Consider the following 57,671-nt stretch of genomic DNA (forward strand, 5'->3'; position numbering starts at 1 on the left):
AAGCTCCTACCCCAAATGCTGCGTATAACGCCATTAAACCTACTGTAAACCGGAATGGAATATCTAAAATATGGCGAAATGGTGCAATCCATTCCATATATGCATCAATTGGTAAATTTAAAAAGATAACGAAAAATGATCCGACAATCGTTAACGGCAATGTAGAAATAACTCCGTTTCGAATTGCTAATAAATGTCGTTGTCCTGCAATCTTTTGCGTTGTTGGCATAATCTTTTGTTCCATAAAACTCATAAAACCATTCATCAATACCCCTCCTCTTTCTCTTTACTACGTAAGAATAAAAAGTTATAACATTATAATGTTTATATTTAAAAAAATATAATTATGCTAAAACTAATTGTTCTGCTTGTTTCAGTACTTTTAAACCGTCACACATGCCATAATCTCTTTGTTCTATTATTGCAACCGGTATATCGTATGACTTCGCAAGAAACTGTACCGCTGGAAACAAATACTTCACTTGTGGTCCGATTAAAACAACATCAGCATTTTTTATTTCCAGTTTCACAAGTTCTGAATCAACTGCTTTAATTTTATAATCCTTCCCTTGTTTCTTTGCCTCTTCTTGCATTTTTCTTACGACCATACTCGTTGACATGCCTGCTGCACAACATAATAAAATGTACATCTTATACTGTCACTTTCTCTTCTACTCGTTTATGAAGAGTAATAAATTCTTCAGCAAGTTCTTTCACTGTAATTGCATTCATTAAATGATCTTGTGCATGCACTAACAGTAAACTGATTTCTGCATGATTTCCTCTTGCTTCTTCTTGAATTAAGTCTGTTTGAATGCGATGAGCTGCTGAAATCTCTTCACTAGCAAGTGTCATCTTTTCACTCGCATTCTCAAAATCTCCTTGTCTTGCAAAAGCAATTGCTTCAAGCGCCGCGCTTCTCGCATTGCCACCATGTAAAATTAACGCAAATGGAGTTTGCATATCAGCCATTTTAAATTCCCCCAAGCTATATGTTTTCTATATTTTTATCTTATTATGAAAACGCATACAATTAAACATAAAAAACTTCCGTTATGTAACGGAAGTTTTTATATACTTTTTCAAAATGATAATAAAATTTCTTGAAAATCTTCAATTACCTCAGTCTGAGTAAGTTTCTCTATCGTAGTTTGACTAGACATAATATCATATAAAAAATCATAAAGCCTTTGCAAATCTTCATTATTATTGCGCTTTACACTAAATAAAATAATTACTTGTACTTTTTTATCTCCCCAATCAACAGCCTTTTCAAGTGTGCAAAACATCAAAAAAGTTTCCTCACTTAATAACTGCATCGGATGCGGAATCGCAACTGAATTCCCAACCGCTGTCGGAGACGTATTTTCTCTCTCCATAACAGAAGCATAAAAGTTTTTTGGTACATAGCGTTTCTCAGCAGCTTTTTCACATAAAAACTGAATAACATCCTCTTTCGTAGAAGCATTATGATTTAAAAAGATTAAATCTTCCTTAATATAAGGCTGCACACTAGTATTCACATGCGTAAACAACCGCTGACCAATCGATTTAATCTCTTTATCATCAAATATTGAATTCACTTTTATAACTGGAACAGGCAAGCCACTCGGTATATGAATCGTACTAATAATACAATCTATTTTTTCTTTATAAAGATCTTCTACTTTCAATTGATAATAGCCTGTAATACCTACAATCTCTAATTTATCTCGGAACTGTGATAAAATTTTATATTTTAATAGTTGTGCACTTCCTTGACCAGTCGCACAAACTAATAAGCATCTTTTCTTTTGATTTTGCTCCTGCAAACGGCTCATCGCTCCGCCGAAGTGAATTGCAATATAACCAATTTCACTTTCAGGTATCGATTCACCCGTATATTCACCAATGATATCTCCAACGAGAACCGCAATTTCAAAAGCATACGGATAATTCTTTTTCACTTCTGCCAAAAGAGGATTTCTCGTATTTAACTTATACTTCAAACGATTTAATAACGTTTTTAAATGAATACCAAATCCAAATAATAATTCTTCATCATAATAAAAAATAAGATTCCGTTCTTCCGCTACTTTAAAAAGAATATGTTGCATAAATGCATATATATCTTTTCCTAATAGCTCTTCTACATTTTCATAGCGATTTCTCGTTGTAAAAGCAGTACTTAATAAATGCATCGTCACATATAATACTTCTTCTTCTGGAAATGAAAATTTTAACTCTTTCTCTAAATCTCCTAAAATTTGCTTCGCAATTGTATATTCTTTCTTTATTATAAGTTCTGATTGCTCCGCATGCAGTCCTTTCATATAATGTTGACTTTGACAACGCTTTAATGCGATTGCAATATGAATGACTAAATTATCAATTTCTATATCAGATAAATATATTGTTCCGCCTTCAATATACTTTAATATAATTGAACGAATGAGTGATATATGAGGTAGCGATAAATATGTCTCCGTCTGCTCAAATTGCTCATGAAACGGAGTATGATCATAACGCGGTAAACCATATTGTGATAAACAAGAACGAATATTAAATTCCTCTCCAACAATACGTATACCATAATATGGTCTCTTCTCAATTTGTAATTCATAGCAACCACATATATCTGTAACATCTTTCATAATTAAATTGACCGTTGATTTACTCACATACATCTCTTCCGCTAATTCTGAAAGCTTCACATATCCCTCTATCATTAAAACACGCTGCAGAATGTACGCTATTCTTTCTTCATAAGAAGTTGGGATCTTTTCCATCTGTTTTTGAAATAGACTCACACAAAAGTCTTCAAATCTCTTCTTTTGTATAATTTCTAATTCGTACCCAGTCCCTCTTTGCGATTCGATTTTCGCTCCGTTTTCTTCCAATATATCATTTAATAATTTTATATCCTTTTGAATCGTCTTCGTTGATACATGTAAACGGCCCGCTAAAAAAGCTCGATTTAACATCGATTTCTCTTCTAAAAATTCCTCTAAAATAGAAATTAATCGCTGATGCACCTTTGTCATAGCTCTTCCTCTCGCTCTTTATATATAAAGGGGGAAAAGCTGCTGAAATCAGTAGTTTTTCCCCTTTATATTCTCTCTATTTCTTTAATGTGAATCCGAATTTATCCCATGCTTGTAAATAGTCTAGTAAGAAAATCTCTTCTTCTACAATTCGACCAACTACATTTGTTTTTCCTGTATTCACCATATCTTTTAATGCAATTTGTAATTCGCCTTTATACTGGCCATATTGTTCATTATCAATTAATAAATCTCCACGCTTAATTTCGCGCGTATTATGAGGTTTAAATTCTTCTTTTTTATATTTCACACGACTTTGTGTAGAACGAATCATATATTCAGATACATCTCCGCGATAAAAATGTGGTTCGTCTAATACGATAATTCTTTCTAGTTTTGTCGTTGTATCATATAGTTCTATATCAAATGTTTGTTTCTCTTTATTTAATGCACCTAGTGCTTGTAATTCTTCTTCTGACGCATATGCGTTTGCAATAATAACATCATCAATTAATTCAGTCGCAAATAAATGCTTCGCCTGTGTTGTCATTGGTAATTCACGATGCTGCTCTATTGTACATAACCCTTCTGTTACTGGCCAAGGTCCGTATGTTGCATCAAATGATGAAATAAAAGCTGCCGTTCTCATACCGTAATCTTTAAATTGTTTCGAGCATTTAATGAAATGATCGTATGATAACCCTGAATAACGATGCGGATAAAAATTATGACAACCAATTAAATTTTCACGATCTGGTCTATGACTCATAATGTTATCTACATACTTCGTACCATTGCTCATATTAATCTCAATTTTCAAACCATACGGATTATAAGTCATAATTGATTCTTCTAATCCTGAGAAACCAACATCTAAACGAATACCGTACGCACCTAATTCATGGAAGAATGATAAATCATTATACGAAATACCTAATTGTTCAAAAACAGATGGACTAATATCAACTAATACTTGGAACCCTAATGCATTCGCATGAGAGATCGTTTCTTTAAATTCTTCTATAATTTTCTCTTTTTCTCCATCCACAGATAATAAACATGTGAACACACGTGTAAATCCATATTTACTTGCTAATGTTAAATACTCCTTATCTTTCTCTACTGTTGAATGTTCTGGATAAATAGAAATACCTAATCGTCTCATATGTACACGCCTCTTTCTTCATCATATTGTAAACCTTTTCAAATATATGTAGTGAAAAAGTATATATCCCCTTCTTGTTCACTACTCTTTTGAATCCGCTTTCTTTAAAGAAAAAACAATTTCTATCATTCTTAACACCTACAAGTCTATACATCTATACTTTACATCTTTTTTTCATAGTTGTGTAGCTTTTACACAAATTTGTCAGTTTTTCATCTTAAAAATTGTTATCCGTTTTCAAGACACCTTCCTTGACTGTTGCATTGGCCAATACATATACTCGAAAGAAAAGAGAAAACTTTATATAGGGGATGAATATATGGGAGAAGCAATACTCGTAAAACGAGAACCGTTATGGACAAAAGAGTTTGTTGCTTTAATTTTTGCAAACTTATGTATGTTTTTAGGGTTTCAAATGTTAATTCCAACCTTACCTGTTTATGTGAAAGAAATTGGTGGCACAAGTTCCAATATCGGATTTGTTGTCGGCATGTTTACCGTTGCGGCACTTTTTGTTAGACCGCTAACTGGGAATGCCTTGCAAAAATTCAATAAAAAAATCATTTTAATGATCGGTACTGCTATCTGTTTACTCGCTATGGGCAGTTACCTTTTCGCCTCAACTATCTTTCTCTTGCTTGCTGTTCGTATTTTACACGGAGCTGGTTTCGGTATTACAACGACTACATATGGAACTGTCGTTTCTGATTTAATTCCCTCAGCTCGCCGCGGAGAAGGCATGGGATATTTTGGCCTTTCTGGAACAATTGCAATGGCCCTCGGTCCACTTATCGGACTATGGCTTATGCAAACATATAACTTCACAATTCTTTTTTTATGTGCATTATCGTGCACAATTGTTTCATTAATATTAACGAAACTACTTCAAATCCAAAAATCGAAACAGCCTCCACAACAATCATCTAGTACTTTTCTCGATGGATTTATTGAGCGTAAAGCTTTACTTCCTTCATTATTAATATTATGTATTACATTAATGTACGGAGGAATCGGAAGTTTTATCACTCTATTTGCTACAGAAGTCGGCATAGCTGATATTAGTCTCTTCTTTTTATGTAACGCACTAGCAATCGCTGTAACTCGTCCATTCTCTGGAAAGCTATATGATGCGAAAGGCCATACATTCGTCATCATTCCGGGAGTTATTATAACGTTTACAGGCATTATTTTATTGTCGTATACGACGACAATCCCGAGCTTAATCATTGCTGCAGCATGTTACGGAAGTGGTTTTGGAGCGATCCAACCTGCACTACAAGCATGGATGATTGACCGCGTAGCACCGCATCGACGCGGTGTAGCAACGGCTACATTCTTCTCCGCATTTGACCTTGGAATCGGCGCTGGAGCGATTATTTTTGGATTTATTGCTCACTTTACAAACTATGCAACTGTATATCGTTACTCCTCTCTATTACTTATTGCTTTTCTCTTCATTTACATTACAAGCATAAGAAAACAAAAGCATGGCGGTAAAAACAAGGAAAAAGCTGCTGGATAATTCAGTGGCTTTTTTATCGTGTTAAAAGAATTGTTTCCCCTCATGTTACTGTTATAAAACTACATGCATTTTCCTACATATTTTTTTAACTTTCATCAAAAAATATACGATGAACTCGCAGACGCTTTCCTTGATATTCAAATGAAAAACACTATTCTAAAGAGCGTGATTTTTTACAAAATTAAGATTTACACATGATGAAAACCAATAAAATACAGCTGTTTCTTTAAGGTATTGTAAACTTTTCTACCCTTTGTAAATTTAGTGTAAATTTTACTAGCAAATCGTTTACAGTGACTCAAGGTTCAGTTAATAATTACATCGTACATGAAATTTAAGGAGTGGAATGCGTGGAATATAATGTTCAAGATATGATCTTCCAGTTCATTGGTGGATTAGGTATTTTCTTATTCGGGATTAAATACATGGGCGATGGACTGCAACAAGCAGCTGGAGATCGTCTTCGTGATATTCTAGATCGTTTTACAACAAACCCACTCATGGGTGTACTAGCAGGTATGTTAGTTACGGTATTAATCCAATCCAGTTCAGGAACAACCGCTTTAACAGTCGGACTTGTAAGTGCAGGATTTATGACATTAAGACAAGCAATCGGTGTTATTATGGGTGCAAACATCGGTACGACAGTTACTGCATTTATTATCGGAATTAAAATCGGAGAATACGCTCTCCCAATTATGGCGGTTGGAGCTATCTTATTATTCTTCTTTAAAAATAAAAAAGTACATTCTTTAGGTCAAGTTATATTCGGCTTTGGTATGTTATTCTTCGGTTTGGAATTAATGAGCACAGGTATGAAACCTCTTCGCTCTTTAGAATCATTCCAAGAATTAACGGTTAGTATGAGTGATAACCCAATTTTAGGAGTTGTTGTCGGTACAGTCTTTACTTTAATTGTACAAAGTTCAAGTGCAACTATCGGTATTTTACAAGAACTATTCGGTCAAGGTGCAATCGATTTACAAGCTGCCCTTCCTGTATTATTTGGTGATAACATCGGTACAACAATTACAGCTGTATTAGCAGCAATCGGTACTTCTATTGCCGCAAGACGTGCAGCATTAGTTCACGTTATCTTTAATATCGTCGGTACAATTATATTTACGATTTTATTAGTACCATTTACAAGCTTAATTCAATATTTCCAAACATCATTAAACTTAAATCCAGAAATGACAATTGCATTTGCACACGGAACATTTAACATAACAAATGCAGTTATTCAATTCCCATTCATCGCTGTATTAGCATGGATTGTAACAAAACTTATTCGCGGCGAAGATTCTGCTATTGATTTCAAACCGCAGCATTTAAACCCAATTTTTATTGAGCAATCTCCAGCTATCGCTTTAACAGAAGCTCAAAAAGAAATTATCCGTATGGCTGAGTTTTCATTACATGGATTAAAAGAAGCAAACCAATTTTTAAATACACAAGACAAAAAACACGCTGACATGGCTACTCAATTAGAAGGAGCTATTAACAATTTAGATAAAAAAATTACCGAGTATTTAGTTTTACTATCAGAAAAGCCGCTTTCGCCTACAGATTCTGAAAAACATTCCGTTTTAGCAGGTGTTGTTGGAGATATTGAACGTGTCGGTGATCATGTAGAAAACCTTGTAGAACTTGTAGATTTCCAAATTTCAAACCGTGTTTCACTATCAGACGAAGCATTAGCTGAATTAAATGAAATGCTGGAATTAACAATTTCAACACTACAAGACTCAGTTGAAGCTTTAACAAACTTCGATACTGAACTAGCTCAAACTGTTATTGCTAAAGAACGCAAAATCGACCAAATGGAACGTGTTCTTCGTAAACGTCACGTATTACGTCTAAACGAACGCAGCTGTTCAGGTGATGCAAGTATCATCTTCGTCGATATGGTAAGTAACTTAGAGCGCATTGGCGATCACGCTGTAAATATCGCTGACGGTGTTTTAGGCGAACAAGGAAAAATCAATTTAAAACAATCATTATAATAAGAAAGAGACGCTAACGTAAGCGTCTCTTTCTTATTATATTTTAACAACTGTTCTTCCCTTTAACTTTCCTTGCAATATAAGTGTAAACTTCTCCTCTAATTCTTCTAATGTACATTCTCCTGTATAAGATCTTAACTCTTTATTACTCCATTCATTTGCTAAGAGCGTCCACACATCACTTCTCACATCTGCTGGACATTGCACAGAATCTATCCCTAAAAGGCTTATGCCTCGTAAAATAAACGGATATACCGTTGTTTGTAATTCCTGGCCTGCCACATTACCGCATGTCGTTACACAACCACCATACTTTACTGTTTTTAAAGCTGTTTCTAACATACGTCCACCTACAGTATCAATAACTCCGGCGTATATCCCTTTTAACATCGGTCTTCCTGATTCATCATTCAATTCCGCGCGATGAATCACTTTTTTCGCTCCTAGACGTAGTAGCATATCTTCCTCTTCCATTTTTCCTGTCGCTCCTACTACGTTAAACCCCAACTTACTTAATATACTAACAGCTACACTCCCTACGCCGCCTGTAGCACCCGTTACTAAAACATCTCCCATATTAGGCTTGATTCCTGCTCCAATAAGCTTATATACCGACAAAGCCGCAGTAAAACCTGCTGTCCCATACATCATACTTTCCTTTAATGACATTCCTTCTGGTAAAGGCACGACCCAAGATGATGGCACGCGAATATATTCTCCGAAACCACCAGAGGTATTCATACCTAAGTCATATCCCGTTACAATAACTTGATCTCCTGCCTTAAAAGAGTTATCTTCACTACTCACAACTTCTCCTGCAGCATCAATTCCCGGCGTATGAGGATATGTTCTCGTAACACCTTTATTACCAGTAGCTGAAAGAGCATCTTTATAATTTAATGAAGAATAATGAACCTGTATTAACACGTCTCCTTCAGGTAAACTACTTACTTCTCTCGCTACAACGTTTCTTACAAACTGCTTACTTTTTGTTTCGTTCACAACAATTGCTCGGAATGATGTATGATTCATTATGCTCTCTCCTTTATCCGTAAAGTTCTTCTTTATTATATAAAAAAACTTAGTAAACCTACTCGTTTCTTCTTGGCTATATTTCAACAAATCTTACTTCCCTATCACTTTCTCATAATATATATTTTCATTTCTACTAAAAGCCCTTATACTTATTCTACATCTGAAAAATAATATATAGAAAATCTGACTTTTTATAAATATATTGAATTTTTACGAAATGTAAATGTTTTGTAATGTTTTTTTTCGCTAAATTTCATTATAATAAGTGGATATGAGTGTCGTATTTCAATCCAAATGAAGGAGTACAGGAAATGGAGCAAAACCCATCTTTGCAAGAAAATACACGCAATAAACCGAAAAAAAATAAGAAAAAAATAAAAATTATTATAAGCGCTATACTATTCGTTTTATTAATAGGCGGCGGTTATACTTGGTTTTTAGTAAATAAAGCATCTTCTGCTGTTCGCAATGCCGCACACGATTTAGCACGCGGTGATAAATCTGATTTACGAGATAAAGCTGTAAAACCTATTACAAATAACGTCTCTGTTTTAATAATGGGTGTTGATGAAAGCGATGTCCGAGGAAAAGAATATGGTGAAGCTATAAGAACAGACGCCCTTTTGCTTGCAACATTTAATAAAGATAGCAAAACTGTTAAACTATTAAGTATCCCACGTGACACATATACTTATATTCCAATAGAAAAGAAAAAAGATAAAATTACACACGCTCATGCATTCGGTTCTGCTAAAAACGGAAAAAATGGTGGACCACAAGCAAGCATTGATGCAGTTGAAAAATTAATGAATGTTCCTGTCGATTATTTTGTAAAATTCAACTTTAAATCATTTATAAAAATCGTCGATGACTTGGGCGGTGTTGAAGTTGATGTACCAGTTGAATTTACTGAGCAAGATAGCAATGATAATGCTGAGGCTATTCACCTAGAAAAAGGTGTTCAAAAGCTAAATGGCGAAGAAGCTCTTGCTCTTGCTAGAACAAGACACATCGATAGTGATGCCATGCGTGGACAACGTCAACAACTCGTTATCGAGGCTATTTTAAAGAAACTAACAAGTGTTGGTTCTGTAACAAAAGTTGGTAACATCATTGATGATATTAACGGACAATTCGTTACAAACTTAACATTTGATGATATGCTTTCATTCTATAAATATGGATCGGATTCGGAAATTGAGAAATTACAAATCCAAGGTGATGATTGCTATATGGCAAAAGGTGACGATACTTGTAGCAAATCTGCTGGTGGTGGTCGAACTTACTACTACAATCCAGATAAAAAAGAATTAGCTAATGTTACAAATGAACTTCGTACTCATCTTGGGCTACCTGCATATACAAAGTCTGGCTCAGACTCTGATTCGAAAAAGACAAAAGAATCTAAGTCTGAAAATTCAAGTGAGCGCGAATCAAGTAACAATGAAGTGAAAAATAAGAACAAAAATAGCAGTGAAGATACAGAAACATCGTCTAACGACAATGAATAGTAAAGAAGCAGTACTCTATGGAGGTAGAGTACTGCTTCTTTTTATTTCGTCAGAATCAAAAATCAGAACTTTCTAACTATCTTTTTCAATATTTTTAAATTATAATAAATAGTAGCAATCTATTCCAATTATCAGGGGGCTCATACATATGAAAGCTGCAGTAAAACATAACATCTCAGATTTTAAAGACTACTTAAAATCCAACGATATATACATGGAAGAAAATATAGATGAAAATGATGGCTCTGTTCATTTTTCAGTAGGATTAGAGACAGAAGCTGGCGCAAAAATTCAACTTATCGCTGCTTTCCAAAACGAACATCCTACGGTGGATATATACTGCTTCAATGTTGCTCACGTGCCTGATGCAACATCAACAAATGATATTTTACATCTCATTAATGAATTAAATACATCTTATCGCTTTGCAAAATTCACATTAAATAAGCAAAATGCAATTGATATTTCAACATCTCTTGCATTCTCAGAACCAAACTTTAATCCAGCACTTGTCTTTGAACATACGAGAATGCTATATAAATTAGCGAATGACGAATATAAAAACTTAATGAAAGTGATTTGGGCGTAAATAAAAGGATGGGCTGCAAGCAGCGCCATCCTTTTACTTCGATATCATATCAATCCACATCTTAATAGCTGTACCTACAATCAAAATCGATAACATATATTGCAGCGCTTTTTGATTGATTTTCTTCCCAACTCGCGCTCCAAGCGGCGCAGCAAAGATACTTGCAATCGCAATAATAAGAGCTGGAATTACAACTACTTGCCCAGTTATCACTTTTCCAGTCGTAATCCCTATTGAGGAAATAAACGTAATAGCGATAGATGTTGCTATTGTTGTACGTAACGGCAATTTTAAAATAACTAGCATAATAGGAACTAAAAGAAATGCACCGCCAGCCCCAATAATACCGGAAACACCTCCTACAATAAATGCTAACAAACTTGCTAACCATTTATTATAATGAACTGCTCCGCTATTATTTTTCTTCGGTACAAACATCATAATAGCAGCAATTGTGGCTAAAGCTGCATAAACAACATTGACCGTATGTTCCGCTAATACGTTAGCACCAAAACTCCCTATGAAACTTCCTATTAATATACTAGCTCCCATATATACAACTAGCGTTTTATCCATATCATTACTTTTCCGATAGGCCCATGCCCCTGCAAAAGTTGCAAAGAATACTTGCACCGCTGTAATACCGCTCACTTCATGTGATGTATAGCCAGAAAATCCTAGCAATACCGGAATGTATAAGATCATCGGATAATTAATAATCGCACCGCCAATTCCAACCATTCCTGATATAAACGATCCTATAAATCCAATTATAAAAAGTAATACGACTAAGCTCATCTTACATCCCCTCCCTTCTAGAAAGAAGATGAATTAAATGAATAAGTTTACATTTCCATCCGAAGCATCTGCTAAATAAGCTCCTACTCCTGCAAACTCTACCCCTTCCATAATCTCTTCCTCTTTTAACCCTAATAAATCTACTGTCATTTGACAAGCGACAAGTTTAATCCCCTGTTCTTTCGCCAAATCGATTAAATCTGGTAAAGGCATCGCATTATGTTTTTTCATAATACCTTTAATCATCTTTGGTCCCATACCTGCAAAATTCATTTTTGATAATCCCATCTTATCCGCACCGCGTGGCATCATCTTTCCAAATACCTTTTCGATGAAAGTTTTCTTTACCTTCACATGCTCATCTTTCCTTAAAGCATTTAATCCCCAAAAAGTATGAAAAATAGTTACCTCTTGATCATACGCCGCTGCACCATTTGCAATAATATAAGCAGCCATTGCTTTATCATAATCTCCGCTAAATAAAACGATTGTTGTTTTCTTCTGTTGTTCCATGTTGTTCTCCCTCCGATTACCTATAGGGGTATTTCATCATTTATAAAAAGGTTCAAATCATGTATCTCTGTACTATACGACTTTACCTTCCCATGCTAACATACCACCTACCATATTAATTGCTTGAAAACCGTAGCTCTCTAAAAACTGAACTGCTCGTGCACTTCTTCCGCCAGAACGACAAACGATAATATACTCTTTCTTTTTATCCAACTCATGCATACGAAACTCTAATAGTCCTAGTGGAATATTACACGCTTCTGGAATTTTCCCTTCGGCTACTTCTTCTACTTCACGTACGTCCACGATATTTACTGCTTCTTTACGTAAAAATTTTTCTTCCAATTCTTTTACTGTCATTTCTTTCATTTTAAATTCCCTCCTCACAAACCATTCATACCGCCTGAAACATTGATAACGTGCTGAAATCCTAATTTCTTTAATACCTTTGCTGCTTGCTTACTTCTCATCCCGCTCTGACAAATAACAATTACTTCCTTATTTTTATCTAACTGATTTGCCTTACTCGCTAACTCATTTAGTGGGATATTTTGAAACCCTTTCATATGATTCCCTCTATACTCACCTACTGTACGTACATCGATAAATTGTTTATTCTTTTGCCCCATCATACGTTTTAAATCTTTTCCTGAAATATTTTTTACTCCTCTAACTGGTAAGAAGCGAGAAATAATAAACCACGATACAAGTACAATTAAGATTACATTCAATATTGTCTTTACATCCATAAAACTATTTAAACTCCTTCTATGCCTTTTTCCCGTCCAAATATATACTATAGCTTTGAATATGGAACCCTTTCTTTCTTAAAAAACGAACACTTAAATTCCGATCCACTTTATTATGAACAATAAGATGCAAAGGCTTATTTGGTATTTCATGATAATACCGTTTTAAATACGCATACGGTATACACATAATTCTAGAAGTGTTATCACTGTGACTCTCTGTATAATTGCGTACATCTACAACAACACTTTCCATTTTCCTTACTTGTTCTAACGAAATATATGCAACATTTAAAACCGGAATGTAACGTTTTACTAAACTTCCTAGCATCGATACTATTAGAGATATAACTATATAAGACATATATGATTATCCTCTTTACTTTCAATAATAAGCAGAGGATGTAATCTTCCACTTATTATTGAACCGCTATGCTTTCTTGATCCAGAACTTTAATTCACCAGATTCTTCCGTGTGTTTTAACACTTCATGACCGCCTTTTTGTGACCATGCTGGAATATCTTTAATCGCACCTTTATCTGTTAAGTGTACTTCTAACACTTCCCCCGATTGTAATGCTTCCATTGCTTTCTTTGTTTTTACAATTGGCATTGGACATGCTAATCCTTTTACATCTAATACTTCTTTCACTTTCATCTTGTTTGCCTCCTATTTTTATAATTAAGCTTTCTTAATCCAGAACTTTAATTCGCCTTCTTCGTTCTTACAATTGGCATTGGACATGCTAATCCTTTTACATCTAATACTTCTTTCACTTTCATCTTATATACCTCCTATTTTTATTACATTTGAAATCGAATTAATTATGAACAGCACAACGGTTTGGACCAATCTCCATTTCACGCTCTTCGTCTTGACTTGGATTTAATCGCCCCATATTTGTTTGACGAATTTCTTGATATGCATTCGGTTGAGGTGGTAAATTCTCCGTTACAACTTTACGAAACTCTCCCTCATCCTCAATATTTAATCCTGCATTATACGCAAATAAATCTTTTAATTTAGCACTAACAATACCACTCTCGTCCATTTCACTTATTTTTGAATAATGAGCCGGTAACACAACTAAGTTTTGAGATAGTTCTTTATATCTGCTATACAAAGTAGTACGTAAATCACTTACCCAATCTTCAGCTTTCCCAGCAAGGTCTGGACGTCCAATTGAATCTACAAATAAAATATCACCTGATAATAAATAGGAATCATCTACAATAAATGACGTACTTCCAATCGTATGCCCCGGTGAGTATAATGCATCAATTTCAATTTTAGTACCCCCCACCGTAATAACAGATCCTTCAACAAGTGGTTTATATGAGAACACAACTTCCTCTGCATCTTTTGGCGGTAACCAATACGTACCACCTACTTTTTCCGCTAACTTACGTCCGCCAGAAATATGGTCTGCATGTAAATGTGTATCCATTACATTCGTAATCGTAACGCCATGCTCTTTCGCAAACTCTTCGTACGCTTCAACTGTTCTTACTGCATCAATAACTGCTGCTTCACCGTTTGAAATAACCATATATGATAAGCAACCTTTTCCAAGACGGTTAAACTGATACATACTTCCGCCATCTTTTAAATCTCCCACTTTTATAGGCTTTACATATTCACTCCAAGCCTTCATACCACCAGATAAATAGTAAATATTTTCTAATCCAGCCTCTGTTAATTGCTCTGCTACAAATATAGAAGACCCTTCTTTTGCACATACTACTAAAACATCTTTATCTTTAGGTAGTTCACTGACAATACGATCTACACCCTCTAATAAATCAAAGTACGGCACATTCATTGAAGTAACTTCTTTTCCTTCAATTTTCCAACCTTCATAATCCGCCTCATTACGAACATCTAAAATAAACAACTCTCCGAATAAAACTTTCTCTGCAACATCTTTTGCTTGTAATGCTTTAACATTCATCTCATTACCCCCGTAGGTATATTTTTATTTAAAAAATTTTATTTTTCCACATTCCCTTTCCACTCTAACATGCCTGGGATGACATTTTTCACATTTGCATAACCTTTCTCTTTCAACATGTGACAAGCTACATCACTACGGTTACCAGTTCGACAAACGACATAAATTTGCTTCGTCTGATCTAATTCCGCACTACCAAGTTCGCCTAATGGAACTGAAATAGCCGATGGAATATGACCAAAAGCGAATTCCGCCGCTTCACGAACATCTACTATAATACACTCTTCACCACTTAATACTATCTCTTCCAATTCAGCATTCGTAATTGTATGAGGATATTTCACAATTTCATTCACTTCATGCTCGTTTGCTTTCCTAACATAATGCACCAATACATTATCCTCGTGTTTCGTCCCGATATATTGATGTCCTACTTTACCCGCCCAACTTTTTATATCTACCGTAGACCCTTTATCTGTTGCCTGAACTTCAATCACTTGCCCTGGTGCTAATCCTTCTATCGCCTTCTTCGTTTTCACAATCGGCATCGGACAAGCCAACCCTTTACAATCTAAACTCATATCCACTTTTATATTCATAGTCGATTCCTCCATAATTTATATACATATACCTGTAGGGGTATATTAAAATGTTTTTGAAAATCTGTCAACAATTATGTCTGACAGATTATCGGCTTTTTACAAGTAATTGAACAGCTTCTTTAATTAACTCTTCATTTGAAGCATTACCGCTTTCAAACTGCTCACGCAAACATTGCTCTAAATTTGTCCCAACAACAAGTCCAATTGTACGATCAAGTGCAGAACGAGATGCCGTTAACTGTGTAATAACCTCTCGGCAATCTTTTCCTTCTTCCATCATACGAAGTACACCACGAACTTGACCTTCAATACGTTTCAATCTATTTTTCATATCTTGATTATATTCCATCCTATAATCACCTCATTACCATTATGTCACTATTTATAACCTATGACAATATATTATACCCTATAGGGTATTTTGTAAACCCCTATTTTTAATATTTATCTTATATGTTCACAAAACAAGAAGTGAAACCTTACTATATAGGCTTTCATCTTCCACCAAATTTTGAAGTGGAAGATGAAAAAATATTAATATACAACACGTTCTGGTACTACTGTTCCGTATAATTTAAAGCCACCATCTAAGTTCTTTACCTTATATCCTTTTTCCATTAACATGCGCGCTGCAACATACCCTCTCATACCAAGTTGGCAAGTGATATATATTTCTTTGTCCATTGGCACTTCATCCAATCGATCACGTAATTCATCTAACGAAATATTAATAGAACCTTTCATCATTCCTTGTTTGAGTTCATTCGGCTCTCGAACATCAATAAGATATCCACCATTTTCAACAATATGATCTATTTCATGCCATTGTACTGTGTCCACGAAACCATCTACTATATTACTTGCTGCATACCCTACCATGTTTACTGGGTCTTTTGCAGAAGAATAAGGCGGGGCGTATGATAATTCTAAATCAGGCAAATCGATTACAGTTAAGTTTGCCTTCATTGCCGTTGCGATAACATCAATACGCTTATCTACACCGTCACGCCCTAACGCCTGCGCCCCATAAATTTTTCCGCTTTCTTTATTAAAAATTAATTTTATTAGCACTGGCGTAGCATTCGGATAATATCCCGCATGAGAATTCGCTTGTACATGTACTACCTCGTAGGGTATATTTAATCGTTTTAATATTTTCTCATTTACGCCCGTCGCAGCAACTGTTAAATCAAAAACTTTAGCTACAGAAGTTCCCATCGTACCTTTATATAAAGAATCTGTATGGCCATGAATAATATCTGCTAACATGCGGCCTTGACGATTAGCTGGCCATGCTAACGGAATCATCGTTTCTGTTTCTGTAACAAAATCCTTCACTTCAATCGCATCACCAATTGCATATATGTGCGGGTCCGACGTTTGAAAACGCTCATCTACCTTTATCGTTCCTTTAACTCCTAGTGCTAACCCTGCATCCTTCGCTAAACTACTCTCTGGTTGCACACCAATTGCTAAAATAATCATATCTGTCTTTATGATTGAACCACTTTTTAAACGTACAACAGTCCCGTGCTCTTCTAACGCATCTACACCGTCTTCTAAAACAAGCTCAACATTGTGATTTCTCATATGTTCATGTACGTATGCTGCCATTTCATAATCGATTGGTGGCATTACTTGATTCGCCATCTCTACAAGAGTAACATCAATTCCTCGTTCTCTTAAGTTTTCAACCATTTCCACTCCAATAAATCCGCCACCAATAACCGTCGCATGACGTGGTTTCTTCTCATCAATATACGCTTTTATACGATCTGTATCAGGTACATTTCGTAACGTAAACATCGCCTTCGCTTCTTCAATACCCGGAATAGGTGGAACAATTGGTTTTGCCCCTGGTGAAAGAATTAAAATATCATATTCCTCGTTGTATGTTTCATTTGTAGTTACATTCTTTATCGTAATTGTTTTCTCTTCTTTATTAATCTTTACTACTTCACTCAATACACGTATATCTAGATTAAAGCGCTTTGACATTCTTTCAACAGTTTGTACTAATAACTTTTGTCTTTCTGTAATAACACCGCCAATATAGTATGGTAAGCCACAATTTGCAAATGAAATATATTCACCGCGCTCCACCATAATAATTTCATCTTCTTCACTTAAACGACGAAGCCTTGCAGCTACTGATGCCCCGCCAGCAACTCCGCCTACTACAACAATTTTTCTAGACATATTTCAAACCTCCATGTTATTTATTATTTGATTTCCTCATGCATTAAACAAAAACCTATACCTGTATGGGTATATGATAGAGTATAAAAAATTTAATTTCAATCAATATGTCTTTCTTTCACAAATTTGAAACAAATAAAGTGAAACTTTAATCATCCCTCACCAATCGGGCTTTTACGGACAGTTAATCCCCCACCTAACTTCTTTGCTTCCGCTGAATTTTGAGGTGGGGGTCTTACTGCCCGGCAAATAGCGAGATAAAAAAGAACTTAGATATCTCCAAGTTCTTTTACGTATAGTTCTATAACTTTCTGTACGATTAAACCAATGTATAAATACGTGTTTTGAAAATTTAAATACACCTGTATTTAAATTTTCAAAATCAATAGCTTCTTCACATAAGGTTAGATCCATTCCACGTAAAATTCTTTAATGCCACAACCTGAGAAAACGAATCCCAATGGACTCTTTTTCTACAATGATATATTTATTTTTTTCGTTGCACCTCTATCATTAATCATAACCATCTGTATCTCGTTATTTGGCAAAAATACGATATATTTTCCCGTTCTCACATTCCTCCAAATAACTTTTCCTTCTTCGTCTGTTTTCCCTATTGAGATCCCAATTTCTTTACTGGGTTCAGGTGATTCGTCTTTCATAAGTATAATTTCAAAATCTTTTATTGGCTGTTTTTCTTTATTTTTTACGTGAAAAGTTACAGAATTAACAACCTTACTAAACTTCTTTTCATTATTTGCTATAGAACTAGACATTATGATTATGACCAGTACACAACATAAAATCCATAAAAGCTTATTATATTTATTCAGACCATTTTTTAAGATTATTAAAAACATCGTCTGTCACCCGGTTTCCAGAATTCCAAGAATTACTTCCTACTGTATGGGTAGCTATTATTGTTACACCCGTGCGAGAATAGTCATGATATACGGGTGCTCCACTTTGACATCCATAAGTGTCCATCCTATATGTTAAAATTCTAGGACTAGTGCCTTCAATTGGTCCATAATCTGTCCACATAGTATATTTTTCATTTCCTACTTTATCACACGGATACCCTGGAACTACTGCGAGTAACCCCTTTGGAGACTCTACATTAGTAGTTCTATATCCTAACCACCCTGTATAATCTCCAGGAGATCCATTTAATTTAATGGCTCCATAATCAAATTCCGAATCTCCATCATCAGTCCATCCACTTACTGAATAAAGCTTTGTCCAACTATAAGGCAAATACGGTGCTTGGTTTCCATTTCTACCAGGAGTCACAATAACATTTTTTGCCCATCCACCAAGCTTTTTATTGTAAACACAGTGCCCAGCTGTAAATACTGTATCTTTACTAATTAGCGCTCCTGTACACCCATAAACCTCTTGTCCATTAAATTGAATTACTATGTGTACTATAGCCCTATAAGGATACAAAGTTGTATCAGTAACTCTAATTCGATCATCTCTTCCTATTATAGAATGTGTAAGGATATTAGATGGATAATTAAAATTACTGTCTCTTAATAAGTATCCCCAATCTTCCCCACCATGTTTACGCCCTTCAAATGAAGGTGAAACAAGATCTTCTCCCCTTCGATCATTACTATACAAAGATTGTTCTTGAAAAAGTACACGTTCTCCCTCATTTGAAACTGATGTCCACGGTACATCTTCTGCATACACCTTCTGATTCACCAAAAATACTATACAAAAAAAGATAAAAAGAACACCAAAACTATAAAGAGCCAACCTACATCTTATAGAAATAAAGCTATACAACATAACTTACCTCCTATACAAATGATAGCGAACAATTGAAGATCCCTTTATAAATTCTAGTTTTTCTTTTTTTAAAAGTCAACGTAATTAATAATGATAATCATTATTAATTACGTTGACTTAACAAAATCACACAATTAGTCATATTCTTTACTCTGCGTTCAAAAATCTGTCTCATTAAAGTTTCACCATATTACATAAATCCATAACCTTTTTCACAATCAACTCCGCAGTATTCTCTCCCGGTGGCATTAACAAATTTGTAACTGTTCCATACACAATAGGACTTAATTCTACTTCATATCCGCCATATGCATATTCGTCTTTTGTCGGTAAATAACCAAGATATCCGTTCATATATCCACCAAAGAAAGCCAATTCATTTTGAAGGCTCTCTTTCATTTCTAAGGCAGTTTCTGAAAAAGGTTCCATCGGTATACCTGAAAACATACCATCATTAACTTGAAACAGTTGCACTTCTAAATCAATACTTAACCGCCGAATACCTTGCCTATATTTCTCTAAAACGATAGTAAGCCATTCTTCCGTATTTACGCCCCACTGCTTCTCAGCTAATCGAGCCATGCTTCGTATCTCATCAATTTCAGGAATATCATTCAACTTCATTTGCACCGTACTTGAAACTGTCCTTAAATTTAAAATTGGGCTATATGTAACTGCTGGCAACATCGTTAATATATGTCCACTAAGTATGTAAGCCATTTGTTTTAACGCTTCACTTGAACCGCGATACTTTGCATTTACATTACCAGCAGCTCCTTGCACAATAATAACAGGACAGTTTACGATTTTCTCAAGAATCTCTCTCGTCATTCCAGGATAATCTGCTGATAATACATCGCTATCACCTTTTAAAACATTCGGATGCGCAGTACAAAATACTAAAACCCCAGATAACTCCTTCGTTTCAGCATCTCTTATTGCTAACATACCAATTCGTTTATCTACAACACCATCTATATTTGTTCCCATCTTCGCTTTTCCATCAGATGTTCTCTCTCTTCGATTGACCCCAATATCACCTGTCGTAACACTCCAGCCAACTTCACATCGCTTCAAGTTTTTATTAGCAGTAACAGCACCTTGCACCACATTATTTACTAAAATCGTTTTATACGACTGTACGAGCGAATTATCACCGACCGTTTCTGGACCAGAGTGGGTATGTGTATAAACAACTGTTATTCGCTCAAATGGAACATGAAGCCTACTTGCTACTCGCTCACGAATCATATTCGTATCTTCTACTAACATTCCAATATTATCAATACTTATAAACACAGTTTTCATTTCATCTTTTTCAAATACAAAAACTGTCCCATAAATACGCTCTTCAATATTATTTATTCCTGTCTCTCTATGATATCCGACAAAATCAATACCTACAGGCGGCGTAATATCAACCTTGCATACCCCTACTTTGCTCATTTTAATCGCTCCATTTCTCTATATAACTCCCTTTTTTCAAGAATAGCATATTTTTCCTATTTTAAATAAAAAAGAACGGACACAGTATCCTATGTCCGTTCTTCCCCTCACACATACTTCCGATGCACCATCTTCCCATCATAAGAAAACACAACGCCCTTACTCTCCACAATGGACTCCATATGCACCGTTCTTCCCCATAATTGATGAAGATATGGCAGTACTTTTTCTAAGTATTTTAAATCGAGTTCGATTCCTTCGTAACTATGTTTAATGTATAATTCTCCGTTCTTTAAGTAGTCTCCATCTTCTACTACTAAGTACGGGAACCCACCATTTGTCCGCATATTTACGAGTTGATCACGCACATTCTCCCATTCTTTATCTATTACTTTATATTCTTTTCCTTGGCGCTGGAATAAGTACATATCTTCTCGCATAACAAGATCTTTATTTAAGTAGTTTCTTAAGAACGATACGTCCCACTCAATTTCACGTACTTCAAAAATTTTGTCTCGACCAGATCCTGGTTTTACACCGCGTCGTTTCATTTCTTCTGTCGGGTTGTTGTAGCGCTCCTCTATATCTTCAAACATTTTAATACCGAGGTAGTATGGGTTAATGCTTGTTTTTGATGGTTGAACTACACCTGCATTAAGCTTTGCAAATTCAATCGCTTCAGAAGATGTTAAGTCCATTTCACGGAGTATGCGTTGATGCCAGAAGGAAGCCCAGCCTTCATTCATAATCTTCGTTTCAAGCTGTGGCCAGAAATATAACATTTCCTCGCGCATCATCGTTAATATGTCGCGCTGCCACTCTTCTAGCTCACGGCTATATTCTTCAATAAAGAGGAGTAAATCTTTTTCTGGCTGCGGTGGGATTTTCTTCTTTTTATGCATATTAGGTCGTTCCCTCTTTTTGTTTCGATCATCTAAATTCCATAAATCATCGTACTGTGATATCTTCTTCTTTTCTACATCCTCTTCTAAATCTCCAATACTCCAAGCAAGTTTCGGACGCATAAGCGATGGATCAATATGTTCTTGAATGGCAAGTACTGCATCCAAGAACGTTTCTACCTCTTCTCTTCCATACTTATGTTCATACGCCTTCACACGATCTGCTGTCGCTGCCATACTCTCCACCATATCGCGTTTCGTATTAGAGAAACGAATATTATTTTTGAAGAAATCACAGTGCGCTAAAACGTGCGCTACAATTAATTTATTTTGAATTAAAGAATTCGTATCTAATAAAAAGGCGTAACATGGATCAGAGTTAATAACGAGTTCGTATATTTTACTAAGACCTAAATCGTATTGTAATTTCATTCTGAAAAACTGTTTTCCAAAACTCCAATGTGAAAACCTCGTCGGCATCCCATATGCACCGAATGTATAAATAATTTCCGCTGGACATACTTCATAACGCATCGGATAAAAATCAAGCCCAAATCCAGTCGCAATTTCCGTAATTTCCGCAATCGCATATTGCAGTGCTTTATCGTCACTTGCTCTCATTATTTTCCCTCCTTACACTTTCCCTTAAGAAAGTGTATGATGAAGAACAAGCTTTCATGAGGATTGATTGCATAATAAAAAGACACCCCCGCAAAAACGAGAATGTCTCATCTATTAACCTTCAATAATCTCCATCTTCTCCGTAATCGGAGTACGAGCTTTTCCTTCTGGCGCTTTATCGAAATAGCCCAGGTGAAGAATTCCAACGATACGTTGACCTCTTGTTAAACCGATTCCTTCTATAAATAATGGATTGTAGTTTAATCCGCCTGATTTCCAAACGCAACCTAATCCGCGTTCCCAAGCAAGAAGTTGGAAGTTTTGCATAAATGCACATGTTGCAGCGTAATCTTCATCACGTTGAATTTGACGCGGATCTTCATTTATATATACAACGATTTGTGCAGGCGTGTTTAAGAAACGATCTGATAAAATTTTACCGCGTTTCGCTCTTTCTTCTTCTGTGAAAGAGTTTAATACTGCATCTACTAATTTCTTGCGGCCTTCTCCGATGTATAGTTTACAATTCCATGGTTCACGGTGCTTATGATTTGGTGCCCATGTTGCATCGTTTAATAGTTCAATTAATAGATCTTTTTCTACTGCTTTGTCTGTAAATGTACGAACAGAGCGCCTTTCTTTAATCACATTAGCGATGGAAGTATATGTAGTCATATTTATCTCTCCCTTATTTTTATCTATATGTATAAGTTTATCTTCATTATTGATATTGATTTTCAATTTCGATTATACCTTAGTTTTTTACTATTAATCAATGTTTTATGTTGGAAAACTTCTAAAAACGTCATTCCATGCTGTGAATAAAAAAACTTAACTTGTTCACAAGTATTTCACATTTTATGGAAATGATATGTGTACAGTTTTCCACACTATCCATCTAGGAGGAGTTTACATGTACAAAAAAATCGCGGTAAGTATGACTATGACAGCATTATTATGCGGAGCAATTATCTTCCCGGCTTCCGCTGCCACACCGAAAGAAGTAACAATGCATCACCATAAACCAATTTCAGAAGAAGAAATGCAGTCGCTAGAAAAGCTCGGCTATAACAAACATGAAATTTGGAAAGCTGCTCACATTGCAAGAATCAGTAAACAAGAAATAAAAGATGTTTTATCTTACTATAAGCAAAATAAATCTTGGGAGAAAACAGCCGAGCATTTCGGTGTAGATCCAAGTAAGCTGAAAAAGCATCATATGAGTAAAGAAACAAAGCAAGCACTGCTACAACAGTTAGCAACTATGCAAAAATCCACACCGGATCAGCTAAAGCAAAAAATGAAAGAATATAACATCAAATTGCGTCATCTTACTGTGTTAACAATCATCTCTCAAAAAAGCAATACCCCTCTTGATGATGTATTAAAAATGAAAAAAGATGGAATGGATATTAAACAAATTGCCGAAAAATTAAATGTAAAAAGAGAAGATATACGAGCGGAAATGATGAAATTAGTGAAGTCTATTAAAGAACAAAAAACAAATTAAAATGCTAAAAAGGAAGAGCCATTCACCACTCTTCCTTTTCTTTATGAACTTTCAATTTTTAAGTATAAATTCCCGTCTTTCCCAAAAACTAACACAAGTAAATGATGTAAGTTAGGGGTGAGAAAATGTTCGGTTTATCATCTAAGAAATCAAAAAAGACTAATACAAAAACACTTTGTTCTATCCCAGAATTTATACAAACCATGAAAGAATCAAGCGATTTTGTCTCTTATAACATACTTAAAGATGAAACGTTGTGCTTATTTTATTATAAATCTGTCGTGGAAGCACTTATTATTAAACAATTCATTTTAACTCCTATAAAAAAGGAATCGGAACAAATCCAAAACATCTCTGATTTATGTAATATCATCTCTATTGAAGACATTATTACCTCCCCTTCTATTGATGATATTCGTGAAAAATTATTAGGTGGATATATTTTAATACGCTTAAAAAACAATTCGAATCCTGATCAATATGCTTTAATTCGTGCCGAAAGTACTGTTTTAGGAAAACGATTATATAACGATACAGAAAATGAGTATAGCGTAATCGGGCCTAAAATCGGTTTCGTTGAAAACCTTGATACAAATATCCACTTATTACGCCGAAATATCGTAACGGAGCAACTCATTTTTAAAGAAGTTACCGTCGGATCTATATCAAAAACGAAAGTAGCAGTTGCTTATATAGAAGGAATTACAAATGAACAATTTGTCAACACCGCACTTCAACGGCTAGAAGACATTGACTTTGATGTCCCATTTGATTCAACTATGATTGAGCAATTTATTAGTGATAATAGCAATTCACCTTTTCCTGTTCTATTACCTACAGAACGATTAGATCGAGCTGTATTTGCATTAATTAACGGGGAAGTTTTAATTTTAACAGATGGCTCTCCATATGCTTTATCAGGACCAACAACGTTACTGGATTTTTTCATTTCACCAGAAGATTATTATTTACCGTGGATGATTGGATCGTTCTTTCGTATTATTCGTTTTTTCGGAGCTATATTTTCTCTTTTTTCCTCCGCTATTTATACAGCGGCTTTAACATATCATTATCAAATGATTCCTGCCGATTTACTAGGTCCTATTATTTTCTCGAGAGCTAACGTACCTTTCCCTCCTATTCTAGAAGCACTCTTTTTAGAAATTACAATTGAATTGCTTCGTGAAGCTGGAGCGCGTTTACCGACAAAAGTCGGACAAACGATTGGGATTGTTGGGGGGATTGTAATTGGACAAGCATCTGTTGAAGCAGCTTTAACAAGTACAATTTTATTAATTGCAGTTGCTTTATCCGCCCTTGCATCTTTCACAACACCGACTGTAAAGATGTCTTCTACTATCCGGTTGTTACGCTTTCCGCTTATTCTTTTAGCTGGTGCATTCGGAGGATTAGGCCTCGCTGTCGGATTTGTATTTATTTTAGCTCATTTAATTAAATTAAAATCACTTGGATCACCTTATTTATTACCTTTATATCCATTTCGTGGTTTAGGTACAGCAGAAGGTTTTCTTCGATTACCATTTAGCCAAACGGCTCAAAGACCTTCTTTTCTTAGACCAAAATCAAAATGGCGCTACAATCCAAACAAATCGAAGCAAAAACGTGATGGTGAGAATGAATGAAGAAAATTTTATTGCACCTTATCATTATCTTCTTCGTTTTACAAACTGGCTGTACACAAACGTATATAGTGGATGCACAGCGTATTATTCATATTGCTGGATTTGACATCACAAAAAACAAAGGATTCCAAGGAACTATTCTGTTCCCAGAGTACACACATGGTGTAAAGTCTAAGCCAGAGACTCAAACAACATCTGCCCGTTCACTTGAAACAATTGCTTCACGATTGAATGCGAAATCTCCTCACAATGTTGTTGTAGGTCAAATGCGTGTCGTCCTATTTGGAAAGGCTTTAGGAGAACGCGGAATGGGAGAGATTATTACTAACTTACAACGTGACCCAAATATCGGGCGTGATGTACAACTAGCAATTGTAGATGGATCGGCTGAAGAGCTTTTAAATTACGGAAAAAAAAATGGGTCTTTATATATTGCTGATTTACTCGAGCAAAATATAAGAAATGAGAACATTCCACAAACTGAATTAAACATTTTTTTATATAATTATTACTCTTCTGTATGTGATGCCTATGTTCCTTATATTAAAATGGACGATAATCATTCCGTCGCTGTCAAAGGACTTGCCTTTTTAAAAGGCGATAAAGTCGTCATGTATACGGATAAAAGACATTCTGTTTTAGCAAAATTACTTATTAATCCTACGAAAAATGGACGTTACGAAGCAGCAATAAAAAAGGATAAGCATAAAGGTATGGTTGTTATACAAAACTTAGCCGGAGAAAATAAGTATGATATAGATCAAACTGGCGACATACCAAAAGTAAAAATCAATTTAAAATTAAATGGATTAATTAAAAACTCTCCTAATTGGATTGATCTAAGAAAAAAAACAAATATCAATTATATAAAAAAACAAATTGAACGAAATGTCGAAAAAGACTGTGAAGATTTAATAAAACAATTTCAAGAAAAGGAAATTGATCCGTTAGGAATACGAGATGAAATTAGAAGCCATACGAGAAAATGGAATATAAAACAAATTCGAAATATGTATAAAAATGTAGCGGTAGATATAAATTTAGATCTTAATATTGTACAATCTGGAATCGGAGAATAGTGAGGTGAAATGAGCAATGAATACAATGAATAAGACAAAAACTGTCTCTCCATATTTTGCATTTATTTTATTGCATTCTCTCCAAATCGGCATAGGAATTCTCGGATATCAACGTGTAATTTTGAAAAATGCAGGTTATGATGCTTGGATTTCTCTTATTATTGCGGGGATTGCAACTCATATTGTACTATTTTGTATGTTAAAAATGCTTGAAAAAGACGGAGATTTAATTAGCATTCATACAACAACTTTTGGAAAATGGGTTGGCTCTATATTTTCTGTAATTTTCACTCTTTATTGCTTATTATTTTGCCTTACTGTTCTTCGGACATATATGGAAGTAATACAAGTTTGGATTTTCCCTACCATTAAGTTATGGAAACTTACGCTTATGTTTTTATTAGTCACTTACTACATTATAAAAGGCGGCTTTCGCTCTGTGACAGGGATATGCTTTTGGGGTATTGTGCTGCCTATTTTCGTTGTGTTCTTTTTAATCTATCCGATGAAGTATGCACATTTTCGTAATATTTTACCTATTTTTACGCATTCACCTTTTGACATGCTTATATCTGCAAAACACTCCGCATTGGAATTTCTGGGATTTGAAACAATTCTTATCTTTTATCCCTTTATTGAAAAAGGAAAATCTTTAAAGCGATGGGCCCATGCTGGAATTGCTTTTAGCACTTTAATTTATGTGATTTTAGCTATCGTATCTTTTATGTATTATAGCGAGGGACAATTAAACCGTACTATTTGGCCTACTTTAACGATGTTAAAAATAATTAAAGTTCCTTTTATTCAGCGCTTTGAATATATTATTATTTTCGTTTGGTTTTTAATTATTTTACCAAACCTTTGCTTAACCATTTGGTCATCATGTCAAACGATGAAGCGTTCCTTTCATATTTCATTTAAATTTACATTACCGTTTTTTATTTTCATCATATTTTCAGCTTCTCTGTTTTTCACAAACCGTGAAAGTATCAATACATTAAATACCGTACTATCTCAAGCGGGTTTATATATTGTATACGCTTATATCCCGATTTTATTTTTGTTTCATTCACTAAGATGGCACTTCAAAAATCGTTCAAAAAAAACTTCTCCCTAGGTGTCCCTTAGTCTGATACAATTTGATTAATACATTTGTAAAGGGGACAAGCGAATGAAAAAGTATGTATTTTCTTTACTTGCAGTACTAAGCTTAATTCTTGCTGGATGCGGAAGTACAGGTACAAATGACCAAAAATCTTCTGAATCAAAACAAGAAGAACATGACCACGCATCGCACACTCAGCAAGCTGACATTCAAGAGAAAACAAAAGGAATCGACACACTTCCAACCTTCCTAGATAAGCTTGATCCACAAATGAAAGATATCTACACCGTCGCTGGACAAAATGCAGAGCTATTAGATTGGATTCCATGCTATTGTGGTTGCGGTGAAAGTGTAGGACATAAAAATAATAAAAACTGCTTTATCCGTGAAATTAAAAAGAATGGTGAAGTTGTTTGGGATTCCCACGCAACGACTTGCGTCAATTGCCTAGAAATCGCAGTTGAATCTGCTTCCATGAAACAAAAAGGAAAATCAACGCTTGAAATTCGCAACTATATCGATAATAAATACAAGGAAGGCTATGGCAAACCAACACCTACGCCAATGCCAAAAGCTTAAAAAACGAGGAAACTCCTCGTTTTTTCTTTTCATTCACTTTTTTTCTTAACAAATTCTTTCAAGTGTATTTCCCCTTACTTATCACACACTATATATAACTCTCGGTAAGGAGGGTATACAGTGCAAACATATAACGACTATGATAAAGCTCTCTATTACACGTATTGCTGTAATTGGGATAAATTACTCGTTCTCATGGTTCAAACGAACGATCAATTATTTTCTAAGCGTATTGAGCATTTTTTACACGCTTATCAATACAGTAAAGAACTACCAGAAGTTGATAAACAATTGCAGCTCCTATTTCAATATATTGACCACGCATCCCAAAAGTCGCATGTAGAAGAAGTAGAACAAATTCAAATGTAAAATATAGCGCTATTCTCTTTAGGAGGGTAGCGCTTTTATTAATATTAATACTAATAAAAGTTCCCTCTTATAAAACTTTTATTGATAAACATATTTTTTCTTTCTTTTCCATACCACTTCATACTATAATTTAGTATGTAACTATTATAAGAGAGGTATAAAATATGGGACGAGAAAAAAAGCAAGAATATGCTTTACTTACCGCATGGGGAGCTTCTTTTATCGCTACACTAGGAAGTCTGTACTTTTCCGAAATCATGAAATTTGAGCCTTGTGTTCTTTGTTGGTATCAACGTATTTTTATGTATCCATTCGTTTTATGGCTCGGTATCGCTGTAGCAAAAAAAGATTATCGCATCGCAAGTTATTCTTTACCAATTGCAAGTATTGGTGCTTGTATTTCTTTATATCACTATGCAATTCAAAAAGTCCCAGCGTTTTCAGCTGCTGGAGCAGCTTGCGGTCGTGTACCCTGCACCGGAGAATTTATAAACTGGTTTGGTTTTATTACAATCCCGTTTTTAGCACTTATCGGCTTTATTACAATCGCTGTTTGTAGCTTTATTGTCATCAAAAACAAATAAGGAGATGAAAGAATGAAAAAAATGCTTATATTTGGTGGTATTATTATCGCCTTGTTCGTAGCAATTTTCGCGGTCACACAAATGGAAGAAAAAAATGCTACTAGCCAAAAGATTGATAATCCTACTGAAAGTAAGACAAACGGTCCTGACTACTACACAAATAAAATTTCTCTTTCAGATCTTCAAAAGAACTTAAAAGAGAAAAAAGAAGAAACAGTATACTTTTATCAAACATCCTGCGTTCATTGCCAAAAATTATCTCCTGTCCTAGTGCCAATGGCTAAAGACTTAAACGTTGATATGAAAGTTATGGATATTGAAAAATTAGATGCTCCTTGGGATGAATATAAAATTCAAGGAACACCAACAATCATTCATTTTAAAGATGGCAAAGAAGTGAGCCGTATTAGCGGTGAACAGCCGAAAGATAAATTAAAAGAATGGCTTGAGCAAACGAAAAAGTAACGAGAAAAGGAAACTCCTTCTACACATGAAATGGGTGTAAAATCCCACACTAATGTATAAGGAGGGGGTTTTATGCCAGAAGTAAGATGTTCTGTTTCCAACTGTTCTTTTTGGGGACAAGGTAACTTTTGTCAAGCAAGTGCGATCATCGTTCAGCCTGATGCAGATGAAACTGGTCAAACTGAAAATGATTCATATACAGCTGCTGTTTTAACAAACGAGACACTAGAAAGTTCTGTAGCAACGAGTGTAGAGACTTGTTGTCATACATTTAAGCCTAAATATTAACAATTATTCCACCTCATATACGTGAGGTGGTTTTTTCTTTCCCTCTTCTTGTTTACGTCATCTCTAATTCTCCCTATAATAAAGTTAACATTTTTATGAATACGAAGGTGAAATACTATGGCTAAAACAATTGCAGATATCGCCAAATTGGCTGGAGTTGCAAAAAGCACAGTCTCTCGTTACTTAAACGGCGGATATGTAAGTGATAAAACAAAACTTAAAATCGAAGGTATTATTCAGGAAACAAATTTCTCTCCCAATACATTTGCTCAAAGTTTAAAAGCAAAAACAACAAATTTAATTGGTGTCATCATCCCCCGATTAGACTCCTTCGCTACAATGAAAACACTTATCGGGATCGATAAAACATTACAGGAAAATAACTATCAAATGCTTGTAGCAAATGCAAATCAAACAACCGAAACTGAAATACAAGCAATTGAAAACTTTATAAAACAAAAGGTAGCTGGCATTATTTTATTAACAAAAACATTAACGAATGAACATCAAAAAATTATGGCTAATTCAAACATCCCTATTTTATTCGTCGGGCAAGAATATAAAAATCAATATTGCCTCGTTCACGATGATTATGATGCAGCGTATGAGTTAGGGGCATACGTTTTATCACAAGGCCATCGACATATTGCCTATTTAGGGATAGGAAAAGATGATATTTCTGTTGGAATAAATCGAAAAAATGGTTTTCAAAAAGCAATTGAAAATTTAGAACCAACTTGCAACGTTTCATATTACGAAACAACTTTCCGCATAGAAGATGCCATGAAACAAGTACAACATATTTTAGATAATAATCGCCCAACTCTTATCGTATGTGCTACAGATAACATCGCTCTTGGCGCAATGAAAGTCATTCACTCCCACTCCCTTTCTGTACCAGGTGATATTTCTGTAACAGGATTCGGTGGATATGATATTTCAGAAATGGTACACCCTAGTTTAACGACAATTGCGTTTGACTATGAGTATGCTGGAAAGCTTGCTGCCACTTCTCTTTCACAGCTTGTTGAAAACAAAACTATACCAAAAATATTACACTCTCGTTATACATTAAAAATCCAAGAAAGCGTTGACAAAATATAAAGGCGCTCTATAATAAAATTAAAACCGGTTCCACATTTTAAAAACAGGATTTTCAACATCATTTCCCTGTTTTTTATTTTAGTTCCTTAAGGAACCGGTTCCATATAAGAAAATTTATAGTAAGGGGGAATTTTTATGGATATGAAACAAATTGCAACTCAAGTAATACAGAACATTGGTGGAAAGGAAAACATTGTCCGTGCCACACATTGCGCGACTCGCCTTCGTCTTATATTAAAGGATGATACGAAAATAAACGCTGCAGAAATCGAAAACATCGATGGAGTAAAAGGTGCTTTCGCAACGACCGAGCAATATCAAATTATTTTTGGAACTGGCATAGTAAACAAAGTATATGATGAATTCTCAAAACTAATTGGAATAGCCGAACTAGATTCTACAACATCAAACGATATACCTAAGAAAAAAATGAATCCTATCGCCCGCCTAGCAAAGACACTATCTAATATTTTTGTTCCAATTATTCCAGCTATCGTCGCAAGCGGTTTACTTATGGGTCTACTCGGAATGTTGAAAGCGTTTAAATTAGTTCCTGGAGATCACTCACTTATCCAATTACTTGATATGTTCTCAAGTGCAGCTTTCATTATTTTACCTATTTTAATTGGAGTTAGTGCCGCTAAAGAATTTGGTGGAAACATTTTCTTAGGTGCAGTTGTTGGTGGTATATTAACTCACCCAAGCTTAACAAATCCTTGGACTCTTTCAAATGCAAAACCAACTGTTTTACATTTCTTTGGTATGGATATTGATATGATTGGCTATCAAGGTACTGTTTTACCTATTTTATTATGCGTATATGTTATGAGTACAATTGAAAAAGAACTTCGAAAACGTGTTCCGAACTCTTTAGATTTATTAGTTACACCATTCTTAACAATTATTATAACTGGCTTTTTATCACTTATTATTATCGGACCAATTGGATATAAAATCGGTGACGGCATTACGTACCTTTTAAATACAATCTATCAATTTGCAGGACCAGTAGCTGGACTTATATTCGGCGGATTGTATTCAACAATCGTTCTTACTGGCTTACACCATAGCTTCCACGCTATTGAAGCAGGCTTACTCGCAAATAAAGATATCGGTGTCAATTTCTTACTCCCTATTTGGTCAATGGCGAACGTTGCACAGGGCGGTGCTACTTTAGCTGTCTATTTCAAAACAAAAAACAAAAAAACGAAAGAAATTGCAATTCCGGCCGCAGCTTCAGCATTTTTAGGAATTACAGAACCAGCTATTTTTGGTGTCAATTTAAAACTTGGTAAACCATTTATTGCAGCAGCTATTGGCGGCGCAATTGGCGGCGCTTACGTTGTTTGGATGCAAGTGGCGGCTAATGCATACGGTTTAACAGGTATTCCGATGCTTACAATTGTTGCACCTCTTGGCATGATGAACATGATTCACTATATAATTGGTTTCGCTATTGCAGTTATCACTGCTTTTGTTGCCACATTCATTTTATATAAAGAAAGTAAATAATAACGGGGTGAAAACCTATGTCAAAATATAAAACAATACTGCAATCTAATAAAGACGAATTACATTCTTTATATGAAATTGCAAACCAAGATTCATGGAAACCAATTTATCATATCCACCCACCATTTGGATTAATGAATGATCCTAACGGTGTATCCTACTACAATGATGAATATCACGTTTTTTATCAGTGGTATCCATTTGGTCCCATTCATGGAATGAAGCATTGGGGGCATGTGAAGTCAAAAGACCTTATTAACTGGGAGCGTATGCCTGTAGCCATCATCCCTACTGAAAGCTATGAATCACACGGTGCATATTCTGGTAGTGCTATCGTAAAAGATGGCCTTCTTCATTTACTTTATACAGGGAATATAAAAAAGCCTGATGATTCCCGTGATGCAAAACAATGTATGGCAACAATGGATTCACAATATACGATGACGAAATATAGTAATAATCCTGTTATTGATATAATTCCTGACGGATATACAAAACATGTACGTGATCCAAAAGTCTGGAAACATAATGATATGTACTATATGTTACTCGGTGCCCAACGTGAAAATAAAACAGGAACTCTATTACTATACAAATCACAAGACCTATACAATTGGCATTTCCAAGGCGAAATTACAACAAATTTAAAAGAATTCGGATTTATGTGGGAATGCCCCGATTACTTCCAATTATCAGGGAAAGATGTACTTCTCTTTTCACCGCAAGGAATTGAAAAAGACGGCGAAAACTTTCACAATATATACAATGTCGTTTATGCCATAGGCCATTTCGATATTAAAAATTTATATTTCCATGTTGATTCCTATTACGAAGCTGATAAAGGATTCGATTTTTATGCCCCTCAAACTTTAGAAGACTCTACTAGTCGTCGCCTATTGTTTGCTTGGGCAGGATCAAGTGAAATCACATATCCTTCTGATGATTATATGTGGGCTCATTGCCTAACACTTCCACGTGAATTAACATTAGAAGATAACATCTTAAAACAAAAACCAGTTTCAGAATTAACAAAACTACGAACAACAAAAAAAGAAATTTCAGGAGATATAACAGCTGGATTAAATGTATTATCAACGCTTGATGATAAAGGCTCCTATGAATTAATTGTTACACTTAAAACAGAAGATGCAAAGCGTTTTGGGCTTTCTCTCTTCCACAATGAGGAGGAATGTTTCCCCATTACATTTAATCGGGAACAAGGTACTATTTCTATAGACAGGGGCAACTTCTACCATCAATTTGGCGGAGAATATGGATTTGAACGCTGTAAAAAAATCGATATTCAAGATACGATAGAACTACAAATATTTGTAGATAAAAGCATCGTGGAAATTTTCTTATACGATGGTTCAACAGTCTTTACGTCCCGAGTTTTTCCTCGAAAAGACATGAAACATCATATCGCAATCTTTTCAGATGCAAAACTAAACTTTATCATCACACAATATAAGCTGAAAAGAGGGATTGTATGAGAAATGTCTTTTGTATAGGTGAACTATTAATTGATTTTGTGTGCCGAAATACTAACGTTTCTTTAGTAAACGGTTCAGATTTCGAAAAAAAAGCTGGTGGAGCACCCGCTAACGTTGCTGCTGCGATTACAAAATTAGGTGGACACGCTACATTTATGGGGCAAGTAGGAAATGACCCATTTGGTGAGTTTCTTGAACAAACTTTACAGCGTGCGCAAGTCGATACATCCATGCTCATAAAAGATAAACAAACAACACTTGCATTCGTATCCATCGATCAAGATGGCGAACGTGATTTTACTTTTATGCGTGGTGCAGATGGTGAATATCAATTCAATAGCATTGATTTATCAAAAATACAAACGAATGATTTAATACATTTCGGTTCAGCGACAGCTTTACTATCAAGCCCATTAAAAGAAACGTATTTTCAGTTGTTACAATATGCGAAAGATAACGGCCATTTTATTTCTTTTGATCCAAATTATCGAAGTGCACTCATTACAAATACAGAACAATTCTCTCAAGATTGTCTAACCTTTATAAAACATGCACACTTCGTAAAAGTAAGTCAAGAGGAAGCTACTATGCTCTCTAAAGAGAGTGATTTACAACAAGCTGCACTCAAATTATTAAATTATGGCGCAAAAGTAGTAGCTATTACACTTGGAAAAGACGGTACACTTCTTGCGACAAATGAAGGTCAAACCATTGTCTCTTCTATTTCCATTCAACAAGTCGATACAACTGGTGCTGGTGATGCTTTCGTTGGAGCAATGTTATATCAGATTGCCCAAAGTGAACATACACTTTCGTATCATTTCAAAGACTTAACAGCGTTTATCTCCTTTGCAAATAAAGTAGGCGCTATCACATGTACAAATTACGGTGCAATTGCCTCTCTTCCATCATTAACAGATATAAAAGCATACGATTAATCGTATGCTTTTTTACATTCCCCTCCAAAAATCATGCATAATAAAAAAGTACAAAATAACGAGAACGGCCGTCCCGCATAAGGTAATGCGCCGATATATACTCTTCTCTCCTTCCCTCGCTTTCACAAACGCCCAAATAAATCCGAAGAACAATATTAAATCAACATATGGAACATAAAAAGAAAAGACGAGAAACGCATATAAATACACGATAAATAAACAGGTCGTTACTAAAAAAACTTTAAACGCAAATTCACTTTTCATAATATAACCGCCCCCTATCTGTACTGTATTATATTCAGCAAAATACAATAGTTGCAGTTAAACTCCAAGTATAAATAAGCTACCGTCTATAATACGGTAGCCATTACGGAACATTGTATTTCCGTTTATATATATTACTTAAAATCGAAGAAGGAATTTGCTCGTAACGAATTTTCTCTCCTGTTTCATCTATAATATACGAATTGTTTCCTATATAATATATTCCATCTTTTCGTTTTGAGTACACTGGATATCTTTCATTTGGCAATACCGTTTTCACTTTCGTTAACTGTCCATTTGGTTCTTGCCAATATATATCCGCGCGGTCTACTAGCGTTAGTACTCCAATTTGTTCTTCTTCTATTTTTCGACCATTCCAGCTCACAACGCGATAACCAAGCTTATTCGCTTCATATTCGGGGCTCGTATGAAAACGAGAAATGATTACTTTTGTTTGTAATTGTACTCTGTCATATAACCATTGTATATCCCTGTCATGCATGCGAATACAACCATTTGATTCCCTACTTCCAATCGTCCATTCCCGGTTCGTCCCGTGAATCGCATATTCATTCTTATCTAGTCCAAGCCACCTCGTACCGAGAGGGTTATTCGGTGCACCCCCAGGTATTTTTTTTCGATGGTATTCTTTATTTTTAAATTTAGTTATAATACAAAAGTTACCTTCAGGCGTAGGTGTACGATCTCTTCCAGTCGTTACTGGAAATGTTTTTGTATAATTTCCATTCTCAAAAAAAGACAACTGATTTGTCGTAAGATTCACTAATATTAAATGATCTGTATTAGCAAAAGCACTAACCGGTAGGATGAAAAATAATAGTATGACGAAACATAACTTTTTCAGCTATATCCCCCCTAGCGCTCACTATAATAAGTGGAATTAACATTACTTTGCTCTTATAAATGAAAACTATCCATTTACAATAACGCCCCCATTTACATGTATCATTTGTCCAGTAACATAAGAAGAATCACCAGACGCTAAATATACGTATGCCGGCGCTAACTCATATGGTTGACCAGGCCTTTGCATTGGGACATTGCTCCCAAACTGAGAGACTTTCTTCTCATCAAAGCTCGATGGAATAAGCGGTGTCCAAATCGGTCCTGGTGCAACACCATTTACCCGAATCCCTTTTTGCACTAACGATTGAGAAAGTGATCTTGTAAAAGCTACGATTGCTCCTTTCGTTGCGGAATAATCAATTAACGTTTCATTTCCTTCATATGCAACGATAGATGCCGTATTTATAATGACATCCCCTTTCTTCAAATGAGAAAGGGCTGCTTTCGTAACGTGAAAATAAGAAAAAATATTAATACGAAATGTTTTTTCTAGCTGTTCTGCTGTAATATACTCTAGCCCTTGCTGCGGATATTGCTGTGCAACGTTATTCACTAAAATATTTAAACTACCTAACTGCCGGGCGGTCTCTTCCACAATATCTTTACAATGCTGTTCATTACTCAAATCCCCCGGCAACAATACACACTTTACACCTTCTTTTTCAACACGTTGTTTCGTCTCTTTTGCATCTTCTTCCTCATCTAAATAAGCAATCGCAACATTTGCTCCTTCTTTTGCAAAAGCGATGGAAACTGCTCGTCCAATTCCGCTATCTCCTCCCGTAATTAACACATTCTTCCCTTTTAACTTTTCACTTCCTTGATAATTTGGATCTTCAAACTGCGGAAGGGGGCTCATTAATGATTCAATACCAGGCTGCTTATTTTGATGTTGCGCAGGCATTGTTATAAAGTTTTTTTGCTGTGGCATAGCTGCTTTCAACTCCTTTTCCTTAGCATGTGCACAATAAAAAGCTGAAATTCACACATCGGTTTACGATTAATATTCGAATTTAAGACACAAAATATGAATTGTTATAAACTTTTTATGCAAAACTATTGCAAAATAGATAAAAAACGAATATTATATATAACTGTTGTGAAAATTATTCGTAAACAGAAAGGATGTTTATATGTTTAACCTTTCAAAACATAAAACTTCTATTAAAACTGAAATTATGGCAGGTATTATTACCTTCTTAACAATGGCATATATCATTGTCGTAAACCCTGTTATCCTTGGAGATGCAGGTGTTCCATTTGAACAAGCATTTACAGCAACAATTATTGCTGCTGTTGTCGGAACATTATTTATGGCAATCTTTACAAACTTACCAATCGCAATCGCGCCAGGTATGGGATTAAATGCTTACTTCTCTTACTCTGTTGTAAAAGCGCATGAAGGCATGACTTTCGCAATTGCATTCTCTGCTGTATTCGTAGCAGGTATGATTTTAATTTTGCTATCATTTACATCTTTCCGTACAAAATTAATGGAAGCAATTCCTGAAAACTTAAAACATGCAATTACTGCTGGTATCGGGCTATTTATCGCCTTTATCGGTTTACGTTTAACAGGTATCGTTACAAAAAATGATGCAAACTTAGTTGGACTTGGTGATCTTCACTCTGCTCCAGTTCTACTAGCATTAGCTGGACTTGGAATTACTATTATCCTTATGTCTTTAAATGTAAATGGCGCACTATTTATCGGTATGCTATTAACTGGTATTATCGCTTTCTTCACAGGACAATTAACATTCTCAAACGGTGTTACATCAATGCCTGGATTACCAGAAGGAATTATCGTTTCAAATCCAATTACTGCTGTATCTGACGTAATTAACTACGGATTATACGGCGTTGTATTTTCATTCTTCCTTGTTACATTATTTGATACAACAGGTACATTACTTGGGGTAGCTCAACAAGGTGGATTTATGAAAGACGGAAAACTCCCAAAAGCTGGACGAGCTCTTCTATCTGACTCATTCTCAGCAACTATTGGTTCTATGTTCGGAACGACACCATCAACAGCTTACATTGAATCATCTGCTGGTGTTGCAGCTGGTGGTCGTACTGGTTTAACAACTGTTACAGTAGCTGTTCTATTCGCACTAGCAGCATTCTTCGGACCATTAGTAAGTGCTGTCTCTGGTGTATCAGCTATTACTGCTCCATCATTAATTATCGTTGGTAGTCTTATGATGGGTTCAGTTCGCCACATCGATTGGGACACATTTGATGAAGCATTCCCAGCATTTTTAGTAATCTTAAGCATGCCTCTTACATCAAGTATCGCAACAGGTATCGCACTTGGATTTATTTCATATCCACTTATGAAAGTGGCAAAAGGTAAATTCCGTGCTGTTCACCCACTTGTATATGTATTTGGAATTTTGTTTGCTTATCAATTGATATTCTTACCACATTAAAAAAGTAGAGCATCGAAATCCGATGCTCTACTTTTCTTTTACAACAATCATTCAAACTATAAAGGCACCTCCAAAATATGAAGAAGGTTATAACCTTTTAATACTTCTCTTCTACCTTTAATTCTTTACTATACTTTTGAATGAAAACTGATGAAATAACCATTACTATGCCCACACTAAAACCAATAAGTTGATCTATTAACATTTCATCATGAATAAACCAGCGAAGTAAAAATACGCTACCAAAAATAAACATCATAATAAACCCAGTATGCCTAAGTCCTTTATAGACATTTTCCATATGTATCACCTCTTCACATAACATTATCCATATTATACCATACAACCATCAAGTAACCGTATCGTCCTCTGACAATATGCAGCTACCTTTTGATCATGTGTAACAACTAACACTGTTTTTCCTTCTTTATTAATCTCTTGTAAAATACTCATAATTTTCTCCCCATTTTCTTGATCAAGAGCACCAGTCGGTTCATCAGCAAGTATAATTTTTGTATCTTGTGCTAAAGCCCTTGCTATTGCTGTTCTTTGCTGTTCTCCTCCTGATAACTCGTAAGGATATTTGTTAATATGCCTCTCAAGCCCTACCATTTTCAGCATTTCTTTTGATATTTGCATACGTTTCTTATGAGAAATTCTTCTATATATAAGCGGAAGCATTACATTTTCAACAACTGTATAATCATCTAATAGCGAAAAGTTCTGAAACACAAATCCAACTTCCGTGTTTCTATACTTATGATAATTTGACTTGAATGTACTCGTATCCATTCCATCTAAAAAATACTTTCCAGTAGAGGGGCTATCAATTAAGCCAATAATGTTAAGCAAGGTTGATTTCCCAGAACCAGATGGTCCCATAATGGCTATCATTTCGCCTTTTTCTATTGTAAGATTAATATCTTGTAAAGCACTAAAATTACTCTTTCCGTATCCCTTAGCCACATTTGCGAGCTGAATCATCTATAACACCTCTTTCATATATGTATTTTTTATTTTTAGTACATTGAAATAAATGATTGCATATATAACGAGGATCATTACAATTGATAAAGCACCTATAACAACCAATGATTCTATAGAGACTTTTAACGTTCCAAAGAAAGATACTATACTATTTTCTAGCCCTTTCTGAATTTCAATTACTCCGCTATTCTCCCATTGAAAATACATTATGCCTATACATATCGCTAAAACGAATAGCAACATATACTCAATAATAAATGGAAGACATATTTGAAAAATGCTTGCACCTAACGCTGATCTAATAGAAATATTTTTACGCTCCATATAAAGTGCTGCCATTGATGTTAATACAATAGATAGAAATGAAAAAAATAAGACTGTACCGCTTAATAATAAGGGGTATGACATATTATCAATACCTTGTTTTTCGTTTTCTAACAATTTATTCGGATTTGTAACATAATACGAATAACCCTTACCTTCTGTTACCTTTAATACTTTCTTTTGAAGTTCATTTATATTTATCTTATCATTTGTTTCTATAATTAACCCATTGTATAAAAGTTCTACACTATAGAACTCTATTTCTTCTGTTCCAATTGGTAAAATCGCCATGTCATCTAATAATGTAATACGATTATCCGATATTTCACCACTTCGAGGATATGTAAATGGTGAATTTTTTTCTAAAAAACCAATTACTTTTAGCTTCATTTTTCCAGATGGTATAACATCACCAATAGATACCTTTTCTATATAATTAGCCCCTAATATAACAGGTCTAATATCAAATACTGATTTATGAAATTCCGATTCCTCAAAATATCTTCCTTGTGAAATTCGTATACGAAAGTACTTATTAATATCTTTATCAACAATAAGAGTCTTTATCGTTCCATTTTCTTTTTTTAAACTAAGTGAATAGTTACGGAACAGATAATTAGTTTTATTTGTTATTGGTATCATATTAGATAACCCTTGCATGAAATGTTGATAATCATTTTTCGCTTTTTCTTCGCTAAACAAGGTTATATCTTGCGTCGCATAAAGTTCATAGAAATTTTTATGAGTCGATAAATTATTTGCTACCGTCATCATTTTTCGATATCCCGAAAGATTACTAACAAATTCTATTGCTGAAGAAAATGCAATAATTAAAGAAATTACTATAATCAAACTTGGTAACAACCGTTTTTTCACAGACCGTATAGAATCAAATATAAAAAACATGACGACCTCCTACGTTCTTAAATGTTTTCCGGGATATATATTTATAATGTGCTTGATTGGAATTACAGTAACAAAAATTGTAAGAAAAATTATAAAAATAACATTGCATATCAATACATATAGTGTTAACGGTTTTACTAAGTATGTCTGAAAATAAGTATGAATTGTTCCCGAAAATATTTCTAACGTAATAAAAACTAAGAACATCGCTGCTAGAGAAATAAACAAAATTTGAATATATAGTTCGCAGTAGATAGATATATTAGAAGCACCTACTGCTTTTTTTAATGAAATCTCTCTTTCTTTTTTATAAATCCAAAATAAAACCGCAGAAATGCCAGAAACAATTGCAACAAGAATAAATTTATAATAATACTTATTTGCTGGATCTATATGTGTCACATGTAGTTCTTGAAGATCTCGTTCATTCAGCATTTGAACATCTCCCGAAAGCACTTCTTTACTCCTACCCATAAACTTTTTTATTTCGTTATGAATAGATGATGTAGGATTAACAACTGTTAATTGTAATTGTTTACTCTCGATAATACCTTTTTTAGATATAGTAGGTAAGTTTTGAAGTGGAACGTATATGCCTGCTACACCGACGTCACTGTCTTTTCTTGATATAGTTCCTATTTTTTTATATGTATCATCAAATTCATATAACTCCTCTACATTCGTTTGATCGCCAACAACCATATCGTTTACATTTTCACGATGAAAATATTGTCCTTCAGAAATATATGGCTTCCAATAATAATCATCTTTTAAATTCACAGCTATGATCTTTGTTGCCCCTGAACTATTTAATGCTTTTAAATGCTCTACATAAATATCACTTTTAACAAAAGTATCTTGTATGAAAGGAATTATCTCTTCCAATTCAGTTGCATTCGCTATCGGAACAGTTAAAACTTGGTTCCTCTCTGGAAAACCGATTTGAAAAGCCGATATAAAGTTTCGTTTAGACTCTGTTAAAAGTGCGGCTATTGATATAGAAAGAAAAGAAATAAAAAATGACATAAGGAGAATTAAGAAAAACAGTTTATTGCTTTTTATATTTTTAAAAGCTAGGTACATGTCTGTGCTCCTTTTAAATAAGAAGGAGATGATGAACATCCCCTTCTCCTTATCTAAATATTTATAAAGACAACTGTTTAATGCTTTTTACCACTGTAATCGTAAGTTACCATTACTATCAAAAGTACCTTTGTGTGTATCTTCTTGATAGTCATTATTCTCATTTGCATAATGCTCCGAGTATAGTCCTTTTGCACCAAAGGCGTTATATGCACCATTACTCACAGTTGCGTTTAATGCTCTTCCAGATTCATGGGATCCTAATTTGTCTGAAGCGCTTTCAATATATGAATTATTTCCATTTGATTTAATAAAAGAAATTGCTACTGAACAACGAGATGCATTTTGATTCGTAGTAGTTTGAGCTCTGTAAGATAGTAGGTTACCGCTTTTGTGACCGCTTAGAGTTGGATAGAATGCACTTGTTGAGATTGATGTTGCTAATAATACTAAAGTCGTAATTGAAAAAACTTTTCCTTTCATTAACAATCACCTCATAAATTTAATAGTTTAGTAGCGCTACATCATCATAATATCCTTCAAATAAATTCTCCTCAACAAGAAACCCCGATGTTTTACAAACTCTTTAAACACTTAAACATTCATACATTTTTAAAAAGTAACGGATAAGCAAGCAATACAAAAAAAGGCTGCAGAGAACTCCATCTCCGCAGCCTAGTACTTATTTTTGCAAAAACGCCTGCAAATCTGCAAACTGTCTCTTTGCATCTTCATAGCCTTGCTCATATAAATTTTGTAGTTTTGCTGTATCTTTTTCCATACGATCTACTTGAAGCGGCACTTCTGGGCGAATAACAAATAAATTACCCGCTTGTTCTTCTTTTTCGATGTAGTGAAGTGTTTCATTATACACTTCATAACGATTTAGCATCGTGTTAACAAGATTCGGATATTTTTTATAAGCTTTCGCAGCAACCCATCCAAACTTTGATTTTTTCTTCGCGTAGCCATGATTTCTCGTTAAAATTACGACTGATTTTTTAAATCCATCTTCCTGTGCTTTACGAACTGGAATCGGATCTGAAATCCCACCATCTAATAATTGCTTACCACGGTAATTTACTACTGGTGCAATGAAAGGCAATGAACTAGACGCTTGTAATAAATTTAGCGCATCATCATTCGTTCCTTCTTTTTCAAAATAAACAGATTGCCCAGTTTCACAATCCGTCGTTCCTACAAGGAAACGTTCTGGGCTATTAAAGTATGTTTCAAAATCAAACGGCACATGCTTTTCTGGAATTTCATGAAAAATGAAATCCATATCAAATAACTGCCGTTTTCTCCATAAGTTTTTATACGATAAATATTTCGGATGTGATGCATAATCAATATTGACCGTTTTATTTCTATTTCTTTGTCTGGAAAGATACGACGCTGCATGACAAGCACCAGCTGATACACCAATTACATATGGAAAATATAAATCTTGTTCCATAAAGTATTCTAATATCCCGCCCGTGTACACACCACGCATACCGCCGCCTTCTAATACTAACCCCGTATTTTCAAGCATGTTACTCTCTCCTCTATATATATTGACTCTTTAATTATTCACCATGTTAAGTATCTTTTTCTATTATATATGAGTTCTTTCAGAAATTATATTTAAAAGACTTGAGAAAAAGGAGTTTTTTCTTCCAATTATATTTCCAAATGACCGGAGACATCCTTTATAAACCTTTGAATAAAATCTTGCTCTTCTTTCGTATATCCATCTAAAAGTAACAACCACTTTTCTTCAGCTTGCTTATGCAATTTTTCATGAGCTTTATATATTTTATTCCCACTTTCCGTTAAGCGGAAGAAGATTTCTTTTTGATTATCTAACATTTGCATCTTCTCAACGAATTGCTTTTGAAACAACTTTGTACAAATTTTAGAGATTGCTCCCTTCGTCATGCCCATTTCTGTCGTAATTGCCGTTACATTTATCAAACCATTTTTTCCGATACATTCGATTACATGTAACTCAGATAAAGACATACTACTTACACCTGTCTCACGAAGAAACTTCTCATTTTGTCGTTTTAAATGTTCTTCTTTTTTATGCAAAAGTGTACGAATGTCCGACAGTATTTCCATTTGCTTCGTTGCATGCTTCAATCCGTTCGCCTCCTAAGTTTCCGAAGAAACAATTTAACTATATACCATTTTAAAATTATTTTTTCATCTTTACAAGTGAGAAAATCATGTTAAAATAAATTTAGTTTCCTAGGAAACTAAATTACAAGGGGGTTAACAAGATGAAAAAATCTAAACTAAATTTCATTTTATATGTTATCTGTATTAGTGCCTTATTCGGTTCCTTCGCTCAAAATATTTACACACCTATCTTACCGATGATTCAAAATTCTTTTCATACTTCTCTTTATCTTGTAAATGTAACAGTTTCACTTTTTACATTCGTTCTTGCGATTATGCAGCTCATATATGGCCCTTTAATTGATACAAAAGGGAGAAAATCTGTCCTTATTCCTAGTTTAATTATTAGTACGATTGCTTCAATCGGATGTGCTTTTTCGGCAAACATTTATTTATTTCTCTTTTTTAGAGCTGTTCAAGCTATAGGAATAGCGGCTATACCTGTAGTTTCAGCAACGATTATCGGCGATTTATTTGAAGGAAAAGAACGCGGAGAAGCGATGAGCCTATACCAAATGTTACTTGCCCTCGCACCTGCAATGGCTCCTCTCATAGGTGGTTATCTTGGCAGTATAAATGGTCACTTATCTGTATTTCTCTTTTTATCTACACTTGGCATTATCTTATTAATGATAAACATTTCACTACTTCCAGAAACAAAGCCAAATGTAATTAAGCAGTCTAAAGCACAAAAGAATTACTCTCTTATCTTAAAAAATAAAACTGGATTTTCTATTACTCTTATTGGCTTCATTCAATTTTGTATTTACTTTTGCTTTCTCGTTTTTTTACCGAGTATTTTAACAAATTCATTTCATTTAACTGTAAATAAAATTGGTCTTATGTTTGTACCAATGTCTCTTTCTATCATGCTAGGAAGTTTTTGCTACAAGTTTTTGCAAAAACGCCTCACAACAAAGCAAGCTTTATTTATTACGAGTTTCTTCAATATTATATGTGTCGTTTTATTCTCTTTCACATATAGCATCAATATCCCCTTCATCATTATCGTTACATCTTTGTACGGTTTTAGTATGGGACTTTCTATGCCAACTCACACTACTTTATTAACAGAAGAATTCGTACAAGAACGTGCAACAGCTATCGGTATATACAACTTCATCCGCTATCTTGGTATGGGTACAGGGCCACTTATAGGTGGATTTCTTTTATTTAACCAAAATTACTTTTGGATTTTCTTCCTAGGCGCAATTATGTTTTTACTTGTAATCTTATATGCAATGAAAATGCTAAGTTTTCATGCTGTACAAAAATTAAAATAGAGCCCCCAAAATGTCGGCTCTATTTTACCCTCTTTGATCCGCAACAATATGAATATCAATATACTTTGTTTGTCTCATAATTTCATTTACAATAGAGCCTTTTCGTATTTCTTCCCACCTTGTTCTTGCAGATTGTCCAAGTAAAATTTGCGTCACTTGTAATCTTCTTGCGACTTCAATAATAACATCCGCTGGTTTTCTCCCTTTCGCCTCTTCTAATACAAAACTCGCATCAAATTGATTGGTTAACGATTTCCACTCTTCAATCGTCTGCTTTTTTCCAGCTGAAATAGAATCTATATTTTCCCTCTCAACGTTTAATACGTACAATTCAGCATTTAACCGATCAGCCATGCGCCATCCCCGTCTTATTAATTTCTCCGCTGTTGAACTGTATTGTACACAAACGAGAATTTTTTCTTTTACGCCAATTGGTTCTATTACTGTTTGGCTAATTTTCTCGTCCATATCATCAGCAACTTCTCGAAGTGATAATTCCCTAAGTGCTCCTAAATTATTAAGTGTAAAGAAGTTTTGTAAGCTTTGCTGAATTTTTTCTTCTTTATATATCTTTCCGTCTATTAGTCTCTTCCTTAATACCTCAGGCGTTGCATCAACGAGCTGAATTTCATTTGCTTTTTGTAAAATAAAATCTGGAATTCGTTCTCTTACTTTTACATTCGTAATTTGAGCTACAATATCATGAACACTTTCTAAATGTTGAATATTAAAAGCTGATAATACCGATATACCAGCCTCTAACAATTCCTGCACATCCATATAACGTTTCTTATATTTAGAACCAGGAACATTACTATGAGCAAGTTCATCCACTACGACTACTTGCGGCGCGCGTTTTTTTATTCCTTCCACATCAAGCTCATAAAATACCTTTCCTTTATACTGTATTTCTTTTAAAGGAACTTTTTCTAAATCAGCAATTGCTTCTTCCGTCTCTTTTCTTCCATGCGTTTCAATTAAACCAATTACAATATCAATTCCATCTTTTTTCATTTCTCTTGCATCAAAGAGCATTTTATAACTTTTTCCTACGCCTGGAGCTGCTCCGACATATAGCTTTAACTTTCCGCGATTTTGCTGACGAATATATTCTAAATATTCCTCTGGCGTTCGCCTTTGAAACTTCGGTTCATAATCATCTGCATACAAAATAAACACTACCTTTCATTCGAAACAACGCTACCTCAATCCATTAGATTGAGGTAGCACTGTTACTATTTCATTAATTTCTGTAATGCCAAATTTAGCTTTAAGACGTTCACTCGATCTTCTCCAAATAAACCAAGCGCAGCACCTTCTGTTTGATCTTTAATCAATTGATTAAGTTTTTCTTTCGGAATATTCGTTAATTTTGAGATGCGATTCACCTGCACCGAGGCCGCCTTTGGACTAATATCAGGATCAAGCCCTGAACCTGAATTTGTCACTAAATCTATCGGTACTTCTGTAACTGGAACAGCTGGATTTTTTTCCTTCCAGTCCGCAATACTTTTCTCTACTCGCTTTGCTAAATCTGGATTAGATGGTGCATAGTTATTTGAACCAGATGCTTCAGCCTTATATTCAATACTAGAAACACGCCCTTGAAAATAACGTGGATCCGTGAAGTTTTGACCAATTAATTTAGAACCAATCACTTCATTTTTATCATTATATATTAGACTTCCATCCGCATTATCCTTCATCACTGCTTGTGCAATACCAGTAACAATAAGTGGGTATACAAGTCCACACAATACTAGAAATGTAAAAGTAATACGGATAATTGATGATAGTATACTTTGTTTCTTCTCCATCTTTTTCCCCTCTTCCTTATATAAACAAGCCGACAATCATATCAATTACCTTAATTCCAATGAACGGAACGATAACTCCACCAAGCCCATAAATAAGTAAGTTTCGGCTAAGCAATGCATTAGAACTCATCGGTTTATATGCAATACCTTTCATCGCTAACGGAATGAGTAATGGAATAATAACAGCGTTAAATATTAATGCTGATAAAATCGCTGACAGTGGTGATGTTAATTTCATAATGTTCAATGCTTCCATTTGCGGAATCGCAAGTGTAAACATTGCTGGAATGATTGCAAAATATTTCGCTATATCATTCGCAATACTAAACGTCGTTAAAGCACCTCGCGTCATTAACAATTGCTTACCGATTCCTACAACCTCAATAATTTTCGTTGGATTCGAGTCTAGATCAATCATGTTGGCCGCTTCTTTCGCTGCTGTCGTACCACTGTTCATCGCTAATCCAACGTCCGCCTGTGCCAATGCTGGAGCATCATTTGTACCATCACCTGTCATTGCTACAAGTTTCCCTTTATCTTGCTCTGCTTTAATAACAGCAATTTTATCTTCCGGTTTACACTCGGCAACGAATTCATCTACTCCAGCTTCTTTTGCAATCGTTGCTGCCGTTAACGGATTATCACCTGTACACATAACCGTTTTAATCCCCATTTGGCGTAACTGTTCAAAACGCTCACGCATACCCGGTTTTACTGTATCCTTTAAATAAATTAAACCATAAATACGATTATCTACTGCAACTACAAGTGGTGTTCCACCCTCTTTTGAAATTAAGTCTGCTTTTTGATTTACATCTTTCGGAATTATTCCGCCTTGTGACTCAACCCATTCAATAACGGCACCTACAGCACCTTTTCTCACTTTTGTTCCGTCTTGTAAATCAACACCACTCATTCTCGTTTCTGCTTTAAACGGAACAAACTCACCTTGTTCTGCAAGTTCCCTATTGTATGATATAGATTTTCCCTGCACATACTCGATAACAGATCGACCTTCTGGTGTTTCATCTAAAACAGAACTAATAGCGGCCCACTTTCCAACTTGCTCAATCGTTTCATTTCCTACAGGCAATAATGTATGAGCCATCCGGTTCCCAAAAGTAATTGTACCTGTTTTATCTAAAATAATTGTATTAATATCGCCAGCAGCTTCTACTGCTTTCCCCGACATCGCTAACACGTTAAACTTTGTCACACGGTCCATCCCAGCAATACCAATTGCCGATAATAGCCCACCAATTGTCGTTGGAATTAAACAAACTAATAATGCAACTAGCACAGCAGTATCAATTTGAAACCCTAAATAATTTGTAAAAATCGGCAACGTCACAACAACGATCAAGAAAATAAGAGTTAAGCTCGTTAATACTGTATTTAAAGCAATCTCATTCGGCGTTTTTTGACGAGCAGCTCCTTCTACTAAAGAAATCATTTTGTCGATAAATGATTCACCAGGATTACTCGTAATGACAATTGTAATTTCATCACTTACGACCATCGTTCCACCTGTTACGGAACAAAAATCACCGCCTGCTTCTTTTATAACAGGAGCTGATTCCCCTGTAATTGCAGATTCATCTACAGATGCTAATCCTTTGATTACTTCGCCATCATTCGGAATCATTTCTCCTTGTTTTACGATAACAACGTCACCTTTTCTAAGATCAGTTGCTGAAACTTGGACAATGTCTCCATTTTCTTTTACTACATTTGCAAACACATCTTTCTTCGACTGCTTTAAAGAATCGGCTTGCGCTTTACCACGACCTTCTGCTAATGCTTCTGCAAAATTCGCAAATAAAACTGTAAATAATAGAATGAGAGAAACTGTTATATTAAACCAATCTGGTATACTACTAGAACTACTTGGAAGAAAAGATAAAATGAACGTAATGATAAATCCAATCTCCACAACGAACATAATCGGATTCTTTATCATGACTTTCGGATTCAATTTCGCAACGGATTGCTTCATCGCATGTGTTACGATATCACGATCCATCGTTTTCGCTTGTCTAACTTCATCTTCTACAGCATGTATTTGTGACTCATTTAATTGTTTTTCTTTTACTACTACCGGTCTCATCATTTACCCTCCATTACTTCAATGTAAGAAATTCTGCAATTGGACCGAGTACTAACATCGGGAAGAATGTTAATGCACCGACAATTACAATTGTTCCGATGAAGATGCCACCAAATAAACTATTATCTGTACGGAACGTTCCAACTGTTTCTGGCACTACCGTTTTTTCTTTCAGCGAAGCTGCCACAGCTAACATCGTAATTAAACTGAAGTAGCGTCCTAAAAACATAACTAAACCAGTCGTAATATTCCAAAACGGTGTATTATCTCCTAATCCTTCAAATCCAGATCCGTTATTTGCAGCTGACGATGTATATTCATATACAACTTGCGTTAAACCGTGGAAACCAGAATGAGAAATAGCATCCGTCCCTAAATTTGTTGAAAGAGCTAATGCCGAAAAGCCTAAAATGAGCAATGGATGAAATAAAATCGTGACCGCAATTAATTTCATTTCCTTACCTTCAATCTTTTTACCTAAAAACTCTGGTGTCCGTCCAACCATTAACCCAGATATAAACACTGCAATAATTGCATACATAATAATGTTTACAAAGCCTGCTCCAACGCCGCCATACACTGTATTTAACATCATATTTACAAGTGGAACTAGACCGCCAATTGGTGTTAACGTATCATGCATCGTATTAACAGCCCCAGTTTCAGCAGCTGTCGTTACCGTTGCGTATAGTGAAGAAAATACTGTTCCAAATCGTACTTCTTTCCCTTCTGTACTTCCTTGTACATGTTCGATACCCATTCCATTTAATGCCGGGTTCCCGTTTAGTTCAGATGTCGTAATCGTTATAAACCCTAGTAAAAATACCATAAATAGTGACACGAAAAGGATGCGACCTTGTTTTTTATTTCCTACCATTCGTCCGTACGTAAATGGAAGTGCTGTTGGTAATAACATCATAAGCATCATTTGCAAAATATTACTCATTTGTCCTGGATTTTCAAAAGGATGCGTAGAGTTTGCTCCGAAAAATCCACCGCCGTTATTTCCAAGTTCCTTAATAGAAACGAATGATGCAACAGGGCCACGTAATATACTTTGCTTTGCCCCATCAATCGTTTGTGCTGTAACCGCCCCATCTAACGTTTGCGGTACGCCAAGTGCAACAAAAACTAGTGCCGCAATAAATGCGATAGGAAGAAACACTCTCGTTAACGCTCTCGTAAAATCAACGAAAAAGTTACCAAGTTCTTTTCCAGCAAGTCCTCTTATAAAAGCCATAACGAGCGCCAATGTCGTTGCTGGTGCCGCAAACATTAAAAATGTAATCCCGATTAATTGTGATAAATAGGATAAACCATTTTCACCGCTATAATGCTGTAAGTTTGTATCAGCCATAAAACTAATCGCTGTATTAAAAGCGAGCGTAGGCTCCATCCCTTCAATATGCGCTGGATTTAGCGGCAACACACCTTGTAATCTGAAAATGAAATATACAATAACAATCATAAATCCGTTGAGTAAAACTAATGATAATGCGTACTGTTTCCACGTTTGATTGTATTCTTTTACACCCATAATTTTAAAAATAAGTTTTTCAAAAGGCCCGAATACTTTATCTAGCATTTTGCTACCTTGAAAAGCTTTTTCTAAATAAATCCCCATTGGCTTTGCTACTAAAATAAACAAGAGCATTGTAATAATGACTGCAACCCAAATCATAATGAATGATTCCCCCTAATTAAAACTTCTCTGGATTTAATAATGCATACACTAAATACACTGTAATTGCTGCGACAATAACCGATAAGACAATCATCATGATTGCTTTCCTTCTTTCACAACTTTATCTGACCAACTTGCAAGACTTGCCATTGATGCAACTAATAAAATAAAAATCCCGACCATTACAACATCTAACATAGCTATCCCTCGCTTTGTTTTTGTTAAAATTTACCATCTAAATATTAAAAAAGAACACTGAGCTCTACTCAGTGTTCAAAAAATGAACAACAAAAAGTAAACCTCCTCTCTAAACGCTTACGAGGTTAGCTGTCGGATTCGGGCCTAAAGAGTAGCCCTACTTTCAAAACTGAAAGATTCACCCCAAGTGACGATGCACAAAATTGGTTCCCCCGCTCCATTTCTGGAACTCAGCGATTTTAGGTTTTTTTGGAAATTTTATGAATGATTTATGAGAGTAAATATACTCCTCTATATTTCACTTGTAAAGGGTTAAATTACTGAAAATAATAATATTTACATTCATTTAAACGCTTACATTGAATATTATTACTATTATTTCATCTATTTTCTTTATTTCTCTTCTCTTTTCTTAAAAATGACCTTTTAAATATGAAATAAAAAGAGCGAATGAGATGAAGTGCATAGCTTGTTGCACTCAGCATTCGCTCTTTTTTATTCAACCTTTATTCTCCTCGTAAAAATGCACGTAAATTTCTCCCGCGAATATAAACTTGTGTCAATTCTGCATGTAGCTGCTCATACTCGGTAATATCCACCTCTAAATACAAAGCATCTTTTGATGGTAATATAATATACGGCCCTGGAAAAAGGGGATCGATCTGAACCAATTCTTGAACTCGCTCTACCGATACTGCCCAACGATTTGCTATATCTCCAAGTAATAATACCTTCATCATTTCTTCCCCCGCCCTATTCAAAAAATAAAAAAGAAATATTATCACAATTTGTAAACACGACAAACTTAGCTCCAATTGTTTCATAGAGCCTCGCTGGATATCGTTTATTCCTTGTAACAACAGTAATAGGTGCTTGAAAAGAAAAGCGAATGTGTTCTGTGAAAAAACTAACGATTGGAAGCTCATCCCCTAGTAAAATCACCTTCTTAATACACTCACAAATACTAGTAAAGTCCTGCTCCTTACTGCAGCTATAAGTCCAATCAAACCCACAATTCCTAACTTCAGCCGCTATCTCTTCATTTGCTGTAAAAATAATTAACTTATGTTGAAATGGTACTAGATCTCTTAAACTATCTACCTTACTTTCTTCTCCAACACAAATAAGTGTTAGTTCCATGTACCTCATCCTCCTTAGTATAAAAGAAATCAAACATAGATTGATATTCCCCTATACTAATCAGATCGATGAAGTGATGTATCCATCATGGCACCGTCCTCTCTCAAGACGCTTACGAAGTTAGCTGTCGGATTCGGACTTTGAGAGTAGCCCTACTTTCAAACTTGAAAGATTCACCCCTAGTGCCTACGCACAAATTGGTTCCTCCGCTCCATATAATTGGACTCAGCGTTTACAAAAAAATGTATTCTGGCTGATATATTACTCCTGTATTTTGAAAAAGTAAACAGAAAAAAAGCCAGTTATAAAACTGGCTTTTCACTTACCTATGCACGCGTTCTATTCACTTTATATGCAAAATGATTCGTCGGTCCATGACCACTACCAATATTCAATGGCTCTTCAATTGCTATACTAATAAATCGTTTTGCTTCTTGAACAGCATCTTCAATTGAGTATCCTTTCGCAAGTCCTGCTGTAACCGCTGAAGCAAATGTACACCCACTTCCATGCGTTTGCTTTGAAGGAATTCGCTCGCTTCTAAACTCAATAAATTTTTCTCCATCAAAGAGGAAATCAATTACTTCATTCCCTTGATATTCTGCATGTCCGCCCTTCATAAGCACATATTTAGCACCTAATTCATGCAATACTTTTGCAGCTTCCTTACTATCTTCAACATTATGAATCTCCATCCCAGTTAACACTTCTGCTTCTGGGACATTCGGTGTTATAACAGTTGCTACCGGTAATAAATATTCTTTTAATGCTTGAACTGCTTCTTGCTGTAATAATGATGCACCGCCTTTTGCAATCATAACGGGATCTAGCACAATATTATTCCAGCCAAACTTTTTAATTTGTTCTGCAACACTTTGAATTATTTCACTACTAAATAACATTCCTAGTTTCACTGCATCTGGTGTTAAATCCGTACCAATTGAATTCAGCTGTTCTGTAATACCTTCTAACGGAACAGGATATACCCCTTGAACGCCAAGCGTGTTTTGAGCAGTAATTGCCGTAATAGCCGTCATTCCGTATACACCAAGCTCTTGGAATGTTTTTAAATCTGCCTGAATTCCAGCACCGCCGCCGCTATCAGACCCTGCAATTGTTAAAGCTTTATTCACTTTCATCCCACTCATCCTTTTCTATCCAAAATAGCGATGATAAATCGTTTTTGCTTCGCTTATATCTTTCGTTCCATGTACGAGCACACGGCCATCTTTAAAGGCTACTAACCTCTTGTCTTCAACAGAAAATGATAATAAATATAGATTTATATTTAAATCATTCACGCGACCTTCCAGCAACTCTTTATATTGTTCAAAATTCATTTCATCTTTATAAGGTGGTCTAATTTGAACTGTATTTCGCCCGCATAAAACTGCTGTTTTTGATGTGTTCTCTTTATTTAAATACGGATATAATGCATTCTCTCCGCATGAAGGACAATTATGCTGGCGAAGTTTTTGCACATTCATACATGAATACTCATTCTTCCACATATCAAACGATACAAGCCCATCTCGAAGTGATTCGTAATCTTCTACTAACAGTTTAAGAGCTTCTGTTACTTGATGAGAAACGACAAGAGATACAGCAGGTGATATAATACCCGCTGTATCACATGTTGCCCCGCCAAGCGGAATCGACTGTAATAAACATGATAAACATGGTGTTTTACTAGGAAGGATTGTGTAAGAAAGACCGTAACTACCTACACATGCACCGTAAATCCATGGAATAGAATATTTTTGTGCTATATCATTCACAATAAAGCGTGTTTCAAAATTATCAGTCGCATCAATAATTACATCAACATTTGTAACAAGTTCTTCTAGCTCTTCAGCTGTTACATCTTGAACGAGAGCTTCTATTGTTACATCACTATTAATCTCTTCTAAACGTTTTTTAGCCGCTATAGCTTTTGGAAGATTATTCTTTACGTCGCTCTCTGCATACAATTGTTGTCTTTGTAAATTACTCCAATCTACATAATCACGGTCAACAATTGTTATCTTGCCAACACCTGCTCTTACAAACATCTCTGCATTTGCACTACCTAATGCACCTGCACCGATAATAAGCACATGCTTTTCTCTTATCTTTTGCTGTCCTTCTTCTCCAATTGGAGAAAATAGTTCTTGGCGAGAATATCGATTATTCAACTACGCTCATTCCTTCTAAAGGACTACTTGCAGTTGCACAACGCTTACGTGCAATACGACCTGCTTCAAATCCTAAACGGCCTGCTTCAATACTTAATTTCATTGCTTGTGCCATTTTAATAGGATCTTTTGCTCCTGATACAGCTGTATTTAATAACACTCCATCTGCTCCTAATTCCATTGCAAATGCCGCATCAGCTGGGCTACCAATACCGGCATCAACGATAACTGGTACTGTCGCTTGTTCAATAATGAAGCCCAAATTTAATGGATTTACAATACCAAGTCCTGATCCGATTGGAGATGCTCCTGGCATAATCGCATGCACGCCAAGCTCTTGTAATTTACGTGCTAATACAACATCATCAGATGTATACGGAAGTACGATAAATCCTTCTTCCAGTAACATTTCAGATGCCTTTAACGTTTCTACCGGATCAGGTAATAACGTTCTATCATCACCAATAACTTCTACCTTTATCATGTCACAAAGCCCAGAAGCTTTTGCTAATTTTGCAATACGAACAGCCTCTTCAGCATTTTTTGCTCCTGCTGTATTTGGTAATAACGTATATTTTTTCACATCAAGTTTCTCTAATAAATTAGGTTGCTTTGCATCAAAGATATCCATACGACGTACTGCAAACGTTAAAATTTCAGCTTCAGAAACGTCAATTGCCTTTTGCTGTACGTCAAAATCAGGGAATTTACCTGTTCCTAATAAAAGTCTAGAATGAAATGAAAATGGTCCAATGTTTAACATAATCAACCGCCTCCTACGAAAGTTACAATCTCAATTTGGTCTCCATCAAAAACAGATGTATCTGTATGATCATCTTTTTGTAAAATATCTTTATTACGCTCTACTACAACAATTCTGTTATCTAACTCTAAATGTGTAAGTAGCTCAGCTACTGTTTTTACACTCGCTGGCACTTCAATTTGGTTACCATTAATTTTTAAATTCAAACTTCCATCCCCTTTCTAAACTCTTCTAGAAAGCAATGAATCTAGCAAATGATTCTCTTGCTTTCCTTCTATTAAATCAGCCATATATTGGCCAGAAATAGGACTTAATAAAATACCGTTTCGATAATGGCCCGTGCAAGCATATAAACCTTTTATTTCTTCATGCTCTCCCATATAAGGAGCTTCATGATTCGATTGTGGTCGTAATCCTGCCCACGTGCTTTCCCATTCTGCTTCTTTTAAAGCTGGCAATATTGTATAAGCACGCTCTAATATAGAAGTTATACTTTCTGGCTGCACAGTTTTATTGAACGTATGTGGCTTCATTGTTGCCCCAATTACGTAACGTCCACCGCGCTTTGGAGTAATGTAAAATCTTTCTTGAAAAATAGGTGCTTTTAAAAGTTGTTTTCTACTTCTTACCGCAACCACTTCTCCTTTAACTGGATATGTACCCCAATCACGGTGAAAATAACTGAGTAACTTCGTGCTCCATGAACCTCCTGCAATAACGACTTTCTCACATGTGACAATACCTTCACTTGTAATAACTCCAGTCACTTTATTATTTTCAATACGGATATCAAATACTTCTGCCTGTTCATATATATCAGCACCGGAAATTGCCGCAGAATGTGCGAATGCTTTCGTAAGCTCTGGTGCAATAACATGACCGTCTTTCGGATAATATACTGCTCCTATAATAGATTCGGATAGATATGGCTCTTTTTCCCGCACATGGTCTCCCGTTAGAAAATAAGAATCTTCACCTGTTTTCTGCTGCCAATCCATAATGTGAAGAATTCTTTCCTTCTCATCTTCATTTTGAGCAATACGATAAATTCCTTTTTCTTCATATCCAATATCAATACCCGTCTTTTCACGTAAAACTGCTGCAAGTTGTGGAAATATAGCTCGGCTTTCTCTAGCAAGTTCAAATAGCGGATCATACACATCCCATTCTGCCTGAACACCAAGTAAACCAGCAGCTGCTTTGGAAGCTTCCGATGCAATACTTTGCTTCTCCACAATCGCTACTTTATGTCCTCTTTCTGCTAGAAAATGTGCAACTGAACTGCCAATTACACCACCACCAATAATCGCTACATCATACTTCTCACACATGTTTTTCCGCCCACTTTCTTATTGATTCCTTATAAGATTTCGCTTTGCTATACGGGTTACTACTACTTACAATTCCAGACATAACTGCTATACCACTTACACCGTTAGTAAGAACATCCACTGTGTTTTCTGGGGTAATTCCTCCAATTGCTGTAATCGGTATAGATAAACACCTTGCAATGTCTGAAATTTCTTCAAGCCCTCTCGCTGGCACACCTTTTTTACAATCTGTCGGAAATACATGGCCATAGACAAGTGAATCCGCTCCATTCTTAAATGCATCGATCGCCTCTTCTAAAGAATGCACAGAATAACCGACATGCAAATACGAAAACTTTTCTTTCACTGACTTTACATCTGTACTTCGATATCCTAGCTGCACGCGCGGAATGTTTAATAAAATAGCAATATCAATTCGGTCATTTATCACTATTTTCGATGCTGGAAAGCCTTTCCTCAAAAGACTTTCCACACCTTCATACAATTCCTTTGTACTCTTCTCACGCTCACGAATATGCAAATAATCAATCTCACTCTCAATTTGCATCGCTACATTCACTAACTCTTCGAATGGCATATGGCCATTTGAGATTACGTGGAGCTCATTTTTCATATTCATTCGCCTACTTTAAAATATTTTCGAATAGTTCATCGGCTGGGACGGTTTCTTTCGTCATTCCTTTGTCCTTCAGCCACTTATTTTGTTTCTCCCAAGATTCTTTTGAATCTGATAAGAATGGCTCATCTTTCGTTTCCATCTTCTCTAATAAAATTTTCATACTTTCCTTTTCAACTTCTGGCACAAGTGGGAAGTTTTCTTTTTCTTGATGATTTAATAAAATATTCAATGCTTCATCTGGGTTTTTCTTCATGAAATCATAGCCCTTTTTCGTACCACGTAAGAAAGCTTGCAACGCTTCTTTATCTTTTTTCAACGTTTTATCACCTGTTACAAACACAAGCTCATGGTAGTTTGGTACTCCGTAATCAGCTGGATTAAAGTACGCTGGTTCATGGCCTTCATGACGCATAACAGGTACTTC

Annotated in this window: 65 protein-coding genes, 1 pseudogene and 2 riboswitches (2 of these 68 cut by a window edge); of the genes and pseudogenes, 19 read left to right on the top strand and 47 right to left on the bottom strand. The window is 35.2% G+C overall.

Features of this window, described 5'->3' with window-relative positions; all coding sequences use genetic code 11:
• From EBQ15_RS25760 to EBQ15_RS25780, 5 genes are all read right to left on the bottom strand, one after another.
• A protein-coding gene (locus EBQ15_RS25760) for a PTS sugar transporter subunit IIC (protein WP_001013053.1) crosses the window boundary here: on the bottom strand, nucleotides 1-265 show its start. The gene continues 1,046 nt to the left of window position 1, outside the view; 265 of the gene's 1,311 nt are visible here — the first part of the coding sequence; it begins with the start codon at nucleotides 263-265; the stop codon falls past the left edge of the window.
• 79 nt (nucleotides 266-344) lie between these two features.
• On the bottom strand, nucleotides 345-650 hold the full coding sequence (locus tag EBQ15_RS25765) for a PTS sugar transporter subunit IIB (protein ID WP_000275638.1): 306 nt from the start codon (nucleotides 648-650) through the stop codon (nucleotides 345-347).
• Nucleotide 651: 1 nt separating this feature from the next.
• Nucleotides 652-972, bottom strand: a complete 321-nt coding sequence (locus tag EBQ15_RS25770; protein WP_000774629.1) for a PTS lactose/cellobiose transporter subunit IIA — start codon at nucleotides 970-972, stop codon at nucleotides 652-654.
• 110 nt (nucleotides 973-1,082) lie between these two features.
• Nucleotides 1,083-3,023, bottom strand: coding sequence for a BglG family transcription antiterminator (locus tag EBQ15_RS25775; protein ID WP_000169800.1), 1,941 nt, complete (start codon nucleotides 3,021-3,023; stop codon nucleotides 1,083-1,085).
• Nucleotides 3,024-3,099: 76 nt separating this feature from the next.
• Nucleotides 3,100-4,188, bottom strand: coding sequence for a DUF871 domain-containing protein (locus EBQ15_RS25780; protein WP_001253347.1), 1,089 nt, complete (start codon nucleotides 4,186-4,188; stop codon nucleotides 3,100-3,102).
• Nucleotides 4,189-4,507: 319 nt separating this feature from the next.
• On the opposite strand from EBQ15_RS25780, the gene EBQ15_RS25790 reads away from it, so the two are divergent.
• Nucleotides 4,508-5,710 carry an MFS transporter gene (locus tag EBQ15_RS25790; RefSeq protein WP_000503238.1) on the top strand — a complete coding sequence of 401 codons (1,203 nt, stop codon included), beginning with the start codon at nucleotides 4,508-4,510 and terminating at the stop codon, nucleotides 5,708-5,710.
• A gap of 350 nt (nucleotides 5,711-6,060) precedes the next feature.
• Nucleotides 6,061-7,716, top strand: coding sequence for a Na/Pi cotransporter family protein (locus EBQ15_RS25795; RefSeq protein ID WP_000456264.1), 1,656 nt, complete (start codon nucleotides 6,061-6,063; stop codon nucleotides 7,714-7,716).
• 36 nt (nucleotides 7,717-7,752) lie between these two features.
• Here EBQ15_RS25795 and EBQ15_RS25800 read toward each other — a convergent pair whose 3' ends face one another.
• Nucleotides 7,753-8,748, bottom strand: a complete 996-nt coding sequence (locus EBQ15_RS25800) for a YhdH/YhfP family quinone oxidoreductase (RefSeq protein ID WP_001017000.1) — start codon at nucleotides 8,746-8,748, stop codon at nucleotides 7,753-7,755.
• A 314-nt stretch (nucleotides 8,749-9,062) separates the two neighbouring features.
• On the opposite strand from EBQ15_RS25800, the gene EBQ15_RS25805 reads away from it, so the two are divergent.
• Both EBQ15_RS25805 and EBQ15_RS25810 read left to right on the top strand, forming a co-directional pair.
• Entirely contained in the window at nucleotides 9,063-10,262 is a 1,200-nt protein-coding gene (locus EBQ15_RS25805) for an LCP family protein (protein WP_000437393.1), read from the top strand.
• A 148-nt stretch (nucleotides 10,263-10,410) separates the two neighbouring features.
• Nucleotides 10,411-10,851, top strand: coding sequence for a YbjN domain-containing protein (locus EBQ15_RS25810; RefSeq protein ID WP_000642360.1), 441 nt, complete (start codon nucleotides 10,411-10,413; stop codon nucleotides 10,849-10,851).
• A gap of 33 nt (nucleotides 10,852-10,884) precedes the next feature.
• Here EBQ15_RS25810 and EBQ15_RS25815 read toward each other — a convergent pair whose 3' ends face one another.
• The 16 genes and pseudogenes from EBQ15_RS25815 to EBQ15_RS25885 all read right to left on the bottom strand — a co-directional run bounded on the left by EBQ15_RS25815 (nucleotide 10,885) and on the right by EBQ15_RS25885 (nucleotide 23,105).
• Nucleotides 10,885-11,649, bottom strand: coding sequence for a sulfite exporter TauE/SafE family protein (locus tag EBQ15_RS25815; protein ID WP_000060713.1), 765 nt, complete (start codon nucleotides 11,647-11,649; stop codon nucleotides 10,885-10,887).
• 33 nt (nucleotides 11,650-11,682) lie between these two features.
• Nucleotides 11,683-12,162 carry a DsrE/DsrF/DrsH-like family protein gene (locus tag EBQ15_RS25820; protein WP_000437728.1) on the bottom strand — a complete coding sequence of 160 codons (480 nt, stop codon included), beginning with the start codon at nucleotides 12,160-12,162 and terminating at the stop codon, nucleotides 11,683-11,685.
• Nucleotides 12,163-12,234: 72 nt separating this feature from the next.
• On the bottom strand, nucleotides 12,235-12,531 hold the full coding sequence (locus tag EBQ15_RS25825; protein WP_000661813.1) for a rhodanese-like domain-containing protein: 297 nt from the start codon (nucleotides 12,529-12,531) through the stop codon (nucleotides 12,235-12,237).
• A 14-nt stretch (nucleotides 12,532-12,545) separates the two neighbouring features.
• Nucleotides 12,546-12,911, bottom strand: coding sequence for a rhodanese-like domain-containing protein (locus EBQ15_RS25830; RefSeq protein ID WP_000382694.1), 366 nt, complete (start codon nucleotides 12,909-12,911; stop codon nucleotides 12,546-12,548).
• Nucleotides 12,912-12,930: 19 nt separating this feature from the next.
• Complete coding sequence (locus tag EBQ15_RS25835; protein WP_000120509.1) at nucleotides 12,931-13,275, bottom strand: hypothetical protein; 345 nt, start codon at nucleotides 13,273-13,275, stop codon at nucleotides 12,931-12,933.
• Nucleotides 13,276-13,341: 66 nt separating this feature from the next.
• Nucleotides 13,342-13,569 carry a sulfurtransferase TusA family protein gene (locus tag EBQ15_RS25840; protein ID WP_000864996.1) on the bottom strand — a complete coding sequence of 76 codons (228 nt, stop codon included), beginning with the start codon at nucleotides 13,567-13,569 and terminating at the stop codon, nucleotides 13,342-13,344.
• 53 nt (nucleotides 13,570-13,622) lie between these two features.
• A pseudogene (locus EBQ15_RS31465) lies at nucleotides 13,623-13,694 on the bottom strand (sulfurtransferase TusA family protein); the annotation flags it as partial.
• 38 nt (nucleotides 13,695-13,732) lie between these two features.
• Nucleotides 13,733-14,863, bottom strand: a complete 1,131-nt coding sequence (locus tag EBQ15_RS25845; RefSeq protein WP_001101019.1) for an MBL fold metallo-hydrolase — start codon at nucleotides 14,861-14,863, stop codon at nucleotides 13,733-13,735.
• A 38-nt stretch (nucleotides 14,864-14,901) separates the two neighbouring features.
• Nucleotides 14,902-15,477: a sulfurtransferase TusA family protein gene (locus EBQ15_RS25850; RefSeq protein WP_001999122.1), complete on the bottom strand. Its 576-nt coding sequence runs from the start codon at nucleotides 15,475-15,477 to the stop codon at nucleotides 14,902-14,904.
• A 73-nt stretch (nucleotides 15,478-15,550) separates the two neighbouring features.
• Nucleotides 15,551-15,814 carry a metal-sensitive transcriptional regulator gene (locus EBQ15_RS25855; protein WP_000456205.1) on the bottom strand — a complete coding sequence of 88 codons (264 nt, stop codon included), beginning with the start codon at nucleotides 15,812-15,814 and terminating at the stop codon, nucleotides 15,551-15,553.
• 185 nt (nucleotides 15,815-15,999) lie between these two features.
• Complete coding sequence (gene cdr, locus EBQ15_RS25860) at nucleotides 16,000-17,664, bottom strand: CoA-disulfide reductase (RefSeq protein ID WP_000087593.1); 1,665 nt, start codon at nucleotides 17,662-17,664, stop codon at nucleotides 16,000-16,002.
• Between the two features lie 473 nt (nucleotides 17,665-18,137).
• Nucleotides 18,138-18,524, bottom strand: a complete 387-nt coding sequence (locus EBQ15_RS25865; RefSeq protein ID WP_000478585.1) for a DUF2606 family protein — start codon at nucleotides 18,522-18,524, stop codon at nucleotides 18,138-18,140.
• Nucleotides 18,490-19,461 carry a trypsin-like serine peptidase gene (locus EBQ15_RS25870; protein ID WP_000966972.1) on the bottom strand — a complete coding sequence of 324 codons (972 nt, stop codon included), beginning with the start codon at nucleotides 19,459-19,461 and terminating at the stop codon, nucleotides 18,490-18,492. Before EBQ15_RS25870 ends, EBQ15_RS25865 begins: the two co-directional genes overlap by 35 nt.
• 174 nt (nucleotides 19,462-19,635) lie before the next feature.
• The gene (locus EBQ15_RS25875; RefSeq protein WP_000048708.1) at nucleotides 19,636-20,907 is read right to left on the bottom strand and encodes a neutral/alkaline non-lysosomal ceramidase N-terminal domain-containing protein; all 1,272 of its coding nucleotides are present in this window, start codon (nucleotides 20,905-20,907) and stop codon (nucleotides 19,636-19,638) included.
• Between the two features lie 107 nt (nucleotides 20,908-21,014).
• Nucleotides 21,015-22,430: a stage V sporulation protein SpoVR gene (gene spoVR / locus EBQ15_RS25880; protein ID WP_001202724.1), complete on the bottom strand. Its 1,416-nt coding sequence runs from the start codon at nucleotides 22,428-22,430 to the stop codon at nucleotides 21,015-21,017.
• A 114-nt stretch (nucleotides 22,431-22,544) separates the two neighbouring features.
• The gene (locus EBQ15_RS25885) at nucleotides 22,545-23,105 is read right to left on the bottom strand and encodes a nitroreductase family protein (protein ID WP_000214816.1); all 561 of its coding nucleotides are present in this window, start codon (nucleotides 23,103-23,105) and stop codon (nucleotides 22,545-22,547) included.
• A 238-nt stretch (nucleotides 23,106-23,343) separates the two neighbouring features.
• Between EBQ15_RS25885 and EBQ15_RS25890 the strand changes: the two genes are divergently transcribed.
• The 13 genes from EBQ15_RS25890 (at nucleotide 23,344) to EBQ15_RS25950 (ending at nucleotide 35,099) form a co-directional block, all read left to right on the top strand.
• Nucleotides 23,344-23,940, top strand: a complete 597-nt coding sequence (locus EBQ15_RS25890; RefSeq protein WP_000276998.1) for a hypothetical protein — start codon at nucleotides 23,344-23,346, stop codon at nucleotides 23,938-23,940.
• A 125-nt stretch (nucleotides 23,941-24,065) separates the two neighbouring features.
• Nucleotides 24,066-25,583, top strand: coding sequence for a spore germination protein (locus tag EBQ15_RS25895; protein WP_000467493.1), 1,518 nt, complete (start codon nucleotides 24,066-24,068; stop codon nucleotides 25,581-25,583).
• Nucleotides 25,580-26,662 (top strand): Ger(x)C family spore germination protein, encoded by a 1,083-nt coding sequence (locus tag EBQ15_RS25900; RefSeq protein ID WP_000722243.1) that lies wholly within the window; start codon nucleotides 25,580-25,582, stop codon nucleotides 26,660-26,662. The genes EBQ15_RS25895 and EBQ15_RS25900 overlap by 4 nt, the downstream gene beginning before the upstream one ends.
• 16 nt (nucleotides 26,663-26,678) lie before the next feature.
• Nucleotides 26,679-27,779, top strand: a complete 1,101-nt coding sequence (locus tag EBQ15_RS25905; protein ID WP_001095036.1) for a GerAB/ArcD/ProY family transporter — start codon at nucleotides 26,679-26,681, stop codon at nucleotides 27,777-27,779.
• Nucleotides 27,780-27,833: 54 nt separating this feature from the next.
• Entirely contained in the window at nucleotides 27,834-28,346 is a 513-nt protein-coding gene (locus tag EBQ15_RS25910) for a PCYCGC domain-containing protein (protein ID WP_000761028.1), read from the top strand.
• A 120-nt stretch (nucleotides 28,347-28,466) separates the two neighbouring features.
• Complete coding sequence (locus EBQ15_RS25915) at nucleotides 28,467-28,715, top strand: YhdB family protein (protein WP_001195459.1); 249 nt, start codon at nucleotides 28,467-28,469, stop codon at nucleotides 28,713-28,715.
• Between the two features lie 164 nt (nucleotides 28,716-28,879).
• Nucleotides 28,880-29,299, top strand: coding sequence for a disulfide formation protein C (locus EBQ15_RS25920; RefSeq protein WP_000532264.1), 420 nt, complete (start codon nucleotides 28,880-28,882; stop codon nucleotides 29,297-29,299).
• 12 nt (nucleotides 29,300-29,311) lie between these two features.
• A complete protein-coding gene (locus EBQ15_RS25925) occupies nucleotides 29,312-29,764 on the top strand; it encodes a thioredoxin family protein (RefSeq protein WP_000738450.1) in 453 nt (150 codons plus the stop codon).
• 72 nt (nucleotides 29,765-29,836) lie between these two features.
• Nucleotides 29,837-30,052: a DUF1540 domain-containing protein gene (locus tag EBQ15_RS25930; RefSeq protein ID WP_001115481.1), complete on the top strand. Its 216-nt coding sequence runs from the start codon at nucleotides 29,837-29,839 to the stop codon at nucleotides 30,050-30,052.
• A gap of 117 nt (nucleotides 30,053-30,169) precedes the next feature.
• Complete coding sequence (locus tag EBQ15_RS25935) at nucleotides 30,170-31,156, top strand: LacI family DNA-binding transcriptional regulator (RefSeq protein ID WP_001140398.1); 987 nt, start codon at nucleotides 30,170-30,172, stop codon at nucleotides 31,154-31,156.
• A 135-nt stretch (nucleotides 31,157-31,291) separates the two neighbouring features.
• Nucleotides 31,292-32,668: a sucrose-specific PTS transporter subunit IIBC gene (locus EBQ15_RS25940; RefSeq protein ID WP_000367319.1), complete on the top strand. Its 1,377-nt coding sequence runs from the start codon at nucleotides 31,292-31,294 to the stop codon at nucleotides 32,666-32,668.
• A gap of 17 nt (nucleotides 32,669-32,685) precedes the next feature.
• Complete coding sequence (gene scrB, locus EBQ15_RS25945; protein WP_000049743.1) at nucleotides 32,686-34,161, top strand: beta-fructofuranosidase; 1,476 nt, start codon at nucleotides 32,686-32,688, stop codon at nucleotides 34,159-34,161.
• On the top strand, nucleotides 34,158-35,099 hold the full coding sequence (locus EBQ15_RS25950) for a carbohydrate kinase family protein (protein WP_001246642.1): 942 nt from the start codon (nucleotides 34,158-34,160) through the stop codon (nucleotides 35,097-35,099). The genes scrB and EBQ15_RS25950 overlap by 4 nt, the downstream gene beginning before the upstream one ends.
• Nucleotides 35,100-35,111: 12 nt before the next feature.
• On the opposite strand, the gene EBQ15_RS25955 is transcribed toward EBQ15_RS25950, so the two are convergent.
• The 3 genes from EBQ15_RS25955 to EBQ15_RS25965 all read right to left on the bottom strand — a co-directional run bounded on the left by EBQ15_RS25955 (nucleotide 35,112) and on the right by EBQ15_RS25965 (nucleotide 37,161).
• Complete coding sequence (locus EBQ15_RS25955) at nucleotides 35,112-35,363, bottom strand: hypothetical protein (RefSeq protein ID WP_000834195.1); 252 nt, start codon at nucleotides 35,361-35,363, stop codon at nucleotides 35,112-35,114.
• Between the two features lie 103 nt (nucleotides 35,364-35,466).
• Nucleotides 35,467-36,228 (bottom strand): L,D-transpeptidase, encoded by a 762-nt coding sequence (locus EBQ15_RS25960; protein WP_033682769.1) that lies wholly within the window; start codon nucleotides 36,226-36,228, stop codon nucleotides 35,467-35,469.
• Nucleotides 36,229-36,294: 66 nt separating this feature from the next.
• A complete protein-coding gene (locus EBQ15_RS25965; RefSeq protein WP_001136266.1) occupies nucleotides 36,295-37,161 on the bottom strand; it encodes an SDR family oxidoreductase in 867 nt (288 codons plus the stop codon).
• Nucleotides 37,162-37,363: 202 nt separating this feature from the next.
• Between EBQ15_RS25965 and EBQ15_RS25970 the strand changes: the two genes are divergently transcribed.
• Nucleotides 37,364-38,665 carry an NCS2 family permease gene (locus EBQ15_RS25970; protein ID WP_000482711.1) on the top strand — a complete coding sequence of 434 codons (1,302 nt, stop codon included), beginning with the start codon at nucleotides 37,364-37,366 and terminating at the stop codon, nucleotides 38,663-38,665.
• A 97-nt stretch (nucleotides 38,666-38,762) separates the two neighbouring features.
• Here EBQ15_RS25970 and EBQ15_RS25975 read toward each other — a convergent pair whose 3' ends face one another.
• The 7 genes from EBQ15_RS25975 to EBQ15_RS26005 all read right to left on the bottom strand — a co-directional run bounded on the left by EBQ15_RS25975 (nucleotide 38,763) and on the right by EBQ15_RS26005 (nucleotide 44,092).
• Nucleotides 38,763-38,966 (bottom strand): hypothetical protein, encoded by a 204-nt coding sequence (locus tag EBQ15_RS25975; RefSeq protein ID WP_000432806.1) that lies wholly within the window; start codon nucleotides 38,964-38,966, stop codon nucleotides 38,763-38,765.
• A gap of 32 nt (nucleotides 38,967-38,998) precedes the next feature.
• Nucleotides 38,999-39,649, bottom strand: coding sequence for an ABC transporter ATP-binding protein (locus tag EBQ15_RS25980; RefSeq protein WP_000615295.1), 651 nt, complete (start codon nucleotides 39,647-39,649; stop codon nucleotides 38,999-39,001).
• Complete coding sequence (locus EBQ15_RS25985; protein WP_000465072.1) at nucleotides 39,650-40,882, bottom strand: ABC transporter permease; 1,233 nt, start codon at nucleotides 40,880-40,882, stop codon at nucleotides 39,650-39,652.
• 9 nt (nucleotides 40,883-40,891) lie between these two features.
• Nucleotides 40,892-41,965, bottom strand: coding sequence for an ABC transporter permease (locus EBQ15_RS25990; protein WP_000280232.1), 1,074 nt, complete (start codon nucleotides 41,963-41,965; stop codon nucleotides 40,892-40,894).
• A gap of 87 nt (nucleotides 41,966-42,052) precedes the next feature.
• Nucleotides 42,053-42,448, bottom strand: coding sequence for a hypothetical protein (locus EBQ15_RS25995; RefSeq protein WP_000676983.1), 396 nt, complete (start codon nucleotides 42,446-42,448; stop codon nucleotides 42,053-42,055).
• Between the two features lie 199 nt (nucleotides 42,449-42,647).
• Entirely contained in the window at nucleotides 42,648-43,502 is an 855-nt protein-coding gene (locus EBQ15_RS26000; protein ID WP_000892677.1) for a patatin-like phospholipase family protein, read from the bottom strand.
• A gap of 128 nt (nucleotides 43,503-43,630) precedes the next feature.
• A complete protein-coding gene (locus EBQ15_RS26005) occupies nucleotides 43,631-44,092 on the bottom strand; it encodes a MarR family transcriptional regulator (RefSeq protein WP_000679676.1) in 462 nt (153 codons plus the stop codon).
• 140 nt (nucleotides 44,093-44,232) lie between these two features.
• Here EBQ15_RS26005 and EBQ15_RS26010 point away from each other — a divergent pair, with 140 nt between their 5' ends.
• Nucleotides 44,233-45,414: an MFS transporter gene (locus EBQ15_RS26010; protein WP_000748710.1), complete on the top strand. Its 1,182-nt coding sequence runs from the start codon at nucleotides 44,233-44,235 to the stop codon at nucleotides 45,412-45,414.
• 24 nt (nucleotides 45,415-45,438) lie between these two features.
• On the opposite strand, the gene kdpDN is transcribed toward EBQ15_RS26010, so the two are convergent.
• The 15 genes from kdpDN to EBQ15_RS26085 all read right to left on the bottom strand — a co-directional run.
• Nucleotides 45,439-46,593, bottom strand: a complete 1,155-nt coding sequence (kdpDN, locus tag EBQ15_RS26015) for a KdpD-like non-kinase potassium sensor (protein ID WP_001999108.1) — start codon at nucleotides 46,591-46,593, stop codon at nucleotides 45,439-45,441.
• A gap of 56 nt (nucleotides 46,594-46,649) precedes the next feature.
• Nucleotides 46,650-47,231 (bottom strand): K(+)-transporting ATPase subunit C, encoded by a 582-nt coding sequence (kdpC, locus tag EBQ15_RS26020; RefSeq protein ID WP_000412614.1) that lies wholly within the window; start codon nucleotides 47,229-47,231, stop codon nucleotides 46,650-46,652.
• Between the two features lie 16 nt (nucleotides 47,232-47,247).
• Nucleotides 47,248-49,338 carry a potassium-transporting ATPase subunit KdpB gene (gene kdpB, locus EBQ15_RS26025; RefSeq protein ID WP_001247997.1) on the bottom strand — a complete coding sequence of 697 codons (2,091 nt, stop codon included), beginning with the start codon at nucleotides 49,336-49,338 and terminating at the stop codon, nucleotides 47,248-47,250.
• Between the two features lie 13 nt (nucleotides 49,339-49,351).
• Nucleotides 49,352-51,019, bottom strand: coding sequence for a potassium-transporting ATPase subunit KdpA (gene kdpA / locus EBQ15_RS26030; protein WP_000638317.1), 1,668 nt, complete (start codon nucleotides 51,017-51,019; stop codon nucleotides 49,352-49,354).
• Between the two features lie 19 nt (nucleotides 51,020-51,038).
• Nucleotides 51,039-51,119, bottom strand: coding sequence for a K(+)-transporting ATPase subunit F (gene kdpF, locus EBQ15_RS26035; protein WP_000973728.1), 81 nt, complete (start codon nucleotides 51,117-51,119; stop codon nucleotides 51,039-51,041).
• A complete protein-coding gene (locus EBQ15_RS26040) occupies nucleotides 51,116-51,220 on the bottom strand; it encodes a SipW-dependent-type signal peptide-containing protein (protein ID WP_000887894.1) in 105 nt (34 codons plus the stop codon). Before EBQ15_RS26040 ends, kdpF begins: the two co-directional genes overlap by 4 nt.
• A gap of 100 nt (nucleotides 51,221-51,320) precedes the next feature.
• Nucleotides 51,321-51,466, bottom strand: a riboswitch (cyclic di-AMP (ydaO/yuaA leader).
• 260 nt (nucleotides 51,467-51,726) lie between these two features.
• Nucleotides 51,727-51,960: a hypothetical protein gene (locus tag EBQ15_RS26045; protein WP_001985933.1), complete on the bottom strand. Its 234-nt coding sequence runs from the start codon at nucleotides 51,958-51,960 to the stop codon at nucleotides 51,727-51,729.
• 13 nt (nucleotides 51,961-51,973) lie between these two features.
• The gene (locus EBQ15_RS26050) at nucleotides 51,974-52,360 is read right to left on the bottom strand and encodes a hypothetical protein (RefSeq protein ID WP_000424066.1); all 387 of its coding nucleotides are present in this window, start codon (nucleotides 52,358-52,360) and stop codon (nucleotides 51,974-51,976) included.
• 93 nt (nucleotides 52,361-52,453) lie between these two features.
• A riboswitch (cyclic di-AMP (ydaO/yuaA leader) is annotated at nucleotides 52,454-52,601 on the bottom strand.
• 85 nt (nucleotides 52,602-52,686) lie between these two features.
• Nucleotides 52,687-53,499 (bottom strand): bifunctional hydroxymethylpyrimidine kinase/phosphomethylpyrimidine kinase, encoded by an 813-nt coding sequence (thiD, locus tag EBQ15_RS26055; protein ID WP_000867385.1) that lies wholly within the window; start codon nucleotides 53,497-53,499, stop codon nucleotides 52,687-52,689.
• A gap of 15 nt (nucleotides 53,500-53,514) precedes the next feature.
• Nucleotides 53,515-54,534 (bottom strand): thiazole biosynthesis adenylyltransferase ThiF, encoded by a 1,020-nt coding sequence (gene thiF, locus EBQ15_RS26060; RefSeq protein ID WP_001065423.1) that lies wholly within the window; start codon nucleotides 54,532-54,534, stop codon nucleotides 53,515-53,517.
• Nucleotides 54,527-55,297 carry a thiazole synthase gene (gene thiG / locus EBQ15_RS26065; RefSeq protein WP_000931980.1) on the bottom strand — a complete coding sequence of 257 codons (771 nt, stop codon included), beginning with the start codon at nucleotides 55,295-55,297 and terminating at the stop codon, nucleotides 54,527-54,529. Before thiG ends, thiF begins: the two co-directional genes overlap by 8 nt.
• A 2-nt stretch (nucleotides 55,298-55,299) precedes the next feature.
• On the bottom strand, nucleotides 55,300-55,503 hold the full coding sequence (thiS, locus tag EBQ15_RS26070) for a sulfur carrier protein ThiS (RefSeq protein ID WP_001049502.1): 204 nt from the start codon (nucleotides 55,501-55,503) through the stop codon (nucleotides 55,300-55,302).
• Between the two features lie 15 nt (nucleotides 55,504-55,518).
• Nucleotides 55,519-56,628, bottom strand: coding sequence for a glycine oxidase ThiO (gene thiO, locus EBQ15_RS26075; RefSeq protein WP_000333315.1), 1,110 nt, complete (start codon nucleotides 56,626-56,628; stop codon nucleotides 55,519-55,521).
• Nucleotides 56,621-57,241, bottom strand: coding sequence for a thiazole tautomerase TenI (tenI, locus tag EBQ15_RS26080; protein WP_000787172.1), 621 nt, complete (start codon nucleotides 57,239-57,241; stop codon nucleotides 56,621-56,623). The genes thiO and tenI overlap by 8 nt, the downstream gene beginning before the upstream one ends.
• Nucleotides 57,242-57,251: 10 nt before the next feature.
• Nucleotides 57,252-57,671, bottom strand: partial view of an ABC transporter substrate-binding protein gene (locus EBQ15_RS26085; RefSeq protein WP_000670412.1) — the 3' end only. Its footprint extends 582 nt past the window's final position; the window shows 420 of its 1,002 coding nt (coding positions 583-1,002); its start codon lies off the right edge, out of view; the stop codon is at nucleotides 57,252-57,254.

This window comes from Bacillus sp. 2D03 (assembly GCF_003946765.1).
Taxonomy (GTDB): domain Bacteria; phylum Bacillota; class Bacilli; order Bacillales; family Bacillaceae_G; genus Bacillus_A; species Bacillus_A cereus.

Bases quoted from the DNA above. Each gene is read 5' to 3' on its own strand.
- EBQ15_RS25900 (WP_000722243.1), top strand. From the start codon at position 25,580: ATGAAGAAAATTTTATTGCACCTTATCATTATCTTCTTCGTTTTACAA.
- EBQ15_RS25895 (WP_000467493.1), top strand. From the start codon at position 24,066: ATGTTCGGTTTATCATCTAAGAAATCAAAAAAGACTAATACAAAAACA.
- EBQ15_RS26040 (WP_000887894.1), bottom strand. From the start codon at position 51,220: ATGTTAGATGTTGTAATGGTCGGGATTTTTATTTTATTAGTTGCATCA.
- EBQ15_RS26000 (WP_000892677.1), bottom strand. From the start codon at position 43,502: ATGCTTGAAAATACGGGGTTAGTATTAGAAGGCGGCGGTATGCGTGGT.
- EBQ15_RS25975 (WP_000432806.1), bottom strand. From the start codon at position 38,966: ATGGAAAATGTCTATAAAGGACTTAGGCATACTGGGTTTATTATGATG.
- EBQ15_RS25770 (WP_000774629.1), bottom strand. From the start codon at position 972: ATGGCTGATATGCAAACTCCATTTGCGTTAATTTTACATGGTGGCAAT.
- kdpF (WP_000973728.1), bottom strand. From the start codon at position 51,119: ATGATGATTGTCTTATCGGTTATTGTCGCAGCAATTACAGTGTATTTA.
- EBQ15_RS25800 (WP_001017000.1), bottom strand. From the start codon at position 8,748: ATGAATCATACATCATTCCGAGCAATTGTTGTGAACGAAACAAAAAGT.
- EBQ15_RS26045 (WP_001985933.1), bottom strand. From the start codon at position 51,960: ATGATGAAGGTATTATTACTTGGAGATATAGCAAATCGTTGGGCAGTA.
- EBQ15_RS25870 (WP_000966972.1), bottom strand. From the start codon at position 19,461: ATGTTGTATAGCTTTATTTCTATAAGATGTAGGTTGGCTCTTTATAGT.
- thiO (WP_000333315.1), bottom strand. From the start codon at position 56,628: ATGTGTGAGAAGTATGATGTAGCGATTATTGGTGGTGGTGTAATTGGC.
- EBQ15_RS25805 (WP_000437393.1), top strand. From the start codon at position 9,063: ATGGAGCAAAACCCATCTTTGCAAGAAAATACACGCAATAAACCGAAA.
- EBQ15_RS26010 (WP_000748710.1), top strand. From the start codon at position 44,233: ATGAAAAAATCTAAACTAAATTTCATTTTATATGTTATCTGTATTAGT.
- kdpB (WP_001247997.1), bottom strand. From the start codon at position 49,338: ATGAGACCGGTAGTAGTAAAAGAAAAACAATTAAATGAGTCACAAATA.
- EBQ15_RS25890 (WP_000276998.1), top strand. From the start codon at position 23,344: ATGTACAAAAAAATCGCGGTAAGTATGACTATGACAGCATTATTATGC.
- EBQ15_RS25865 (WP_000478585.1), bottom strand. From the start codon at position 18,524: ATGTTTTTAATAATCTTAAAAAATGGTCTGAATAAATATAATAAGCTT.
- EBQ15_RS25980 (WP_000615295.1), bottom strand. From the start codon at position 39,649: ATGATTCAGCTCGCAAATGTGGCTAAGGGATACGGAAAGAGTAATTTT.
- EBQ15_RS25910 (WP_000761028.1), top strand. From the start codon at position 27,834: ATGAAAAAGTATGTATTTTCTTTACTTGCAGTACTAAGCTTAATTCTT.
- EBQ15_RS25970 (WP_000482711.1), top strand. From the start codon at position 37,364: ATGTTTAACCTTTCAAAACATAAAACTTCTATTAAAACTGAAATTATG.
- EBQ15_RS25840 (WP_000864996.1), bottom strand. From the start codon at position 13,569: ATGAAAGTGAAAGAAGTATTAGATGTAAAAGGATTAGCATGTCCAATG.
- EBQ15_RS25905 (WP_001095036.1), top strand. From the start codon at position 26,679: ATGAATACAATGAATAAGACAAAAACTGTCTCTCCATATTTTGCATTT.
- EBQ15_RS25920 (WP_000532264.1), top strand. From the start codon at position 28,880: ATGGGACGAGAAAAAAAGCAAGAATATGCTTTACTTACCGCATGGGGA.
- EBQ15_RS25765 (WP_000275638.1), bottom strand. From the start codon at position 650: ATGTACATTTTATTATGTTGTGCAGCAGGCATGTCAACGAGTATGGTC.
- thiG (WP_000931980.1), bottom strand. From the start codon at position 55,297: ATGTTAAACATTGGACCATTTTCATTTCATTCTAGACTTTTATTAGGA.
- EBQ15_RS25965 (WP_001136266.1), bottom strand. From the start codon at position 37,161: ATGCCACAGCAAAAAAACTTTATAACAATGCCTGCGCAACATCAAAAT.
- EBQ15_RS26050 (WP_000424066.1), bottom strand. From the start codon at position 52,360: ATGGAACTAACACTTATTTGTGTTGGAGAAGAAAGTAAGGTAGATAGT.
- EBQ15_RS25810 (WP_000642360.1), top strand. From the start codon at position 10,411: ATGAAAGCTGCAGTAAAACATAACATCTCAGATTTTAAAGACTACTTA.
- EBQ15_RS25850 (WP_001999122.1), bottom strand. From the start codon at position 15,477: ATGGAGGAATCGACTATGAATATAAAAGTGGATATGAGTTTAGATTGT.
- spoVR (WP_001202724.1), bottom strand. From the start codon at position 22,430: ATGAGAGCAAGTGACGATAAAGCACTGCAATATGCGATTGCGGAAATT.
- kdpA (WP_000638317.1), bottom strand. From the start codon at position 51,019: ATGATTTGGGTTGCAGTCATTATTACAATGCTCTTGTTTATTTTAGTA.
- EBQ15_RS25990 (WP_000280232.1), bottom strand. From the start codon at position 41,965: ATGTACCTAGCTTTTAAAAATATAAAAAGCAATAAACTGTTTTTCTTA.
- kdpC (WP_000412614.1), bottom strand. From the start codon at position 47,231: ATGGAGAAGAAACAAAGTATACTATCATCAATTATCCGTATTACTTTT.
- EBQ15_RS25830 (WP_000382694.1), bottom strand. From the start codon at position 12,911: ATGGATGTAAAGACAATATTGAATGTAATCTTAATTGTACTTGTATCG.
- EBQ15_RS25955 (WP_000834195.1), bottom strand. From the start codon at position 35,363: ATGAAAAGTGAATTTGCGTTTAAAGTTTTTTTAGTAACGACCTGTTTA.
- thiD (WP_000867385.1), bottom strand. From the start codon at position 53,499: ATGAAAGTGAATAAAGCTTTAACAATTGCAGGGTCTGATAGCGGCGGC.
- EBQ15_RS25835 (WP_000120509.1), bottom strand. From the start codon at position 13,275: ATGTCTTATATAGTTATATCTCTAATAGTATCGATGCTAGGAAGTTTA.
- cdr (WP_000087593.1), bottom strand. From the start codon at position 17,664: ATGTCTAGAAAAATTGTTGTAGTAGGCGGAGTTGCTGGCGGGGCATCA.
- tenI (WP_000787172.1), bottom strand. From the start codon at position 57,241: ATGAAAAATGAGCTCCACGTAATCTCAAATGGCCATATGCCATTCGAA.
- EBQ15_RS25930 (WP_001115481.1), top strand. From the start codon at position 29,837: ATGCCAGAAGTAAGATGTTCTGTTTCCAACTGTTCTTTTTGGGGACAA.
- EBQ15_RS25995 (WP_000676983.1), bottom strand. From the start codon at position 42,448: ATGAAAGGAAAAGTTTTTTCAATTACGACTTTAGTATTATTAGCAACA.
- scrB (WP_000049743.1), top strand. From the start codon at position 32,686: ATGTCAAAATATAAAACAATACTGCAATCTAATAAAGACGAATTACAT.
- EBQ15_RS25855 (WP_000456205.1), bottom strand. From the start codon at position 15,814: ATGGAATATAATCAAGATATGAAAAATAGATTGAAACGTATTGAAGGT.
- EBQ15_RS25885 (WP_000214816.1), bottom strand. From the start codon at position 23,105: ATGACTACATATACTTCCATCGCTAATGTGATTAAAGAAAGGCGCTCT.
- EBQ15_RS25940 (WP_000367319.1), top strand. From the start codon at position 31,292: ATGGATATGAAACAAATTGCAACTCAAGTAATACAGAACATTGGTGGA.
- EBQ15_RS25820 (WP_000437728.1), bottom strand. From the start codon at position 12,162: ATGGAACAACAGAAGAAAACAACAATCGTTTTATTTAGCGGAGATTAT.
- EBQ15_RS25825 (WP_000661813.1), bottom strand. From the start codon at position 12,531: ATGAAAGAAATGACAGTAAAAGAATTGGAAGAAAAATTTTTACGTAAA.
- EBQ15_RS25780 (WP_001253347.1), bottom strand. From the start codon at position 4,188: ATGAGACGATTAGGTATTTCTATTTATCCAGAACATTCAACAGTAGAG.
- EBQ15_RS25790 (WP_000503238.1), top strand. From the start codon at position 4,508: ATGGGAGAAGCAATACTCGTAAAACGAGAACCGTTATGGACAAAAGAG.
- EBQ15_RS25775 (WP_000169800.1), bottom strand. From the start codon at position 3,023: ATGACAAAGGTGCATCAGCGATTAATTTCTATTTTAGAGGAATTTTTA.
- EBQ15_RS25815 (WP_000060713.1), bottom strand. From the start codon at position 11,649: ATGAGCTTAGTCGTATTACTTTTTATAATTGGATTTATAGGATCGTTT.
- EBQ15_RS25845 (WP_001101019.1), bottom strand. From the start codon at position 14,863: ATGAATGTTAAAGCATTACAAGCAAAAGATGTTGCAGAGAAAGTTTTA.
- EBQ15_RS25925 (WP_000738450.1), top strand. From the start codon at position 29,312: ATGAAAAAAATGCTTATATTTGGTGGTATTATTATCGCCTTGTTCGTA.
- EBQ15_RS25875 (WP_000048708.1), bottom strand. From the start codon at position 20,907: ATGAGCAAAGTAGGGGTATGCAAGGTTGATATTACGCCGCCTGTAGGT.
- EBQ15_RS25950 (WP_001246642.1), top strand. From the start codon at position 34,158: ATGAGAAATGTCTTTTGTATAGGTGAACTATTAATTGATTTTGTGTGC.
- EBQ15_RS25935 (WP_001140398.1), top strand. From the start codon at position 30,170: ATGGCTAAAACAATTGCAGATATCGCCAAATTGGCTGGAGTTGCAAAA.
- EBQ15_RS25985 (WP_000465072.1), bottom strand. From the start codon at position 40,882: ATGTTTTTTATATTTGATTCTATACGGTCTGTGAAAAAACGGTTGTTA.